Annotated in this window: 53 protein-coding genes and 1 tRNA gene (1 of these 54 running past the window's edge); 31 read left to right on the top strand and 23 right to left on the bottom strand. The window is 59.7% G+C overall.

Going from position 1 to position 57,212, the window contains the following annotated elements; all coding sequences use genetic code 11:
* A protein-coding gene (locus tag BSF40_RS12925; protein ID WP_095965413.1) for a bifunctional diguanylate cyclase/phosphodiesterase crosses the window boundary here: on the top strand, positions 1-2,377 show its 3' portion. The gene continues 134 nt to the left of window position 1, outside the view; only the last 2,377 of its 2,511 coding nucleotides appear in the window; its start codon lies beyond the left edge, outside the window; its stop codon occupies positions 2,375-2,377.
* A gap of 3 nt (positions 2,378-2,380) precedes the next feature.
* Here the strand turns inward: BSF40_RS12925 and BSF40_RS12920 are convergent, their stop codons facing one another.
* The 4 genes from BSF40_RS12920 to BSF40_RS12905 are packed head-to-tail and all read right to left on the bottom strand — an operon-like array spanning position 2,381 to position 6,771.
* The gene (locus tag BSF40_RS12920; protein WP_095965412.1) at positions 2,381-3,544 is read right to left on the bottom strand and encodes a DUF4350 domain-containing protein; all 1,164 of its coding nucleotides are present in this window, start codon (positions 3,542-3,544) and stop codon (positions 2,381-2,383) included.
* Positions 3,541-5,085: a DUF4129 domain-containing protein gene (locus BSF40_RS12915; protein WP_095965411.1), complete on the bottom strand. Its 1,545-nt coding sequence runs from the start codon at positions 5,083-5,085 to the stop codon at positions 3,541-3,543. The genes BSF40_RS12920 and BSF40_RS12915 overlap by 4 nt, the downstream gene beginning before the upstream one ends.
* Positions 5,072-6,049 (bottom strand): stage II sporulation protein M, encoded by a 978-nt coding sequence (locus tag BSF40_RS12910; protein WP_095965603.1) that lies wholly within the window; start codon positions 6,047-6,049, stop codon positions 5,072-5,074. Before BSF40_RS12910 ends, BSF40_RS12915 begins: the two co-directional genes overlap by 14 nt.
* Positions 6,046-6,771: an RDD family protein gene (locus BSF40_RS12905; RefSeq protein WP_095965410.1), complete on the bottom strand. Its 726-nt coding sequence runs from the start codon at positions 6,769-6,771 to the stop codon at positions 6,046-6,048. Before BSF40_RS12905 ends, BSF40_RS12910 begins: the two co-directional genes overlap by 4 nt.
* Before the next feature lie 200 nt (positions 6,772-6,971).
* Between BSF40_RS12905 and sbcB the strand changes: the two genes are divergently transcribed.
* Entirely contained in the window at positions 6,972-8,402 is a 1,431-nt protein-coding gene (gene sbcB, locus BSF40_RS12900; protein WP_095965409.1) for an exodeoxyribonuclease I, read from the top strand.
* 100 nt (positions 8,403-8,502) lie between these two features.
* On the opposite strand, the gene mvaT is transcribed toward sbcB, so the two are convergent.
* Positions 8,503-8,880, bottom strand: a complete 378-nt coding sequence (gene mvaT / locus BSF40_RS12895; protein WP_007933316.1) for a histone-like nucleoid-structuring protein MvaT — start codon at positions 8,878-8,880, stop codon at positions 8,503-8,505.
* Positions 8,881-9,216: 336 nt separating this feature from the next.
* Between mvaT and purU the strand changes: the two genes are divergently transcribed.
* Entirely contained in the window at positions 9,217-10,065 is an 849-nt protein-coding gene (gene purU, locus BSF40_RS12890; RefSeq protein ID WP_007977367.1) for a formyltetrahydrofolate deformylase, read from the top strand.
* Positions 10,066-10,151: 86 nt separating this feature from the next.
* A complete protein-coding gene (locus BSF40_RS32715) occupies positions 10,152-10,328 on the top strand; it encodes a hypothetical protein (RefSeq protein ID WP_172435704.1) in 177 nt (58 codons plus the stop codon).
* A gap of 23 nt (positions 10,329-10,351) precedes the next feature.
* Here the strand turns inward: BSF40_RS32715 and BSF40_RS12885 are convergent, their stop codons facing one another.
* The 4 genes from BSF40_RS12885 to BSF40_RS12870 form a co-directional block, all read right to left on the bottom strand.
* Positions 10,352-11,347, bottom strand: coding sequence for a lysylphosphatidylglycerol synthase transmembrane domain-containing protein (locus BSF40_RS12885; RefSeq protein ID WP_095965408.1), 996 nt, complete (start codon positions 11,345-11,347; stop codon positions 10,352-10,354).
* Positions 11,344-12,120 carry a DUF2334 domain-containing protein gene (locus BSF40_RS12880; protein ID WP_095965407.1) on the bottom strand — a complete coding sequence of 259 codons (777 nt, stop codon included), beginning with the start codon at positions 12,118-12,120 and terminating at the stop codon, positions 11,344-11,346. Before BSF40_RS12880 ends, BSF40_RS12885 begins: the two co-directional genes overlap by 4 nt.
* Positions 12,113-13,225, bottom strand: coding sequence for a glycosyltransferase family 1 protein (locus BSF40_RS12875; protein ID WP_095965406.1), 1,113 nt, complete (start codon positions 13,223-13,225; stop codon positions 12,113-12,115). The genes BSF40_RS12880 and BSF40_RS12875 overlap by 8 nt, the downstream gene beginning before the upstream one ends.
* 198 nt (positions 13,226-13,423) lie before the next feature.
* On the bottom strand, positions 13,424-15,313 hold the full coding sequence (locus BSF40_RS12870; RefSeq protein ID WP_095965405.1) for a methyl-accepting chemotaxis protein: 1,890 nt from the start codon (positions 15,311-15,313) through the stop codon (positions 13,424-13,426).
* Positions 15,314-15,501: 188 nt separating this feature from the next.
* Between BSF40_RS12870 and BSF40_RS12865 the strand changes: the two genes are divergently transcribed.
* Positions 15,502-16,980 carry a helicase HerA-like domain-containing protein gene (locus BSF40_RS12865; RefSeq protein WP_095965602.1) on the top strand — a complete coding sequence of 493 codons (1,479 nt, stop codon included), beginning with the start codon at positions 15,502-15,504 and terminating at the stop codon, positions 16,978-16,980.
* 119 nt (positions 16,981-17,099) lie between these two features.
* On the opposite strand, the gene BSF40_RS12860 is transcribed toward BSF40_RS12865, so the two are convergent.
* Positions 17,100-17,555, bottom strand: coding sequence for a DUF721 domain-containing protein (locus BSF40_RS12860; protein ID WP_095965404.1), 456 nt, complete (start codon positions 17,553-17,555; stop codon positions 17,100-17,102).
* 307 nt (positions 17,556-17,862) lie between these two features.
* On the opposite strand from BSF40_RS12860, the gene secA reads away from it, so the two are divergent.
* The 4 genes from secA (at position 17,863) to BSF40_RS12840 (ending at position 23,648) form a co-directional block, all read left to right on the top strand.
* Complete coding sequence (gene secA, locus BSF40_RS12855) at positions 17,863-20,598, top strand: preprotein translocase subunit SecA (protein WP_095965403.1); 2,736 nt, start codon at positions 17,863-17,865, stop codon at positions 20,596-20,598.
* Positions 20,599-20,718: 120 nt separating this feature from the next.
* Positions 20,719-21,936 carry a bifunctional glutamate N-acetyltransferase/amino-acid acetyltransferase ArgJ gene (gene argJ, locus BSF40_RS12850; protein ID WP_095965402.1) on the top strand — a complete coding sequence of 406 codons (1,218 nt, stop codon included), beginning with the start codon at positions 20,719-20,721 and terminating at the stop codon, positions 21,934-21,936.
* Between the two features lie 138 nt (positions 21,937-22,074).
* A complete protein-coding gene (locus tag BSF40_RS12845; protein WP_015096612.1) occupies positions 22,075-22,707 on the top strand; it encodes a glutathione S-transferase family protein in 633 nt (210 codons plus the stop codon).
* Complete coding sequence (locus BSF40_RS12840) at positions 22,704-23,648, top strand: Nudix family hydrolase (RefSeq protein ID WP_095965401.1); 945 nt, start codon at positions 22,704-22,706, stop codon at positions 23,646-23,648. The genes BSF40_RS12845 and BSF40_RS12840 overlap by 4 nt, the downstream gene beginning before the upstream one ends.
* Before the next feature lie 135 nt (positions 23,649-23,783).
* Here the strand turns inward: BSF40_RS12840 and BSF40_RS12835 are convergent, their stop codons facing one another.
* The 3 genes from BSF40_RS12835 to BSF40_RS12825 are packed head-to-tail and all read right to left on the bottom strand — an operon-like array spanning position 23,784 to position 27,367.
* The gene (locus BSF40_RS12835) at positions 23,784-24,365 is read right to left on the bottom strand and encodes a cob(I)yrinic acid a,c-diamide adenosyltransferase (RefSeq protein ID WP_095965400.1); all 582 of its coding nucleotides are present in this window, start codon (positions 24,363-24,365) and stop codon (positions 23,784-23,786) included.
* Between the two features lie 2 nt (positions 24,366-24,367).
* Positions 24,368-26,404: a HAMP domain-containing sensor histidine kinase gene (locus BSF40_RS12830; protein ID WP_095965399.1), complete on the bottom strand. Its 2,037-nt coding sequence runs from the start codon at positions 26,402-26,404 to the stop codon at positions 24,368-24,370.
* 45 nt (positions 26,405-26,449) lie between these two features.
* Positions 26,450-27,367 carry a putative 2-dehydropantoate 2-reductase gene (locus BSF40_RS12825; protein WP_095965398.1) on the bottom strand — a complete coding sequence of 306 codons (918 nt, stop codon included), beginning with the start codon at positions 27,365-27,367 and terminating at the stop codon, positions 26,450-26,452.
* A 135-nt stretch (positions 27,368-27,502) separates the two neighbouring features.
* Between BSF40_RS12825 and BSF40_RS12820 the strand changes: the two genes are divergently transcribed.
* Positions 27,503-27,988, top strand: a complete 486-nt coding sequence (locus BSF40_RS12820; protein WP_007977344.1) for a YajQ family cyclic di-GMP-binding protein — start codon at positions 27,503-27,505, stop codon at positions 27,986-27,988.
* 135 nt (positions 27,989-28,123) lie between these two features.
* Positions 28,124-28,966, top strand: coding sequence for a mechanosensitive ion channel family protein (locus BSF40_RS12815; RefSeq protein ID WP_095965397.1), 843 nt, complete (start codon positions 28,124-28,126; stop codon positions 28,964-28,966).
* A 141-nt stretch (positions 28,967-29,107) separates the two neighbouring features.
* Here BSF40_RS12815 and BSF40_RS12810 read toward each other — a convergent pair whose 3' ends face one another.
* On the bottom strand, positions 29,108-30,436 hold the full coding sequence (locus BSF40_RS12810) for an OprD family porin (protein ID WP_095965396.1): 1,329 nt from the start codon (positions 30,434-30,436) through the stop codon (positions 29,108-29,110).
* A 909-nt stretch (positions 30,437-31,345) separates the two neighbouring features.
* Here BSF40_RS12810 and BSF40_RS12800 point away from each other — a divergent pair.
* Together BSF40_RS12800 and BSF40_RS12795 are read left to right on the top strand one after the other, a co-directional pair.
* A complete protein-coding gene (locus BSF40_RS12800) occupies positions 31,346-31,771 on the top strand; it encodes an HIT domain-containing protein (protein WP_095965601.1) in 426 nt (141 codons plus the stop codon).
* Positions 31,772-31,774: 3 nt separating this feature from the next.
* A complete protein-coding gene (locus BSF40_RS12795) occupies positions 31,775-31,981 on the top strand; it encodes a SlyX family protein (RefSeq protein ID WP_007977339.1) in 207 nt (68 codons plus the stop codon).
* 77 nt (positions 31,982-32,058) lie between these two features.
* Here BSF40_RS12795 and BSF40_RS33375 read toward each other — a convergent pair whose 3' ends face one another.
* The gene (locus BSF40_RS33375; protein WP_095965394.1) at positions 32,059-32,661 is read right to left on the bottom strand and encodes a cold-shock protein; all 603 of its coding nucleotides are present in this window, start codon (positions 32,659-32,661) and stop codon (positions 32,059-32,061) included.
* 529 nt (positions 32,662-33,190) lie between these two features.
* Between BSF40_RS33375 and BSF40_RS12785 the strand changes: the two genes are divergently transcribed.
* The 18 genes from BSF40_RS12785 to nadA all read left to right on the top strand — a co-directional run bounded on the left by BSF40_RS12785 (position 33,191) and on the right by nadA (position 47,629).
* Positions 33,191-33,526 carry a ribbon-helix-helix domain-containing protein gene (locus BSF40_RS12785; RefSeq protein ID WP_095965393.1) on the top strand — a complete coding sequence of 112 codons (336 nt, stop codon included), beginning with the start codon at positions 33,191-33,193 and terminating at the stop codon, positions 33,524-33,526.
* A 136-nt stretch (positions 33,527-33,662) separates the two neighbouring features.
* Complete coding sequence (locus BSF40_RS12780) at positions 33,663-33,884, top strand: FmdB family zinc ribbon protein (protein WP_007977333.1); 222 nt, start codon at positions 33,663-33,665, stop codon at positions 33,882-33,884.
* A gap of 121 nt (positions 33,885-34,005) precedes the next feature.
* Positions 34,006-35,781 carry an aspartate--tRNA ligase gene (gene aspS / locus BSF40_RS12775; RefSeq protein WP_007977331.1) on the top strand — a complete coding sequence of 592 codons (1,776 nt, stop codon included), beginning with the start codon at positions 34,006-34,008 and terminating at the stop codon, positions 35,779-35,781.
* A gap of 128 nt (positions 35,782-35,909) precedes the next feature.
* Positions 35,910-36,656, top strand: coding sequence for a YebC/PmpR family DNA-binding transcriptional regulator (locus BSF40_RS12770; protein ID WP_007995641.1), 747 nt, complete (start codon positions 35,910-35,912; stop codon positions 36,654-36,656).
* 158 nt (positions 36,657-36,814) lie between these two features.
* The gene (ruvC, locus tag BSF40_RS12765) at positions 36,815-37,339 is read left to right on the top strand and encodes a crossover junction endodeoxyribonuclease RuvC (RefSeq protein ID WP_095965392.1); all 525 of its coding nucleotides are present in this window, start codon (positions 36,815-36,817) and stop codon (positions 37,337-37,339) included.
* A gap of 114 nt (positions 37,340-37,453) precedes the next feature.
* On the top strand, positions 37,454-38,062 hold the full coding sequence (gene ruvA / locus BSF40_RS12760; RefSeq protein WP_007995640.1) for a Holliday junction branch migration protein RuvA: 609 nt from the start codon (positions 37,454-37,456) through the stop codon (positions 38,060-38,062).
* Complete coding sequence (gene ruvB / locus BSF40_RS12755) at positions 38,063-39,124, top strand: Holliday junction branch migration DNA helicase RuvB (RefSeq protein WP_015096600.1); 1,062 nt, start codon at positions 38,063-38,065, stop codon at positions 39,122-39,124.
* 127 nt (positions 39,125-39,251) lie between these two features.
* Positions 39,252-39,719 (top strand): tol-pal system-associated acyl-CoA thioesterase, encoded by a 468-nt coding sequence (gene ybgC, locus BSF40_RS12750; protein ID WP_057713518.1) that lies wholly within the window; start codon positions 39,252-39,254, stop codon positions 39,717-39,719.
* A complete protein-coding gene (tolQ, locus tag BSF40_RS12745) occupies positions 39,709-40,404 on the top strand; it encodes a protein TolQ (RefSeq protein WP_007977321.1) in 696 nt (231 codons plus the stop codon). Before ybgC ends, tolQ begins: the two co-directional genes overlap by 11 nt.
* Positions 40,405-40,427: 23 nt before the next feature.
* Positions 40,428-40,880 (top strand): protein TolR, encoded by a 453-nt coding sequence (gene tolR / locus BSF40_RS12740; RefSeq protein ID WP_172435709.1) that lies wholly within the window; start codon positions 40,428-40,430, stop codon positions 40,878-40,880.
* Positions 40,880-41,959 carry a cell envelope integrity protein TolA gene (tolA, locus tag BSF40_RS12735; protein WP_095965390.1) on the top strand — a complete coding sequence of 360 codons (1,080 nt, stop codon included), beginning with the start codon at positions 40,880-40,882 and terminating at the stop codon, positions 41,957-41,959. Before tolR ends, tolA begins: the two co-directional genes overlap by 1 nt.
* Positions 41,960-41,976: 17 nt before the next feature.
* Positions 41,977-43,257 (top strand): Tol-Pal system beta propeller repeat protein TolB, encoded by a 1,281-nt coding sequence (tolB, locus tag BSF40_RS12730; protein ID WP_172435708.1) that lies wholly within the window; start codon positions 41,977-41,979, stop codon positions 43,255-43,257.
* A 52-nt stretch (positions 43,258-43,309) separates the two neighbouring features.
* Complete coding sequence (gene pal / locus BSF40_RS12725) at positions 43,310-43,807, top strand: peptidoglycan-associated lipoprotein Pal (protein ID WP_003178634.1); 498 nt, start codon at positions 43,310-43,312, stop codon at positions 43,805-43,807.
* Between the two features lie 6 nt (positions 43,808-43,813).
* Positions 43,814-44,653: a tol-pal system protein YbgF gene (ybgF, locus tag BSF40_RS12720; protein WP_095965388.1), complete on the top strand. Its 840-nt coding sequence runs from the start codon at positions 43,814-43,816 to the stop codon at positions 44,651-44,653.
* Positions 44,654-44,819: 166 nt separating this feature from the next.
* Positions 44,820-45,467, top strand: a complete 648-nt coding sequence (queE, locus tag BSF40_RS12715; RefSeq protein ID WP_095965387.1) for a 7-carboxy-7-deazaguanine synthase QueE — start codon at positions 44,820-44,822, stop codon at positions 45,465-45,467.
* A 1-nt stretch (position 45,468) separates the two neighbouring features.
* Positions 45,469-46,161, top strand: coding sequence for a 7-cyano-7-deazaguanine synthase QueC (queC, locus tag BSF40_RS12710; RefSeq protein WP_095965386.1), 693 nt, complete (start codon positions 45,469-45,471; stop codon positions 46,159-46,161).
* A 63-nt stretch (positions 46,162-46,224) separates the two neighbouring features.
* A tRNA-Lys gene (locus BSF40_RS12705) sits at positions 46,225-46,300 on the top strand.
* Positions 46,301-46,570: 270 nt separating this feature from the next.
* Positions 46,571-47,629, top strand: coding sequence for a quinolinate synthase NadA (gene nadA / locus BSF40_RS12700; RefSeq protein ID WP_095965385.1), 1,059 nt, complete (start codon positions 46,571-46,573; stop codon positions 47,627-47,629).
* Between the two features lie 135 nt (positions 47,630-47,764).
* Here the strand turns inward: nadA and BSF40_RS12695 are convergent, their stop codons facing one another.
* The 8 genes from BSF40_RS12695 to BSF40_RS12660 all read right to left on the bottom strand — a co-directional run.
* Entirely contained in the window at positions 47,765-48,253 is a 489-nt protein-coding gene (locus BSF40_RS12695) for an RDD family protein (RefSeq protein WP_095965384.1), read from the bottom strand.
* A gap of 95 nt (positions 48,254-48,348) precedes the next feature.
* Complete coding sequence (locus BSF40_RS12690) at positions 48,349-48,561, bottom strand: cold-shock protein (protein ID WP_007977299.1); 213 nt, start codon at positions 48,559-48,561, stop codon at positions 48,349-48,351.
* Between the two features lie 403 nt (positions 48,562-48,964).
* Positions 48,965-50,089 carry a glycine cleavage system aminomethyltransferase GcvT gene (gene gcvT, locus BSF40_RS12685; RefSeq protein WP_095965383.1) on the bottom strand — a complete coding sequence of 375 codons (1,125 nt, stop codon included), beginning with the start codon at positions 50,087-50,089 and terminating at the stop codon, positions 48,965-48,967.
* Between the two features lie 36 nt (positions 50,090-50,125).
* A complete protein-coding gene (locus tag BSF40_RS12680) occupies positions 50,126-51,502 on the bottom strand; it encodes an L-serine ammonia-lyase (RefSeq protein WP_015096592.1) in 1,377 nt (458 codons plus the stop codon).
* Positions 51,503-51,706: 204 nt separating this feature from the next.
* Complete coding sequence (gene gcvP, locus BSF40_RS12675; protein WP_095965382.1) at positions 51,707-54,559, bottom strand: aminomethyl-transferring glycine dehydrogenase; 2,853 nt, start codon at positions 54,557-54,559, stop codon at positions 51,707-51,709.
* 11 nt (positions 54,560-54,570) lie between these two features.
* Positions 54,571-54,954, bottom strand: a complete 384-nt coding sequence (gene gcvH / locus BSF40_RS12670) for a glycine cleavage system protein GcvH (RefSeq protein ID WP_007977291.1) — start codon at positions 54,952-54,954, stop codon at positions 54,571-54,573.
* Between the two features lie 427 nt (positions 54,955-55,381).
* Positions 55,382-56,890, bottom strand: a complete 1,509-nt coding sequence (locus BSF40_RS12665; protein WP_095965381.1) for a sigma-54-dependent transcriptional regulator — start codon at positions 56,888-56,890, stop codon at positions 55,382-55,384.
* A gap of 203 nt (positions 56,891-57,093) precedes the next feature.
* Positions 57,094-57,212 (bottom strand): DUF5064 family protein (locus BSF40_RS12660; protein ID WP_141249739.1); only part of this gene is annotated, 119 nt, incomplete at its 5' end.

Below are 57,212 nucleotides of genomic sequence, written 5' to 3'. Positions count from 1 at the left end.
GCTATTGAATCACCTGATCGTCGATACCTATCACCGCTCCATCAAGGCAAACCAGTCGTGGGTCCAACAGCTGTCGAGCTATTCAACGCTGGGCAGCCTGGCTTCCACAGTCAATGCGCCGGGCAATAATGTATTCGATACACATAATGTTGAAGCCGAATCGCGGAACATGAATGAAGCCTTGCGCGCCTTCAACCAGCATTTGGCAATGGCTAAAAAACAGTTGGAAGAACGGATCGCTCATGAGGCTGAACACAGTGCAGATATCCAAGCCTTTACCCTTGCATTGAAGGATGAGGTGGGTGCAGTTGATGCCGCGATGGTCGAAATGGTGAACGAGGCCTTGCTGATCTTTTCCTACTTCAGGGAGGGGCAGTCGGATAATGCTGGCAAACGCATGGCAACGATGGACAGGAAGTTTGCCCAGTTGCTCGCCTCACTCAGTACCGTGCGCGATCGCGTTGGCCTGATTCAAAGCAAGCTCCTGGAGGAGGAGCTTGAGTCGGTCGAAGAACTGCGCCGGGTCGAATACGCGATCATGGTGTTCGTGCTGTTGATGGTCAGTGCGGCCATGATCTACGGGGGCAAGATCAGGCGCGAAATGGAGTCGCAAGCAGCTGAAAGGGAAGGTTATCTGGCAGTGCTGCGCGAAAGCGAGAAGCAGGCCCGCCAGCAAGCATCGCTGCTGGACAAGGCCCAGGACGCCATTGTCGTTCACGGGATGGATAACCGCATCCTGTACTGGAACAAAAGTGCCGAGCGTCTCTACGGTCTGTCAAAGGAAGAGGCACTCGGCAAATCGGCACAGGAGCTGATCTACCAGGGTAGCGCCGCATTCAATGCGGCCACTAACAGCCTGATAGAAACGGGTGACTGGGCGGACGAAGTTACACTTAGACGCCGGGATGGCTGCACCATCACGCTCGAAAGTCATCGCACCCTGGTGCGAGACGATGATGGCCAGCCGCAATCCGTTCTGTCGATCAATACAGACATCACCCACCGTAAGACCGCTGAGCAAGAGGTCCAGCGTTTGGCCTTCTACGATCAGTTGACCGGGCTGGCCAACAGGCGGCTCATGTTGGACCGGTTACAGCATCTGCTGGCGGGCAGCTCCCGTAGGCTGCATACGAGCGGGATAATTCTCATTGACCTGGATAACTTCAAGGCACTGAACGACACGCTGGGGCATGACAGAGGCGACATGTTGCTGCAGCAAGTTGCTCTGCGCCTTTGCGGCTGCATACGCGAGAGCGACACCGTGGCTCGCCTGGGCGGAGACGAATTCGTCGTCCTGCTGGATGGCCTTAATGAAAATCCTCCAGAAGCCGCTATCCAGGCCAAGGCTATTGGCGAAAAGATTCTCAACTCTCTGAACATTTCCTACCAGTTGGATGGATATGAGCACCACAGCACCCCCAGCCTCGGCATTGCGCTGTTCCAGGGGCAGCTGAGCACAGCGGACGATATTTTGAAGCGCGCTGACCTGGCGATGTATCGCGCCAAGGCGGCGGGCCGCAACACCATGCGCTTCTTCGATCCGGAAATGCAGGCGGTTGCCACGGCACGCGCCAGACTGGAAGTGGACTTGCGCCAAGGCTTGCAGGACAACGAATTCCTTCTTCATTACCAGCCGCAGGTCAATAGTGAGGGCCGTATCATTGGCGCAGAGGCACTGATGAGATGGCAGAATCCTGAGCGCGGAGTCGTGTTTCCAGGCGAGTTCATTCCATTGGCAGAGGAAACGGGGTTGATTCTGCCGTTAGGCCGTTGGGCGCTGCAGGCAGCCTGCACTCAGCTGGTTGCCTGGGCAAAGCATTCGGAAACCGCCCGGCTGGGTATGGCTGTGAATGTCAGCGCCCGCCAGTTTCACCATCCGGACTTCGTCGAGGAGGTACTGCAAGTACTGAGATACACGGGGGCCGATCCGAAGAAATTGAAACTGGAACTGACCGAGGGCCTGCTGATAGAGGATATGGAAGGTACTGTCGCCAAAATGATCGAGTTGAAAGAGATCGGCATAGGCCTTTCGCTGGATGATTTCGGAACCGGCTACTCGTCACTGTCATACCTCAAGAGCCTTCCGCTGGATCAACTCAAGATCGACCAGTCCTTTATCAGAGATGTGCTGGTTGATTCCAACGACGCCGCCATCGCCTGCGCGATTGTGAGCCTGAGCAAGATATTGGGGCTTTCGGTGATTGCAGAAGGTGTGGAGACAGAAGCTCAGCGCACCTTTCTGGTCAAGCATGGCTGCCAGACCTACCAGGGTTTCCTGTTTTCCCCGCCACTGCCAGCCGAACAATTTGTGGAGTATGTTCGCGAAAGGTTCATGGCGAGCACTGATTTCCCATGGACCAAGACTGAATCGCCATAAAGATCATAAGGCGTTCCTCAGGGATTGCAGGTGGGCGACCTGTCGGCTGAATTCAACGCTGGAAAGCCGTTGATTCGGACGCGGGCTCATGGCCTGGCTGATAGCGCGTGTGGGTTGGCCGCTCAGGCGTGCGAGCACCAACCATTGTTCGGCGACGGCGAGTTGTTCAAAGCCGGGATGGCGACGGCGCACGCGCCGCAGAATGTCCTGCTGCAAGGCTTGCAGCAAGCCGGCTTGACCGTTGCGGCGCAACAGGAAGTCGGCACTGGCGCGCAGGTGCTCCTGCAGTTGCCGGCGTGCTTTCGGTGCCGGTTCCAGCAACGGCCCCTGACGCACGCCAAAGTGCCAGAAACCCAGGCCGATCAAGGCGAACAACGCGACCAGCGCCTGGGGGAAGTAACGCAGCAGCAAGGTCGGCAGGCTGTCGTGATCGGTATTGAAGATCAGCGTCACGCGGGTGTCGGCGGTCAGGTACCAGAGCAGCCAGGCGTTGTCGTATTGCTCGACGGCCGGGGTTTTCCACAGGTCGGCATCGGTGACCACGATGATCGATCCGAGTCCGTAATCGAGTTGCATCATGTGCGTCGCCCTGGCGCTGTTGGCCCAGGCCTGGGCGAGGTTTTTCGGGTCTTCGAGATGGAAGGCGGTATCGAAACCGGCATAGGCCGGGGCGTCTTCGTCTTCCAGATAGAGCTTGGTCAGTTGTGGGTAAGGATCGTCGCCGACATCCGGTGGCGACTCCTTGAGGTCTTTGCTCAAGGACTGGCGCAGTTGTACCCGGTCAAGCAGCAGGTCATTGCTGTGGCCGATTTTTTCATCCCACAACGACTCGGCGACGAACAGCAGCCGGCCGCCGCCCCGGGTCCAGTTCATCACCTGGTCGATCTGCCGTGGCGTCATGTTGTAGCGGTCCCCGAGCAACAACAGGCTGTGTCGATGCGGATTGAGGCTGGGCAGGATGTCCAGGCCGTTGGCGTGATCGACGCTCAGGCCTTGCTGACGCAGGAACAGCTGCGCCGCCAGATAAGGGTTGGCCCTGGCTTCGGGAGAAGGACCGTGGTCGATTTCGACCTGGTAAGGGGTTGCCTTGAGGTACAGATAAACACCCAGTGCAGCCACCAGCACAGCGAGCAGGGCAATGGCGATCGTCCCCCGGCGCCGACTCAACGGAGCGCTTCCGGGTCGAACAACACGCGCCAGCCGTTACACAGTTCCTGTTGCACCTGTGCGGGGGGCAGGCGGTGACCGTAGGCCATGTCTTGCCAGTGCCCGGTCAGGTTTTTGCTGTAGGCCAGCAAGGCTGGTTGCTGTAATTGCTCGATGCGCTGCAGCACCTGCCCTTCAGTGTCGGCGGCCTCGAGCGCGATGTTGAAGTCGTGCGACAGGCGGCTGAGCAGGGCGCGATAGAGCAAGCCAAGGGCTTCGCGCGGATGGCTCTGCCAGAGGCTTTCGGCGCGGGTGGCAATGTCGGCGGGCAGGGACTCGGGCTTGAGGTCCAGTCCAAACGCCTGCTGCGGCAAGGGGTGCACGGCTTTGGCGCCGAGGGTCGGTCGCCGGCTGACGAACGCCTGCACCCAGTCGCGATAGCGCCAGATCAACAGGCCGACAGCACCGATGACGATGGCCCACAGCGCGATTTCAATCAGGTTCGCCAAGGCTCTGAAGTGCTGTCCCTCAAACAGCTTCAACAGGGACTTCAACCATTGCGGTGTCTGCCCGTCGCCGGACGCTTCAGCGTCCGGCGGGGCTTTGCTGAAGCGATAGCGTGTCACCGTTTCCCGGTTCTTGAAGGGCGGCTGTTCGAGGATTGTCTTTATGCTGTCCCTGGCGACCTGGGTGTTCAGGGGTTGGTCCAGCAGGCGTGGGCTGTCGGGTGAAATGGCCGGTTCGGCGGCCCACACGCTGTGTGCAGGTGACATCAGCAACATCACGGCAATCAACAGCACGCTGCTCGCACTGATCAGACGCTGGCGCATCCGGCGGAACACCAGTTCAATATCCCAGGCCTCCAGCACAGTGCGCCGGTTCAAATAAAGGCTGAAACCGCAGGCGACATAGATCGGCTCCCAGACCACCAACACCATTGCATAAAACAGGTTGGTCAGGTGTTCCAGCCAGCGCCAGTCCTGGGTGGCCGCAGAGATCAGCGACTGCCAGCTCCAGTCCAGCGCGACCTGTTGTGGCAACAGCAGATAGAACAACACCATCAAGCCGATCCACAGCGCGCCTTCCAGGTGCGCGCCGATGATCGTCAGCCAGCGTGCGGCGCCGGCGTCCCGCTGCAGCAGCACCGCTAAACGCTGCTGGCGTTGTTGTCCGTCCAGGCCTTCGAGTTGCGCCACCGGCATCACGAAACTGCGCTGCAGACTCAGGCGTCGCCAGCTCAGGCTGGCCAGCAATTGCCCTTTGAGCAACCGCGGCCATTGCCGCAGGGCCTGCTTGACCGTGGGTGTTTCGCCGAACATGGCTTTGGACAGGATGTACAAGGGCAAACGGTCGAATGCCGGTTTCAGCCACCAGAAAATCAACACGGCGAGAGAAGGCGAGTCCCAGAGCCCCCAACTGAGCAACGCGAACACCGGCAACGTGAGCAACGCCCAACTGGTCATCAGCAGGCGTCGGTGGCGCTGGCTCAGGAGCACGCCGAGGTCCATGGCTTCCCAGGTCGAGCGCGGGCGAATGACCACGCTGGCGTCATTCAGGCGCATGGCGGCGACGTCCGGCGAATACGAAATAAACCACCACCAGCAACCAGAGCGCCGCGCCGACCAGGTACTTGGTCTGGTACGAAGGGCGAGTCATCGATGACCAGTAGGCTTCGATAAACGCCGCGATCAACAGGAACAGCATGACCCCGCAGATCAGCAGCACGCTCTCGCGCGCCGCCAATCGCAAGGACTCGGCACGGGGCAGGCGCCCCGGGGCGACCAACGCCCAACCCAGCTTCAGACCGGCGGCGCCTGCCAGGGCGATGGCGCTGAGTTCGAAAGCGCCATGACCGATCACGAATGACCAGAAGGTCTGCCCGTAGCCGACGTAGGTCAGGTGCCCGGCCACGGCACCAATCATCAGACCGTTGTAAATCAGGAAGAACACGCTGCCCAGGCCAAACAGCAAACCGCTGGCGAAGGTCTGAAAGGCAATGCCGATGTTGTGCATGATGTAGTAGCCGAACATCACCCAGTCTTCACTGGCGACCCGTTGCACCGAGCGCCCGAGGTGACCGGCAACGGGGTCGTACATGCTTTGCATTTCGCTGACCTGCTCGGCGGGGATCAGGTTGTAGATCAGGTCCGGGAACAGGTACACCAGCAGCGTGAAACCGGCCAGGCTGACAAAGAACATCAGACTGGCGGCGAGCACGAAACGCCACTGTTCGCGAACCAGGCGCGGGAAATCCGCGAGGATGAAAGCCAGCGCATTGGCCCCCAGGCGGCTGCGGTGACGGTAAAGCTGTTGATGCCCGCGCAGCACCTGTTGCTGCAACGAGTCGATCAGAAAACTGCTGTAGCCACGCTCCCGTGCCAGTGCCAGGTGTTGGCACAGGCGTCGGTAGTCCTTCGGGAAACTGCCGGTGTCGGTGACCTTGCCGTCCCGTTCCAACTGCTCGAGCAGCCCGCAGAAACGGTCCCACTCGGCCTTGTGCCGACGTTCAAAAAGGCTTTGCTTCATGTCGGCCCCAGCAGGCCGCGGGCGATGCCATTGAGCTCGGTCACCGCCTGCGCGGCCGGGACGTGCAACGGTTGGGCGAGGATCGCAGCCAGTTCATCGACCCGCGCCCGGGAGAGTTCGCCCTGGCGCTCGGCAAACCCGAGAATGGCCCGTTGCTCGCTGAGCGTCAGGGCAAATGCCGTGCGGCGGGGCTGGGCTTCGGGGAGTTCGGGGCGGGTGTGCGAGCGTTCGCGGTAGATCACCAGGGTCCCGGCGGCGATATCGCCAAGGCGCTTGAAGTGGGGGTGTTGCAGGCAGCTGATGGCCCCGAGGAAGTAACCGAAGGGCAACAGGTCGACAACGCGCAGCAGGTTGCGCAGCAGCGACGCGGACCAGCCGACCGGGGTGCCATCGTCGTGCACCACCCGCAGTCCCATCCATTGCTTGCCCGGCGAGCGCCCCTGGTTGAGCACCTCGAACAGCACCATGTACCACCAGCTCACCCCGAACAGCAGGATCGACCCCAGCCCGGCGCCCAATTTGCCGAGCATCGCCAGCGCAATGAACAGCACACCAAGGACCAGGCCGCGCAAACCAAGATCGATGGCGAACGCCAGCGCACGAACCATCAACCCGGCCGGACGCAGTGGCAGGTCGACGCCCTCCGGCGTTTCGACCTGGTACCGCGTATCCAGCGGGGGTGACAGCGGCGCATTCCGTGGCTGTGCTGTGGTCTCGAGCATGGGCAACCTGATGATGTGACCTGGGTCGGGATTCTCTGTCTATCCGATGCTAGCAGCCTATTCGAGGGGCGGGGGCGCAGGGAAATGACATAACCATGTATTGCATGGTGAGCCGGGCAAGCTGCTTGAATGACAAGACTACTGGCCGTGGCGGGAGGTGAACGCCTAGACTTTGCCGATCTTCAGTTCAGGAATCGCCCGTGACCTCCATCTTCTGGTACGACTACGAAACCACTGGCATCAATCCCCGTTGCGACCGTCCGTTGCAAATGGCCGGCCTGCGCACCGACTTCGATCTCAATGAAATCGACGAGCCGGTCAATCTGTATTGCCAACCCAGCGACGACATCCTGCCGCACCCGGCCGCTTGTGCGATCACGGGAATCACGCCCGGGCAACTGCAGGCGCAGGGCTTGAGCGAAGCGGATTTCATGACACGGGTGCATGCCCAGCTTGCGGCACCGGGCACCTGTGGCGCGGGGTACAACACGCTGCGTTTCGATGACGAGATGACCCGCTACAGCCTGTACCGAAACTTTTTCGACCCTTATGCGCGGGAATGGCAGGGCGGCAACAGCCGCTGGGACCTGATCGATGTGGTGCGCGCCGCTTATGCCTTGCGCCCCGATGGCCTGCAATGGCCGACGGACGACGAAGGGCGGGTCACCCTCAAGCTTGAACGCCTGACCGCGGCCAACGGCATCGATCATGGCAATGCCCACGAGGCGCTGTCGGATGTTCGCGCGACAATTGCCCTGGCGCGCCTCATTCGGGAAAAACAGCCAAAGCTCTACGCCTGGCTGTTCCAACTGCGCAGCAAGCAAAAAGTCATGGACCAGATACGCCTGCTGCAACCGCTGGTGCATGTTTCCGGACGCTTTTCGGCGGCGCGCAGCTATGTGGGGGTGGTGTTGCCGCTGGCCTGGCACCCACGCAACAAAAACGCCCTGATTGTCTGTGACCTGCACCTCGACCCCCAGGGCCTGCTCGACCTGGATGCCGAAAGTTTGCGTCAGCGCTTGTATACCCGCCACGACGAACTGGCCGAGGGAGAGTTGCCAGTGCCGTTGAAGCTGATTCACATCAACAAGTGCCCGGTGGTGGCCCCGTTGTCGGTACTTCGCCAGGATGATCAGCAGCGCCTGGGTCTGGACATGGCGTTGTATCAGCAGCGAGTGCTGCAGCTAAATGACACGCGGAAAGTTTGGCTGGATAAAGTCCTGGCGATTTATGCCCGCGAAGATTTTTCCCAGAGCCAGGATCCGGAGCAACAGTTATACGATGGATTCATCGGTGATCGGGACCGGCGTTTGTGCGAACAAGTCAGAACCGTTGACCCGATGCAGTTGGCACAAGAGCAGTGGCCTTTCGATGACGAACGCTTGCCTGAATTATTATTTCGATATCGCGCACGCAACTTTCCCGATACGTTGAATGCCGAGGAGCAAGAGCGCTGGCGAATATTCTGTCAGAAGCGTTTGTCAGACCCCGGATGGGGGGCGCCAAATACCCTCGAAAGTTTTGTAGAGGCTGCGGCCCAATTGAGCGTTAGTGCCAGTGCGTTTCAGCAGGGGGTGCTCGGTGAGTGGCAGGATTATGTCCTGGGATTGCGTCAGCGTTTGCATCTTTGAAATCGAACCTGCCGGTGCTTAAATACCGCGCATAAAAAACGCCAGCATTTGCTGGCGTTCCTTTTTTTGTCACGGATCCATCTGCGACAGGCTCTGAGGCTTAGCCCAGCAGGGTAGCCCAGCCTTCTACCACGTCGCCGCCCCACTTGGCTTTCCACTCTTTCAGAGTCTTGTGGTTGCCACCTTTGGTTTCGATGACTTCGCCGTTGTGCGGGTTTTTGTATTGTTTAACTTTGCGAGCACGCTTGGTGCCGGTAGTTTTCACTGCACCGCCGCGTGGTGCCTTGGTTTTCGACTCTGGATCCAGCAGCGCGATGATGTCACGCAGGGACTTGGAGTATTCACCCATCAAGGTGCGCAGTTTGCCTTCGAATTCCAGCTCGGTTTGCAGTTTGTCGTCTTGGGACAGGTTCTTCAAACGGGCTTGCAGCTCTTTGATAGCTTCTTCGGTGGCGCGATATTCGTTGATCAAGGACATGGGAACTACCTTATGTTGTACGCTGGATGGCAGATGACAGTGCGGCAATAATAGTCACGGTGTTTCATCAAGTAAACATTTAAGACAACTTTATTTAATTTAGTTGCTGTGTCTCGGGTGCACATTGGTAATGCCGTTATTAGTGTGATCCCGGTCCGTCAGATATACATAATTTAACAATTGCCCGGCACCGCTAGAGCATCCGGACGAACCGGCACGGGTGTTGTCGCTCCAGCCGCACCGACCTTCCGGCAGGACGAAACGTCAACAATACTGCAGTTTTGCTGCGCAATCGCTAGAATGGCGGCCTTTGCGAAGTTCTGGAGTTTCCCCCTCATGCGCACTTTTCGTCTGGTGATTTCTTGCCCGGACCGTGTTGGCATCGTTGCCAAAGTCAGTAACTTTCTGGCATCACACAACGGTTGGATCACTGAAGCGAGCCATCACTCGGACAATCTCAGTGGCTGGTTCTTCATGCGTCACGAAATCCGTGCCGACTCCCTGCCATTTGGTATCGAAGCGTTGCGCGAAGCCTTTGCCCCGATCGCCGAAGAGTTCTCGATGGACTGGCGTATCACCGATACCGAACAAAAGAAGCGTGTCGTGCTGATGGCCAGCCGCGAGTCGCACTGCCTGGCCGACTTGCTGCATCGCTGGCACAGCGATGAACTGGACTGCGAAATCTCCTGCGTGATTTCCAACCATGATGACTTGCGCAGCATGGTGGAGTGGCACGGCATTCCGTACTACCACGTTCCGGTCAATCCGCAGGACAAGCAGCCGGCTTTCGCCGAGGTATCGCGCCTGGTCAAACAGCACGACGCCGAAGTGGTGGTGCTGGCCCGTTACATGCAAATCCTGCCGCCCGAGTTGTGCAGCGAATATGCGCACAAGGTGATCAACATTCACCACAGCTTCCTGCCGTCGTTCGTCGGTGCCAAGCCGTATCACCAGGCCTCCCTGCGCGGTGTGAAACTGATCGGCGCGACTTGCCACTATGTGACCGAAGAGCTGGATGCCGGCCCGATCATCGAGCAGGACGTGGTGCGTGTCAGCCACAGCGACAGCATCGAAGACATGGTGCGTTTCGGCCGCGATGTCGAGAAGATGGTGCTGGCCCGTGGCCTGCGTTATCACCTGGAAGACCGGGTGCTGGTGCATGGCAACAAAACCGTCGTCTTCTGATAGACCTGCGGGACAGTTGATATTCGAAGGGCCTGGGCGTTCAATCGCTCCAGGCCCTTCGCCGTTTCTGCACCGAGGACATGACCATGGCCGATCCACTGGACAAAGCCACATCCAAGGCTCCCGCCACGCTGGGCGAAGGTTGCCTGAGCCGCTACGACCCGGATGACATGGGACCTGAAGACGGTACAGAGTTTCCGGGGGCAGCCGAGTTGTGGAAGCAACTGCAGCAGGAGTCTGACGATGAAACCGGGAAGGATTAAAAAGATCGCAGGCTGCGATCTTTTCAGGCCTGCCTGATTTTCATCAGTTTCTTCAGCAGCGGCCGCCCCAGCATCAGCAGAAACACTGGCCCACCGACCAGCAAATAGAAGTAATACGTCACCGCCCGCCAGATCAGAATCGCCGCGGCTGCCGTGGATTTCCCGACCATGGGTGCCAAAAGCGCTGCCGACGTCAGTTCCGCCGCCCCGGCTCCGCCCGGCAGTAGGCTGAATTGCCCGGCGCTCAGCGCCAGCATCTGGATCAGAAAACTCCAGGCCCACTGCAAATCCGCGCCGAGCCCGCGTAACGCCAGATAGAGCACGCTGTAGCGCAGGAGCCAATGCACACAGGTCAGGACGAAAACCTTGATCAAGGTCTGCGCGGGCAATTTCAGCGTGTCGGTGAACGCCGCCAGAAACTGCAGGAGCTTGCGTGCCCAGCGCATTCGCGTGGCTGCCTTGACATTGACTCGGGCGAGCCATCGACCGCTCAGGCGAATCAACGAGCGGTGATAGCGGGCGACCATGGCGCAGGTGATCAAGCCGCCGAACAGCGAAACAGCACTGACCATCAGCATCCATTCCATGCGCTGACTGAGGTGCTGGAACAGGGCGTAAACAAGAATCCCGCTCAGGGCGCAGAGGAAAAACAGCAAGTCGCTCAGTTGGTCCATGGCAAACACGGCACTGCCCCTGGCCGGACGCACGCCGTGACGCGCCAGCAACGCCATGATCGTCAGCGGCCCGCCGCTGCCGCCGGGCGTGGCGCAGTAGGCAAATTCGGCGGCCATCACCACGCCAAGGCTCCTGAACCGGCTGACCTTGTGGCGTTGATCCCCCAGCAACAGGCGCAAACGCAGGGTGTTCACCCCCCAGCACAGCAGGATCATGCCGAACATGATCAACAGCCACGGCAGCGGAAAACCGCTCAGCCGGGAACCGATTTCGCTGCCGCCCAACAGTAACGGAATCAGCACTGCCGCGAGCAGGCCGACGAGCAATAGCAGGGCGCGACTCATGCGGCGCAGCCCATCCGGTTGTTTTGCAGCGCCAGCCACTGGGACTTGGTCATCGGAATGCGTCCATTATCGAGCAGGCGTTCAAGGGTTTGCAGCCAGTATCGGTGCGAGAACTCGTGGCGCATGTCCACCGGGTGCAAGCCCAGGCGAATCACCGGGGCGTGCTGCCAGCGTTGTTCACGGTGGTCGCTGACGAGCTTCGATACACCCCGGCGCCAGGCACTGCGCGCACTCCAGACCAGCCCCGGCGCCTCGATCGCGGTGAAATCCGGTAGCCGGTATAAATGCTGCGAGTCGCTGGTGTAACTCAACGGCAGTTGGCGCAATGCCTGGCGAGTGCCCTGGCTCATCAGCCAGGCCGGGGCGACGAACCCTTCCAGCGGCCAGTCATGCCGGTGGAACATCTCGATGCCCGAGCGCAGGCGGGTGAGGGCGGTTTCTTGTGACAAACGATAAAACTCGCCTTCGTGGGTGTAGACCCGACGCATGAACCAGTCGCGGGGATTGAGGGGCATCGGCCCCTCGTCGCTATGGAAATAGCCATGCAGTGCCAGTTCGTCGCCCCGGGCGACCCTGGCACTGAGCTGGCGGCATAACGGCGGATGGGCGTCCAGGTTGTTGTGTTTGTGGTAATCGGGAACCACCAGCCAGGTGATCGGCACGTCCCCCAAGGCGTCGACGGCTTTGACGAACGGTTGGTAATCGGCCCAGGTGGGGGGTGCCACGTCGTGCAGTACCAGCAGTAAAGCGGGCCTGTTCATGGACTCAACCATTGGCTGTCAGCGGCCATTGGCTGCCGAGCACGGCGTGGTAGTGGCACAGCAAACTGGTGACCACCGTGTCCCAGGCGTAATGCCGTTCGGCATGTAACCGCGCTTGGCGGCCCAGGGCTACGCTGCCCGAGCCGAACAGGTCTCGAACAGCGGTGGCCATCGCGGCTGGATCGTTCGGCGCGCAAAGCCGGCCGCAGTCCTCGGTGACGATTTCCTCGAAAGCCCCGGCCGCCACGGCCACTACCGGAATACCGCTGGCCATGGCTTCGAGTATCACCAGACCGAAGGTTTCCTGATCGCCGGCGTGCAGCAAGGCGTCGGCGCTGGCCATCAGGCGGGCCACCTGTGGCGCCGGGCAGAACTGGTCGATCACTGTCACATTGGACGGCACGGCTGTCGGCATCGACGAGCCAACCAGCAGCAGGTGATAGCGGCGGCCCAGGCGTTTCATGCAGTCGAGCAGCACTGGCAGGTTTTTTTCCTTGGAACCGCGCCCGGCGAAGATCAGCAGCCGGGTGTTGTCGTCCAGGCCCAACTCGACCCGCAGCCCGGGGTCTCTGGCAATGGGATTGAAGGTTTGCAGGTCGACGCCCAAGGGTTGCACGAACACATTCCTGACCCCAAGCCCGGTGAGTTTGTCGGCCATGACCCGACTGGGCGCCAGGACCCGGTCGAAGTTGCCGTAGAGCTTGCTGACATAGGCCTCGACGTTATTGGTCACCCAGTTGCCCATGCGGTTGCTGACCAGCAGCGGCAGGTCCGAGTGATAGAAACCTATGACCGGTACATCGAGTTGCCGCCGTGCATCCAGCGCTGCCCATGCGGTGAGGTAGGGGTCGCCGACTTCGATCAGGTCAGGTTGCAAATCCTGCAGGACATTGCGCCAGGGCGCGAGACGCAGCGGGAAGCGATAGCCTTTGCCGAAGGGCAAGGCAGGGGCTGGAACGGTGAAGATGCCATCCTGCTCGCTCAAGGACGATCCGGGGATCAGCAAACTGTGGCGAATGCCCGGCTTGATGCCCAGGCGACGGTGCTTTGCATCCAGATAAGTGCGCACGCCACCGCTGGCAGGGGCGTAGAACATGGTGATGTCAGCGATATGCACGATGAACGATCCTCCGGTTCCAGTATTCCCTTGGTTGACCTTTATGAAGGATAGATGTTCGGTTGGGGTTGTGCGGGTGGGGTGTCAGCGGGTTTTGTAGTGTTTGGCAGGCCGCCTTCGCGAGCAAGCCCGCTCCCACAGGTTCAGTGAAAACTTTGTGGGAGCGGGCTTGTTCGCGAAGGGTCCGGTGAGCGCGCCTCAGATCCTGAAACTACCCACCAACTGCTTCAACCGCGCCGCCTGCTGCTCAAGGTCCGAGCACGCGCGCAAGGTCGATTGCAGGTTTTCCACGCCTTCCTGGTTCAGCGTGTTGATCTCGGTGATGTCGACGTTGATCGACTCCACCACGGCGGTCTGTTCTTCGGTCGCGGTGGCCACCGACTGGTTCATGCCGTCGATTTCCCCGATACGCAAGGTCACGCTGTTCAGGCGTTCGCCCGCGAGGTTGGCGATTTCCACACTGTCCTGGCTGTGGCGCTGACTGTCACTCATGGTGCTCACCGATTCCCGGGCGCCGACTTGCAGTTCCTCGATCATGGTTTGCACCTGTTGCGCCGATTCCTGCGTGCGGTGTGCCAGGTTGCGCACCTCATCCGCCACCACGGCAAAACCTCGACCGGCTTCACCGGCGCGGGCGGCTTCAATCGCGGCATTGAGTGCGAGCAAGTTGGTTTGCTGGGAAATGCTGGTGATCACTTCGAGAATCTGCCCGATGTTCACGGTTTTGCTGTTGAGCGATTCGATATTGGTGCTCGAGGCGCTGAGCATGCTCGACAGTTGATTCATCGCCACGATGCTGCGGTCCACCACTTGCTGGCCGTCTTCGGCCAGGCTGCGGGCATCGCTGGCCTGGCTCGAAGCCTGAGCGGCGTTGCGGGCGATTTCCTGCGCGGCGGCGCCGAGCTGATTAATGGCGGCCGCGACACTGCTGGTGCGCGAGGCTTGCTGGTCGGAGTTGAACATCGACGAGTTGGAGGCCGCGACCACGCGCAACGCCACTTCGTTGACTTGCCCGGTGGCCGAGGACACTTCGCGGATCGAGCCGTGAATGCGCTCGACGAAACGGTTGAACGCAGTGCCGAGGGTGCCGAATTCGTCATTGTTCTGGATGGTCAGGCGTTTGGTCAGGTCACCTTCGCCGTCGGCGATGTCGGCCATGGCGCGGGTCATGACGTGCAACGGCTGGATCAGGATGCGAATCAACATGCCGAGCAGGGCGATGATGATGGCCACGGCAATGATGGTTGCAACCACAGCCGAGGTGCGGAACTCGCTGAGCATCGAGTAGGCTTTTTCCTTGTCGACCGACAGACCGATGTACCAGTTGACCGATGGCAAGCCCTTGATCGGGGTAAAGCTGACAATGCGGGTCTTGCCGTCGACGTCCACTTCGCTGAAGCCGTTGCCGATGCGCGGGGTGTCTTTCGGATACGCCTCGCTCAGGGACTTCATCACCAGCGCTTTGTCCGGGTGAACCAGGATCTTGCCGTCGGCGCTGACCAGAAACGCGTAACCCATGCCATCGAAGTCGCGGGCGCTGAGGGTCGCGATCAGGGTTTGCAGGCTCAGGTCGCCACCCACCACACCAACGCTCTGTCCGGCTTTTTTCGAAGCCGTGGCCATCGAGATGATCAGTTGACCGGTTGCCGCATCGATGTAGGGTTCGGTCAGGGTCGGCGTGCTGCTGTTTTCAGCGCCTTTGTACCAGGGGCGAACACGCGGATCGAAACCGTCAGGCATCTTCGCGTCCGGACGAATGGTGAAGTGTCCGGTGGCATCACCCAGGTAGGACGCCATGAAAGTCGACGTCAGGGTTTTCTGCTCAAGCAGGCTGGCGACATTGGCTTGTTCGGGGTTGATGGCGATGTTTTGCGAGAGGTTCTCGATCAGCAAAATACGCCCGGCCAGCCAGGTCTGGATGTTGTTGGCGGTGACGTCACCCATCTCGTTGAGATAGTTATCGAGGTCTTCGCGGATGGCATTGCGCTGCAAATAGTCGTTGTACAGCGTGAATGAGGCGAAGGCGGCAATAACAATGAGGGCGGCGGCAAGCAGGATTTTATGGCTGAAACGCAGATTTTTGTTCATGGCTTGGGGTTCCGCTAAGGTCTTAATGTCCAGCGCGTGCTTTTATAAAGGGACGCACGACGGGCAAGGTTAAAAGCAATTGAATTTTCCGACTCTCCTTAGGGAAATTTCCTACCAGATCGTGTCTGACTGCTTTGTCGTTATCTCTATCGGCCGTGTAGGACCAAAGATTAATCATGGGTGACCAAATGCCTGACTCACTGCAACTCGTTATCGGCGCCGACCTCAAAGGGCAGCCGATTGCCCAGGCTATGCGCCTGGCCAATCGCCACGGTTTGATCGCGGGCGCGACCGGCACCGGAAAAACCGTGACGTTGCAACGAATGGCCGAAGCTTTCAGCGATGCCGGCGTGGCGGTGTTCGCCGCCGACATCAAGGGTGACCTGTGCGGCCTTGGCGCCGCGGGCAACCCCCAGGGCAAGGTCGCCGAGCGGATTGCCGGGATGCCGTGGCTCAACCACAAGCCTCAGGCTTATCCGGTGACGTTGTGGGACGTACAGGGTCAGTCCGGTCATCCTTTACGCACAACCTTGAGTGAAATGGGGCCGCTGCTGTTGGGCAGCCTGCTGGAACTGACCGACAGTCAGCAGTCGGCGCTGTACGCGGCGTTCAAGGTGGCGGACCGCGAAGGCCTGTTGTTGCTCGATCTCAAGGATCTGAAGGCGTTGCTCAATCACCTGCGGGACAACCCCGAGTTGCTGGGCGACGATGCGGCATTGATGACCACCGGCTCGAGCCAGGCGCTGCTGCGACGTCTGGCGACCCTGGAGCAACAGGGCGCCGATGCCTTGTTTGGCGAGCCGGCGCTGCAACTCGAAGACATCCTCCAACCGACGGCCGATGGCCGCGGGCGCATTCATTTGCTGGATGCCAGCCGTCTGGTGCATGAAGCGCCGAAAGTCTACGCGACGTTCCTGCTGTGGCTGCTGGCCGAGCTGTTCGAGCAACTGCCGGAGCGTGGCGATGCCGACAAACCATTGCTGGCGCTGTTCTTCGACGAGGCCCACTTGTTGTTCAACGGTACGCCCCAGGCATTGCGTGATCGCCTGGAACAAGTCGTGAGGCTGATTCGTTCAAAAGGCGTGGGTGTGTATTTCGTCACCCAGTCGCCGGGTGACCTGCCGGATGATGTGCTGGCTCAGTTGGGTTTGCGCATCCAGCACGGTCTGCGTGCGTTTACCGCCAAGGAGCAAAAGTCCCTGCGCGCAGTGGCCGAAGGTTTCCGGCCGAATCCGGCGTTTGATGCGTTGTCGGTGTTGACCGAACTCGGGATCGGCGAAGCGCTGGTCGGAACGTTGCAGGAGAAAGGCACCCCGGAAATGGTCCAGCGAGTGCTGGTCGCGCCGCCGCAATCGCGGATCGGGCCTTTGACCGGTGCCGAGCGTACGGCGCTGATTGCCGGTTCGCCGTTGCAGGGGCGTTATGACAAGCCGATTGACCGCGAATCGGCCTATGAAGTGCTGATGGGGCGCAAGGGCCTGGCGCCCGAGCCCGAAGCGGAGCAGGGCAAACAGGAACCGAGTTTCACCGAACAGGCGGGTGAGTTCCTCGGTACAGCAGCAGGGAAGGCGCTGAAATCGGCGATGCAACAGGCGGCGAACCAGCTTGGCCGACAGTTGGTGCGCGGCTTGATGGGCTCATTGCTGGGTGGCAGCAAACGCCGCTAGCTTGAGCGAACACAGTCAATGTGGGAGCGGGCTTGCTCGCGAATGCGGTGTGTCATTCAACGAAAATGTCGATTGATAAACCCATTCGCGAGCAAGCCCGCTCCCACAGGGTTTCTGTGTCAGGATTTGGTCTTGGCGTGCGCCGCCAGTCGCTCCAGCGCTGCCCGCAGATTCGGGTCGCTGATCCCGTCGGCCGTGGCCTGTATGGTTGCCGCAGCATCGTCCGACAGATCCATGGTGTGCCCGGCCGCGCCCCGCTGGACGGTAGGTGGCTGCACCTTGAACAGGATTCGCGTCAGGTTGGCAAACTCGTCGAACAGTTGCAGTTGCCGTTGCAGGCGCTTCTGCTGGTAGCGCAGGCGGGTTGCCCAATGACCGTCGGTGACAATCAGCAACAAACTGCCTTCACGCCAGGACGCCACGTGGCAATGCTCGCGAGCGGCGGGTTGCAATTGGCTTTCGAGCAAACGTTGCAAATGACCCAGGCGTTGAGCGTGGCCGAGAATGGCTTTCAGCGGCTTGGCTTCGCGTAGTAGAACGGCGGGTACTTTGGCCGTAAGTGGGCGAAATGCCATGATCAGACACCTGAAGTAACAGAGCCGCCATGGTAGCAGAAAGCACCGGATGCGCCCGCCCATTGCTTTTGTGGGCGCTTTACCCATTAAATCAACAACTAACTTCTGCCTTGAACGGCTTGAAATTGAGCAAAACGCCCCTATTTTAACTGAGCCCCGTCAAAGCGCTGTGCCAGCATCGTGGAATATCGCCACTTTCCTCACCACCGTTTCCGGGTAGAATGCTCGTTCGCATGCGGCCATGAGGGCTGCACGGGCGACTCACGGGGCCGCCCTCCATCCCTTTAGTGTGGAAGATCCTGCCGATATGTTTGCGCCTTTGTTAAAGAAACTTTTTGGAAGCAAGAACGAGCGTGAAGTCAAACGCATGCTCAAGACGGTGCAACTCGTCAATGCCTTCGAAGAGCAAATGGTGGCCCTTTCGGACGATCAATTGCGTGCCAAGACCAGCGAGTTCAAGGCCCGTATCGCCAAAGGGGAGTCCCTCGACAAGCTCCTGCCAGAAGCCTTTGCGGTCGCCCGTGAAGCCGGCAAGCGTGTCATGGGCATGCGCCACTTCGATGTCCAGCTGATCGGCGGCATGACCTTGCATGAAGGCATGATCGCGGAAATGCGTACCGGTGAAGGCAAGACCCTGGTGGCAACACTGGGCGTTTACCTCAACGCGCTGTCCGGCAACGGCGTGCACGTTGTGACGGTGAACGACTACCTGGCCCGCCGTGACGCCAACTGGATGCGCCCGCTGTATGAATTCCTCGGCCTGACGGTCGGCGTTGTCACGCCGTTCCAGCCGCCGGAAGAGAAGCGTGCTGCCTACGCCGCCGACATCACCTACGGCACCAACAACGAATTCGGGTTCGACTACCTGCGCGACAACATGGCGTTCAGCATGGAAGAAAAATTCCAGCGCGAACTCAATTTTGCCGTGATCGACGAAGTCGACTCCATCCTCATCGACGAAGCCCGTACGCCGCTGATCATCTCCGGTCAGGCCGAGGACAGCTCCAAGCTGTACATCGAGGTCAACAAGCTGATCCCGCAGCTCAAGCTGCACGTTGAAGAAGTCGAAGGCGAAGTGACCCAGGCCGGTCACTTCACCGTCGACGAGAAGACCCGTCAGGTCGAACTCAACGAAGCCGGTCACCAGTACGTCGAAGAAACGCTGACCCGCATCGGCCTGCTGGCTGAAGGCGAAAGCCTGTACTCGGCGCACAACCTGAGCCTGCTGACTCACGTCTACGCCGGCCTGCGTGCGCACAAGCTGTTCCATCGCAACGTCGAATACATCGTGCAGGACGGTCAGGTCGTACTGGTCGACGAGCACACCGGCCGTACCATGCCGGGTCGCCGCTTGTCCGAAGGCCTGCACCAGGCCATCGAAGCCAAGGAAAACCTGAACATCCAGGCCGAAAGCCAGACGCTGGCATCGACCACTTTCCAGAACTACTTCCGTCTGTACAACAAACTGTCCGGCATGACCGGTACGGCCGACACCGAAGCGTTCGAGTTCCACCAGATCTATGGCCTGCAGGTCATGGTGATTCCGCCGAACAAGCCGCTGGCGCGTAAAGACTACAACGACCTGGTGTTCCTGACGGCCGACGAGAAATACGCGGCAATCGTGGCCGACATCAAGGAAAGCATGGCCGCAGGTCGTCCGGTGCTGGTGGGTACCGCCACCATCGAAACCTCCGAGCACATGTCCAGCCTGCTCGTGAAGGAAGGCATCGAACACAAGGTTCTGAACGCCAAGTTCCACGAAAAGGAAGCCGAGATCATTGCCCAGGCCGGTCGTCCGGGCGCACTGACCATCGCCACTAACATGGCCGGTCGTGGTACCGACATCCTGTTGGGCGGTAACTGGGAAGTGGAAGTGGCTTCCCTGGAAAACCCGACCCCTGAGCAGATTGCCCAGATCAAGGCCGACTGGCAGAAGCGTCACCAGCAAGTGCTCGAGTCGGGTGGTTTGCAGGTGATTGCATCCGAGCGTCACGAATCGCGCCGTATCGACAACCAGCTGCGTGGTCGTGCCGGTCGTCAGGGCGACGCCGGTTCCAGCCGTTTCTACCTGTCGCTGGAAGACAGCCTGATGCGCATCTTCGCCTCTGACCGGGTGAAGAACTTCATGAAGGCCCTGGGCATGCAGCCTGGCGAGGCGATCGAGCACCGCATGGTGACCAACGCCATTGAAAAGGCCCAGCGCAAGGTCGAAGGCCGCAACTTCGACATCCGCAAGCAACTGCTCGAGTTCGACGACGTCAACAACGAACAGCGTAAAGTGATCTATCACATGCGTAACACGTTGCTGGCCGCCGACAACATCGGCGAGACCATCACTGACTTCCGTCAGGACGTGCTCGACGCGACCGTCAGCGCACACATTCCTCCGCAGTCGCTGCCTGAACAGTGGGACGTGGCCGGTCTGGAAGCTGCGTTGCAGAGCGACTTCGGTGTGACGCTGCCGATCCAGCAATGGCTCGACGAAGACGATCACCTGTACGAAGAAACCCTGCGCGAGAAGCTCATGAACGAGCTCGTCGCGGCGTACAACGAGAAAGAAGACCAGGCGGGCGCCGAAGCGCTGCGCACTTTCGAGAAGCAAATCGTTCTGCGCGTTCTGGACGACCTGTGGAAAGACCACCTGTCGACCATGGATCACCTGCGCCACGGCATCCACTTGCGTGGTTATGCCCAGAAGAACCCGAAGCAGGAGTACAAGCGCGAGTCGTTCACCCTGTTCTCCGAGTTGCTGGATTCGATCAAGCGCGACTCGATCCGTGTGCTGTCCCACGTTCAGGTTCGCCGCGAAGACCCGATCGAAGAAGAGCAGCGCCTGCGTCAGGAAGCCGAGGCATTGGCCGCTCGCATGCAGTTCCTGCATGAAGAAGCTCCAGGCCTGGAGCAACCGGAAGTGCTGGGCGAAGAGGTCGATGTGGCGCTCGCCGCTGCCCCGGTTCGCAGCGAGCATAAGCTGGGTCGCAATGAGCTGTGCTACTGCGGTTCGGGCAAGAAGTTCAAGCATTGCCACGGGCAGATCCAGTAAAACCCGTTTCAATCGCTGAAATACCCGCGCCGCGACCGGCTTCTGCCGTCGCGGCGTTTTACCATTCGAACCACCGTCTTCCTGAAGCGGTGCTGACATCATTTATAAAGGAGCGCATTCATGGCTGTTGGTCTTGGTCCTTTGCCAACGTTGCACCCGGTTGCCGGTTTTGAACTCGGTATCGCCTCGGCTGGCATCAAGCGCCCGGGGCGCAAGGATGTTGTGGTCATGCGCTGTGTTGAAGGCTCCACGGTAGCCGGGGTGTTCACCCTGAACGCCTTTTGCGCCGCCCCGGTGATCCTGGCCAAGCAACGCGTACAAGGCCCTGTGCGTTACCTGCTGACCAACACCGGCAATGCCAACGCCGGTACCGGCGAGCCAGGCCTGGCCGCCGCCGAGCGCACTTGCGCCAAACTGGCCGAACTGACTGGCGTCGATGCCAGCCAGGTGCTGCCGTACTCCACCGGTGTGATCGGCGAACCGTTGCCTGTGGAGAAAATCGAAAGCGCGCTGCAAGCGGCCCTTGACGACCTGTCGATCCACAACTGGGAAGCTGCCGCCACCGGCATCATGACCACCGACACCCTGCCCAAAGGTGCCAGCCGTCAGTTCCAGCACGACGGCGTGACCGTCACCGTGACCGGTATCAGCAAAGGCGCCGGCATGATTCGCCCGAACATGGCGACCATGCTCGGCTACATCGCGACCGACGCCAAAGTCTCCCGCGATGTGTTGCAAAACCTGATGCTCGATGGCGCCAACAAGTCGTTCAACCGCATCACCATCGATGGCGATACGTCGACCAACGACTGCTGCATGCTGATTGCCACAGGGCAGGCTGCGCTGCCGGAAATCACCCGCGCCGAGGGCGAGTTGTTCGCCAAGTTGAAGCAGGCGGTGTTTGAAGTGTGCATGGACGTGGCCCAGGCCATCGTTCGCGACGGCGAAGGCGCGACCAAATTCGTGACCGTTGAAGTCAACGGCGGCGGCAATCACCAGGAATGCCTGGACGTTGGTTACACCGTGGCTCACTCGCCGCTGATCAAGACGGCGTTGTTTGCTTCCGACCCGAACTGGGGCCGTATCCTGGCCGCCGTTGGCCGTGCCGGTGTGCCGAACCTGGACGTCAGCAAGATCGACGTGTTCCTCGGCGACGTGTGCATTGCCAGCCGTGGCGCGCGCGCCGCGACCTACACCGAAGCCCAGGGCGCGGCGGTGATGCAGCAGGAAGAAATCACCATTCGTATCGAACTGGGGCGTGGCGATTGCAGCGAAACCATCTGGACCACCGACCTGTCCCACGAGTACGTGAAGATCAACGCCGAGTACCGTACTTAAGACCGAGTCGCTCCATTCGCGAGCAAGCCCGCTCCCACAGGGTTCAATGGTGACACTGTGGGAGCGGGCTTGCTCGCGAAGGCTGACGACCAGACGCTAGAGATTTTGGCCTGTCCCCCCCATCAAAAGGTCCCGAACATGAGCCTGCACCTGATCATCGGCGACAAACTGCATTCCTCCTGGTCCCTGCGCGGCGCTCTGGCCCTCGATCTGGCTGGCGCCTCCTACACCGAAGAACTGATCAAGCTGAACCAGCCGGACACCCGCGAGCGCCTGCTCAAGCATTCGCCGACCGCCAAGGTCCCGCTGCTGAAGACCGAACACGGCACCATCGCCGACTCCCTGGCGATTGCCGAATACCTGGCAGAACGGTTCCCCGATGCGAACCTGTGGCCCAAAGACACCGCCGCCCGTGCCCAGGCGCGTTCGGCGTGCGCGCAGATGCACAGTGGCTTTTTCGCCATGCGCGGCAACATGCCGTTCGACCTCAGCCATGACGCAGCGCTGTCGCCGGTCCCGGCCGATGTCCAGGCGGACATCGAGCGCATGTCGGCGCTGTGGGCCGAGTGTCGTGCCGCGGCGACCGAGAGCGGTCCGTACCTGTTTGGCCGCATCACGTTGGCCGACGCGTTCTTTGCACCCATCGCCGTGCGTCTGCGCACCTATCGGGTGAAACTGTCCGCGGCTGACGAAGCCTATGTTGAAACCCTCTACCAATGGCCGGCGTTCAAGGCCTGGCAGAAGGCCGGACTGGAGGAGTTGGAAAAGTGAAGCGAGTCCATGTCGCCGCCGCCGTCATCCGCGATGGCAGTGGCCAGATCCTGATCGCCCGCCGTGCCGATTCGCAGCACCAGGGTGGCTTGTGGGAGTTTCCCGGGGGCAAGGTCGAGGCCGACGAGTCGGTCGAAACCGCACTGGCCCGTGAGCTCCATGAAGAGCTGGGCATCGTGGTCGACGCGGCGCGCCCGCTGATCAAGGTCCGGCATGATTATCCGGACAAGCAGGTGTTGCTGGATGTCTGGGAGGTCTCGGCGTTTAGCGGCGAGCCCCACGGCGCCGAAGGCCAACCGCTGGCCTGGGTGTCGCCCCGCGATCTGCCGGGTTACGAGTTCCCGGCGGCCAATCAGCCGATCGTCGCGGCGGCCCGATTGTCATCGCAGTACCTGATTACCCCGGAAGATCTGGAAACCCCGGCGTTGTTGCGTGGTATCCAGAAGGCCATTGCCGGTGGCATCAAGCTGATCCAGTTGCGCGCACCGAACGGTTACGATCCCAAGTATCGCGACCTGGCTGTCGATGCGGTGGGCCTGTGTGCCGGCAAGGCACAATTGATGCTCAAGGGGCCGTTCGAATGGTTGGGCGACTTCCCGTCCGCGGGTTGGCACATCACTTCGGCGCAATTGCGCAAATACGCAGCGGCTGGCCGACCGCTACCGGCATCGCGCTGGCTGGCGGCGTCGTGCCATAACGCTGAAGAGCTGGCGCTGGCCGAACAGATGGGGGTGGATTTCGTGACCCTGTCGCCGGTGCAACCCACCCTGACTCACCCAGGCGCAGAGCCGTTGGGTTGGGAGCAGGCGTCGAGCTTGATCGAGGGCTTCAGCAAGCCGGTGTTCCTGCTGGGTGGCGTTGGCCCGGCCGAGGTCGAGAAAGCCTGGGCGGCCGGCGCGCAGGGTGTGGCGGGGATTCGGGCATTCTGGCCTGAGAGTTAATTCTCTAGCGAGCCTACAGGCCCCTTCGCGGGCAAGCCCGCTCCCACAGTGTTCAAGGTGAAACACAGATTGTGTGAACACCAACAATCCCTGTGGGAGCGGGCTTGCCCGCGAAGGGGCCCTGACAGGCGCTGATTAAGCTTCAGGCTTCGCCGCCGGCTGCCATAGAATCTCGGCCACACCCTGACGCTTGGCAATCAGCCGCGCCACCACAAACAACAAATCCGACAACCGATTGATGTACGCCAGACCAACCCCGGCCAACGGCTCAATCGCATTCAATTGCTGACACCGCCGCTCGGCACTGCGCGCCAGGCTACGGCAGACATGGGCCTGGGCAATCAGCGCCGAACCGCCGGGCAAGATGAAGTTTTCCAGCGGCCCCAATTCTTCATTCCACACATCGATCGCCGCTTCCAGGCGCTCGATTTCCGCCGCATTCAACGCCTGATACACCGGCATTGCCAGCTCGCCTCCCAGATCAAACAATCGATGCTGGCAGGGCGCCAAAACCTCGATCACTTCCTGCAAGCCGGCAAAAGTGTCCGTTTGTGCCGCCAGCCCGGACAGCAACACGCCCACCTGACTGTTGAGCGTATCGACTTCGCCAATGGCCTCGATCCGCGGGTGATCCTTGGGGACGCGACGGCCATCGCCCAGCCCGGTCTCGCCTTTGTCGCCAGTGCGGGTGTAAATCTTCGACAGACGAAAGCCCATGGTTACCTCGATAGCAGATTGAGTTCTTGCGCGACAGGTGGCGTGCTCGCCAGGGGCAGGCGCAAGGTGAAGCAAGTGCCTTGGCCCAGGGTCGATTGCACTTCCATCTGCCCCTTGTGGTTATTGGTGATGATGAAGTACGACACCGACAGCCCAAGTCCGGTGCCCTGACCGATTTCCTTGGTGGTGAAGAAGGGTTCGAAGGTCCGTTTGCGCACGCTTTCACTCATGCCGATGCCGTTGTCCTCGACCTGGATCTCCGCCCATGGCGGGTTCAGCCGGGTGCGCAGAATGATCCGCCCCGGCTCGCTGTCGTCCTCGCGCTGGTGAATGGCTTGCGCAGCGTTTTTCAACAGGTTGAGCAGTACTTGTTCCAGCTCGTTGGCGGTGCCGGGGACCGGGCCCAGCGCCGGGTCGAACTGACGAATGATGGCCTGACCCTTGAAGTCGAAGCCGATCGCCAGGTCGAAATCGTTGCCGGCGATTTCCACCGCCTGATCAATCAGGGCGGGCAGATCGCACGGGGCCATCTGGCGGGTGCTGCGACGGCTGAAACTGAGCATGTGGGTGACGATTTTGGCGGCCCGGGCACCGGCCTGCTGGATACCGTCGAGCAACTGTGGTACTTCGCGGATTTTCAGATACTGATTGACCGTCGCCAGCTCGATGCCGGCCTGTTCGGCCACTTCCAGGTTTTTCGGCAGGTCGGGGGACAGGCGTCGGCGAATGTTTTGCACGTTGTGCAGGATCGCACCCAGCGGATTGTTGATCTCGTGAGCCATGCCGGCGGCAAGACCGCCTACCGACAGCATTTTCTCCGACTGCACCATCATTTCTTCCAGGGACAGGCGCTGGGTGATGTCGTCGATCCGGATCACTACGCCACGCCCGGCACCGCCCATCAGCGGATAGAAAGTCAGGGCGTAGTGGCGGGGCTCGTCGTCCTTGAGCCAGGTGACACGTTCGATTTTGGCCACCGTATGCTGCTCGACCGTTTCCTTGAGTTGCGGCAAGAACGGCTTGAGCGGTTCGAAGGCGAGGAAGATGGGCTGGTTCAGGGCTTCATCGAGGCGTGTGCCGGACAGGGCGCTGGCCTCCTGGTTCCATTGAGTCACGTAGAGCTGTTCGTCGAGGGCGATCAGCGCCGACGGCATGGAGTCGATGATGCTGTTGAGGTAGTTCTGGAAGCCGGTGAGCTTTTTCTCGATCTTGCTGCGCACCTGGACTTCGAGCTCCAGTTTGCGGTTGGTATGACGAGTTTCTTCCGCCAGACCCTGGGCCTGGTCGTAAGCGGCCTGGGAGTCGTCCCGAGCCCGCTTGAGTTGCTGCTCCCTGGCCTCGATCCGCGAGAGCATGGTATTGAACGCCTCGGCGAGGCTGCCGATTTCATCGTGGTTTCCTCGTGAAGCGCGCAATGCGTAGTTTTCTTCACGGGTGACCTGCCGCGACAACTCTTCGAGCTGGTGGATCGGCCGGGTGATCAGGCGCTTGATCTGGCGGGCAATGATCAGCCACAGCAACACGCTGAAGATCAGAATGCCCAGGCTGGCCGTCAGGGTCCCGGTGTAGAACGCCACTGGCAGTTCACTGCTGGCGACCAGCAGCAAATGTCCCGGTGCAGCACCGGGGCGGGAGAGGGGGATGACTTGATTGGTGCGAAACTCGGTGACCTGCCAGTCTTCGATGTGCCGGAAATGTTTGGGCAGCTCCAGATTGTCGCCATGCTGCAATTGCGCCAACCGCTCACCCTTTGCGTCATACAGGGCTGCCGCGCGCAACGGCGAATAGCTGTTGAGTTCATTCAGCAGGCGCTCGGCGCTTTGCGGTGACGCCAGGGCTTCGGAGGCCAGGCTCGGGTTGGATACCAGCCGGCCGATGGTCTGCAGGGCCTGGGGCGCCATGCTTTCCTGGGAGATGTAGTACGCGGCGCTGATAAAGGTCAGGTTGGCAACCAGCAGGACGGTGACCATCAGTACCAGCAGGGCGGCCAGCAGTTTCTGGCCGACGGGCAGGTTTTCAAGGCGCTGGCGCAATGGCATCGGATTCATCGCAGACAAGGAACAAGTGGCCAGCGTAGCCGCTGCTCAGTCGCTGGGCAATCCAAGGCTTTGCAGGCGAGCGATCAACCTTGCCTGAAGTTGATTGAGGTGAGGCAGGTTCAGTTGATGTCGCCCGGCTACTTTGCAGGCGTAGCCCAGCAGGTAGCTGATTTCCGTGCGGCGCTGGCTGGTGACGTCCTGATGCATCGATGAGTAGTTGGCCGCGGTGGCGAGAATCACCCGTTCGACTTCCTGTTGCAGGTTTTCGCCCGCCGCCGGTTGACCGCAACGCTCAAGCAACTCCACCAGTTCACCGCACAGGGTGGCCACTTCGCACTGATGTTGCTGCAAACCGCCATTGCGGCAATCGTGCAGCACCGTCAGCGGGTTGATCGCACAGTTGAGAGCCAGCTTGCGCCACAGCCTGGTCAGAATATCGGTGCTCCACTCGTGAGGGATGCCGGCCCCGCTCAAGTCATCGAGCCAGATCGGTGCGACCGGATGGCTCGCATCTCCCAGCCAGGTAAAGCCATGTCCTGCAAACACCACGCGCCAATCGCCATCGCGGAAGGCGCCTTCGGTGCTCGAGGCATAGATGCAGCGTGCCTGGGGAACCTGTGCGGCCACCGCGTCCTGGCTGCCCAGGCCATTTTGCAGCAGGATCAGTTCGGCGCCGGGGGCCAGGCGTGACGCCAGTCGGGCCACCGCGCTTTCGGTATCGTAGGCTTTGCACGCCACCAGCAGGCGGTTGATCGGCTGGCTGCTGTCCGCTGTTTCGGCGGGCACGGCGTAGTGTTGCGCCTGGCCGTGCTCCACCAGTGTCAATCCGCCTGCAGCCTCATAGGTCTGCAGTCTCGCGGTATCCCGCAGGATCAGCCTGACCGGCACGCCAGCCCGTGCCAGGCGTGTCGCCCATAAAGTGCCGAGGCTGCCGGCGCCGAGTACATGCCAGGTGGTGGACATCAGCTTTTTGCTCTGTTTAAGGCGTGCATCGGCAGCTCACAGTGAATGATGGGAAAGACCCGTTATAATCAGCGCGGATTTTAACCGCAAGCCAGGCGCGCTCCATCGGTGCGCCTTTAAATTTGGAGAGATTACATGCCGTCGTTCGACGTGGTATCCGAACTGGACAAACACGAAGTCACCAACGCGGTCGAGAACGCCGTCAAGGAACTCGATCGTCGTTATGACCTGAAAGGCAAAGGCAGCTTCGAGTTCAAGGAAAAAGACCTGACCGTCAACCTGACCGCAGAAGCGGATTTCCAACTCGAAGCGATGATTGAGATCCTCAAGCTGGCTCTGGTCAAGCGCAAAATCGACGTGCAGTGCCTCGAAGTCAAGGATGCCTTCGCGTCGGGCAAGCTGATGAAGCAGGAAGCCGTCCTCAAGGAAGGCATCGACAAGGAACTGGCGAAGAAAATCGTCGCTCACGTCAAAGATGCCAAGCTCAAGGTCCAGGCGGCCATTCAGGGCGAGCAGGTTCGTATTACCGGCAAGAAGCGTGATGACCTGCAAGAAGCCATTGCTGTGCTGCGGGCCAAGGAGTTCGGTATGCCGCTGCAGTTCAACAACTTCCGCGACTGACCTTGAGCGGGAACCTCTTGGCGTTTGTGACGTCGCAGACCCAAGCAACGGCAGAAACGATTGAGCCCGTCGCGGTTCGATCTTTCTGCCGCTTTTTTTACGCGTGCCGGATAGCCGGAAAAAAGGAGCAAGCAGATGGACTTAAATGCTGAGGTAGACAACCTGGTCAAGGTTTCCCAAACCTGGATCCCGATGATCATGGAATACGGCAGTCGTGTACTGCTGGCGGTCATCACCCTGGCCATCGGCTGGTGGCTGATAAACAAGGTCACGAAAAAGCTCGGCGGCCTGATTGCATTGCGTAACGCCGACCTGGCGCTGCAGGGCTTTATCAGCAGCCTGGCGAACATCATCCTCAAGATCCTGCTGATCGTCAGCGTGGCCTCGATGATCGGTGTGGAAACCACTTCGTTCGTGGCGGCGATTGGTGCGGCGGGTCTGGCCATTGGTCTGGCCTTGCAGGGCAGCCTGGCGAACTTCGCCGGCGGTGTGCTGATTTTGCTGTTCCGTCCATTTCGTATCGGCGACTGGATCGAGGCTCAGGGTGTCGCCGGCACCGTCGACAGCATCCAGATTTTCCATACCGTACTGCGTACCGGTGACAACAAGACCATCATCTTGCCGAACGGCAATCTGTCGAACGGCATCATCACCAACACCAATCGTCAGCCGACCCGCAAGGTCGTGTTTGATGTAGGCGTTGATTACGAAGCGGACTTGCAGAAAGCCCGTGAAGTGTTGCTGGAACTGGCCAAGGATCCGCGTGTATTGACTGACCCGGCACCTCAGGCAGTCATTTCGACATTGGGTGACAGTTCTATCACTGTTTCCCTGCGTGTCTGGGTGAATACTGCGGATTATTGGGATGTGATGTTCATGTTCAACGAACTGTCCCGTGATCGTCTGAGAGAGGCGGGCATCGATATTCCATTTCCACAGCGGGTTATTCGCGTGGTTCAGGAGTCCGCAGTGCAGTGATTGACCTTGTCATATATGTCTGATTTTTCGGTCAGGCATGTAGGGCGATTGTTCAATAATTGAACAATTTGCACAGGCAACAAAAAAGGCCCATCCGAAGATGGGCCTTTTATTTTGTTACCGCAAACTAACTGGATGCGATTACAAAACCGACAGCGGGTAGTCGACGATGAAACGGAACTCTTTCACGTCGCCTTCACCTTCGTCAGCGTTAGCGAAGTGCCATGCTTGACGAATACGGAAGGACAGGTCTTTTGCCGGGCCAGTCTGAACAACGTACTTGGCTTCGAAGTTGGTTTCGTTGTGCTTGCCGTCTGCACCGTAGATGCCTTCGTAAGCGCCGCCAACTGGAGCTTTGGTGCCGTCGATGTCCCAACCTTTCACGTAACGGGTCATGAAGCTCAGACCTGGAACGCCGTACTCAGCCATTTTCAGGTCGTAACGAACCTGGGCAGACTTCTCGTTAGGGGCGTTGAAGTCAGAGTACTGGATGGAGTTGGCGAGGAAGATCGAGTCGCCGCCGCGGTTGTTTTTGCCCACACCGATGTAGTCGAACGGAGTGTCACCGTTGATCTTCTGGAAGGCGAGGGTGATGGTGTGCGCTTTCATGAACGAGAAAGCGGCAGCCAGGGAGTAAGCAGTGTTGCTGATCTCGCCTGCTTTGGCATCACCAGTGTCTTTGGTGTTGTAGATGTTACCGTCCAGGTTCAGCGACTCGTCGCCGCCCAGCGGGATTGTGTAGTTCAGGTTGGCGTAGTACTGGTTCCAGATGTCTTCCAGCTTGGCGCCGTACAGCGATGCCGACAGGTTGTCGGTGATGCCGTATTTGCCACCGAAGTAGTCGATGGAGTTGGCTTCTACGCCAGCGTAGGTTGCAAACAGGCCGCCGTCACGAGCGTTACGGTCCTGGCTGGTCGCCGAGTAGAAGTGACCGGCTTCGAGGTCAAGGTCTTTGACTTCGCTGCTTTGCAGTTGGATACCGCTGGCAGTTTGAGGAAGGATGCGGGAACCGCCAACAGCGAACACTGGAGCAGTGCTTGGCTGCATGTCGCCGACTTTCAGCTCGGTTTTCGATACGCGGAATTTAACGGCGCCGCCGGCTTTGCCCTGGCTGTCGTTAACTTCGCCATCGGCGTCGCGGCTCATGTTGCCGGTGCCGCCGGTGCCATCACCGCCGTCCAGTTTGATTGCCAGATAACCGAAAGCGTCAACGCCAACACCGATCAGGCCCTGGGTGTAACCGGAGCTGAAATTGCCCCAGATGCCTTGGGTCCAGTCTTTCTGGTCGTTGGCACCATCTTTGTTATCACGGTTGAAGTAGTAGTTGCGAACCAGCAAGTTCAGCGTGCTGTCTTCAACAATACCTTTGGCTTCAGCCTGGTCACTTACGAAAGGGGCGGCCGTAGCCAATTGGGTACTGGCTGCTGCTGCAACTGCCAGTGCGATCATGCTCCACTTCATCACGCGCATCGTGATTTGCTCCTTTGGTTTTAGAAGAGTACTGCCGTCCCACCTGTTTTATTATCTGGGCGGCTCTTTCTTTTTGTGTCGGCGCAAACTTATATCACGCCGACAATGTTGGCGATACTTGCGTATCTAACCTTTCGCCTTCTTTACGACCATGTCGCAAACAGCGAGGTAGATGTCGCAAATTTCGAGCTCCGACGCAACCGGGCTGACAACTTTAATGCTGTTTTCTGAGCCTGGGTGTCGGTAAAAAGAGTCCTGGTGAAACGTTTGAATCTCCATCGGGCTACCTTGCCACTGTCTTTTTTGCCTGAATGCCCCCCACTTCCCGCGGGTGTCACTCAGGTGATGTTGGGTATGTATGCAACAAGCGTGCACAAAATCAAGTTTTTGCTGCGGTTTTTTCAAATTGTCGCTCTGGCGCTGTAAAAACCTCATAAAACCGGGGGGTTCAAGCGCTCTGGTTTGGGCTTGACGCTTTGCCTCGCATCATGTTGCACCCTTCTGGTCGACTGCCTGACAAGCAAAAATGTTACCGGTTCACCCCGCCAGTGAGTAAAAGGCGGATGTCGAAGCATTCAGCGTAGACCCACTGTGCGTTTTTGGTGCAAAAATTTTTAACCTTGTGCGGAATTCATTCCTGTTGATCGAGTGTCTGGCGCGAACTCTTCGTTGTTTATCAGTCATTTCGGCATTTTTTTTGGCTGACCGGTTCTGTGGTGGTGCGCGACGTCGAAAAGTGTCTCATTCGGGGGCGGGCTGTCAGCTTTTCGCTGGTGCTCGTGGCGTCTGGGCAAGGTTCGCCGTGAAGCGTGCGCCGTTCACAGGTATGCTGCCGTCCGGTCGCTTGGTGCGCCGCTCCTCTGGATGGGCGCTAAGCTGAAAAATGATGACCCGGCGGGAGTACACGCAGTGTTCGCTTTAGATCCACGACTTCAACAAGACACGTTACCGATCGGGGACTTTCCGCTCTGCCGGTTGCTGTTGTCCAACGACTCGAACTACCCCTGGTTCATCCTGGTACCTCGTCGTGAGGCTATCAGCGAGATATTTCAATTGGATGTCGCAGACCAGCTGCAGCTTTGGCAGGAGACGACGGCGCTTTCGCAAGTGCTCAAGGACTCGTTCGATGCGGACAAATTGAATGTTGCGGCGCTGGGCAATGTCGTCAGCCAGTTGCACATGCACGTGATTGTGCGCAGGCACGAAGATGCCGCCTGGCCAGCGCCAGTTTGGGGCAGGCATCCGGCAAAACCCTACAGTTCGGAGCAAATTGCCGCCATTCGCGAGCGTTTGCGCCTGATATTGACCGATGACTTTACGTTTCTGGAGGGCTGAACCATGAGCCTGGAAGAACGCGTTACCGACCTTGAAAGCCGCCTGGCCTTTCAGGATGACACCATCCAGGCATTGAATGATGTGCTGGTCGCGCAGCAGCGGGTGGTCGAGCGTCTTCAACTGCAAATGGCTGCGTTGCTCAAGCGGCAGGAGGAAATGGTCGGCCAGTTCGAATCGTTCGAAGAGGAAGCGCCACCGCCGCACTACTAAGCAACTGCAGTAAGCAACATGCAGGCATTAAAAAACCGCGTACAGCCAGGCTGTGCGCGGTTTTTTTCAGCCTTGAATCAGCGGCGCGGCAGTGCGGCGATCACATCTTCGGCTTGCAGGCCCTTGTCACGATTCATGACAGAGAACTCCACGCGCTGGCCTTCTACCAGGACGCGGTGGCCTTCACCGCGAATGGCCCGGAAGTGGACGAAGATATCGTCGCCGGAGTCGCGGGAAATGAAGCCGAAGCCTTTGGACGTATTGAACCACTTGACGGTGCCGGTATCGCGGTTGCTCATGTCGTAGCTTGGCGAGGCAGCGACCGGTGACGATTTGTAGAAGCTGATGCCCAGGTGCAGGGCAACAGCGATCAGGGCTGCGACCAGGCTGAACAGAACGGCAGGTTGACCGGCGATGACAGGCATCGGCGCGATCAGCGTCAGGGTCTGCAGGACTACCGCCAGAGCCAGCAGGACACTGACCAGGTTTTGCAGTTGGTGGCGCGGACCTTTGTTCCAGTAAGGGATGACAGGTGCAAGCGTGAGATTGAGCAGGCCGAAAAAGGCCAGGTACAGCGCATCAGGTTGTTGCAGGTAAGGCAAGGCTTCAGGGTGCAGGCTAGGGATGAAGGACAGCAGCAAGGCTGCTGCGCCTATCAACAGATGGACGATTTTCAACATTTTGATTAACTCACGTTAAGACAGCTCACAAGGAAGAGCTGATGGCGCACGGTTCGCTTCAAGACAATAAGGAGGCGTTGGACACGTGCCCGGTATCAGCCTATGCGCCATGCCCGGAAAAATAGGCACTGGCGACACGTCGTCTATTTAACAGCAAAGCCGCAGGCTACTCAAATCAGGGCGTCCGGCGGCTCTTTGGCGGTGATTTGTCGCAGGTTGTCCGAAGTTTCGCGGCTGCGGTAAGGCGGGTGACTTGCTGATCCGCGTATGCAGGTGCATGAAAAGTGGCGTGGATGCTTGGCGCTCTTCTTTCCTACGCCATTGCGTAGGTGCTTCTGAAGGAGGCATCGCTTCGCTGCGTGGGAAAACGTCCGGAGTAGGATGAGCTCCAAGGTCTGCCATAAGTTGTTGGCTTATCCTACGTCGAGGGTCATAAAGTCGGCTGGAAAATACCTTTGCACCTGCGTTTTTATAAGTCGACAGGCAGTTGCGCTTTAAGAAACCAGGATGGCAAAGGAGTGTCAGCGTTATGGTTTATCAAAGGCAAGAAGACGGGCGATACGGGTCGCACAAGGATGTAAGGGTTGATCCGTTTGTTCGTGAATTCGATATGGGATTGGCCCAGCCCTTGTCCCGCTCCGTACGATTGAATGGCTTCGCTACCTGTTTGCGGCTTGAGCAGGTTTATTGGGATATTTTGGGAGGGATGGCCCGGGCCAACGGTTGTTCGGTCAGTAGCCTGTTATCCCATGTGGATCGCGAAGTTCACTTGCGTCATGGCGGTGTCAGGAATTTCAGTGGATTGGTGCGGGTTGTCTGTGTCGTACACAGCCTCAAGGAAGGGGGATGCATCGTCACCGCCTAGTCAGGGCGGTGAAAACGGCAGAGTGTCGGTCTGTGCAGTCTTACGGCTGCACAGGCCGCATTTAATGGATATAATCCCGCTCTTTGCCGCGAAACCCAGCGTGTGCGGTAGCAATCTGATCGCCGAGACAACCTCCATGCCGATGTACGATTATCAATGTGCTTCCTGTGGTCATCAGTTGGAAGCCATTCAAAAGATCAGCGATGCACCGCTGGTCGACTGCCCTGCCTGTCAGGCGCCAGAGCTTAAGAAAATGCTGTCCATGCCGGGCTTTCGCCTCAGCGGCACGGGTTGGTACGAAACCGATTTCAAGACCGGTTCCAAGAAGAACCTGGCCGGCGGCGACAAAGCTGACTAAGGTCCTGAGCCTGAATTGAACGACACACGCGAGCTTTTGCATCACCCGGCGCCTTTTTAAAGGCGGGGCTGCTGTAGGATCTCCAACCGAATTTCGAATTACGAGAAGTGAAACCACGACCATGATGCGCAGCCATTATTGCGGCCAACTGAACGAAAGCCTGGACGGCCAGGAAATTACCCTTTGCGGATGGGTTCACCGTCGCCGTGACCACGGTGGGGTGATTTTCCTCGATATCCGTGATCGTGATGGTCTGGCCCAGGTCGTGTTCGATCCGGACCGCGCTGAAACCTTCGCCGCAGCCGATCGCGTGCGCAGCGAGTACGTCGTGAAGATCACCGGCAAGGTTCGCCTGCGTCCGGCCGGTGCGACCAACGCCAACATGGCGTCGGGCATGATCGAAGTCCTCGGCTACGAGCTGGAAGTGCTGAACGAATCGGAAACCCCGCCGTTCCCGCTGAACGAATTCTCCGACGTCGGTGAAGAAACCCGCCTGCGCTATCGCTTCCTCGACCTGCGTCGCCCGGAAATGGCCGAGAAGCTGCGTCTGCGCTCGCGCATGACCACCAGCATCCGTCGCTTCCTGGACGAGAACGGCTTCCTCGACGTCGAGACGCCGATCCTGACCCGTGCTACCCCGGAAGGCGCGCGCGACTACCTGGTGCCGAGCCGTACTCATGCCGGTTCGTTCTTCGCCTTGCCGCAATCGCCGCAGCTGTTCAAGCAACTGTTGATGGTGGCCGGCTTCGACCGTTACTACCAGATCGCCAAGTGTTTCCGCGACGAAGACCTGCGCGCCGACCGCCAGCCGGAATTCACCCAGATCGACATCGAGACCAGCTTCCTCGATGAAAAAGAGATCATGGGCCTGACCGAGCAAATGATCCGCAACCTGTTCAAGGAAGTGCTGGGCCTGGAATTCGGCGAGTTCCCGCACATGACCTTCGAAGAAGCCATGCGCCGCTACGGTTCCGACAAGCCAGACCTGCGTAACCCGCTGGAACTGGTGGACGTGGCCGACCAGCTCAAGGAAGTCGACTTCAAGGTGTTCAGCGGCCCGGCCAACGACCCGAAATGCCGCATCGCCGCCCTGCGCGTGCCTGGCGGCGCGAGCATGCCGCGCAAGCAGATCGACGACTACACCAAGTTTGTCGGCATCTACGGTGCCAAGGGCCTGGCGTACATCAAGGTCAACGAGCGTGCGAATGGCGTTGACGGTCTGCAATCGCCGATCGTGAAGAACATCCCAGAAGCCAACCTCAACGTGATCCTGGATCGTGTTGGTGCAGTTGACGGCGACATCGTGTTCTTCGGTGCCGACAAGGCCAAGATCGTCAGCGAAGCGTTGGGCGCATTGCGCATCAAGCTCGGTCACGACCTGAGCCTGCTGACCTGTGAATGGGCTCCGATGTGGGTCGTTGACTTCCCGATGTTCGAAGAGAACGACGACGGCAGCTTCAGCGCCTTGCACCACCCGTTCACCGCGCCGAAGTGCTCCCCGGCGGAGTTGGAAGCCAACCCGGCGGGCGCTCTGTCCCGTGCCTACGACATGGTGTTGAACGGCACCGAGCTGGGTGGCGGTTCGATTCGTATCCACCGCAAAGAGATGCAACAAGCGGTCTTCCGTCTGCTGGGCATCAACGAAGTGGAACAGGAAGAGAAATTCGGCTTCCTGCTCGACGCCCTGAAATACGGCGCACCGCCGCACGGTGGCCTGGCCTTTGGCCTGGACCGTCTGGTGATGCTGATGACCGGCGCCCAGTCGATCCGTGAAGTGATCGCCTTCCCGAAAACCCAGAGCGCGGCCGATGTCATGACCCAGGCGCCGGGCCAGGTGGATGCCAAGGCATTGCGCGAGTTGCACATTCGTCTGCGTGAAACGCCTAAGGCCGAGTAAGGCTGACCCGAAGGGCGCATCTGCGGATGCGCCCTTTCTTTATAGGCAGAGTTGTTCAAGATTTTTGTTTGCCGGCCGGCGCAATACAGCGCGGCGGGCAATGTTTCAAAGAGAATTCGGAGCGAGTTATGGCAGGTCATTCCAAGTGGGCGAACATCAAGCACCGCAAAGAACGTCAGGATGCCAAGAGGGGCAAAATCTTCACCAAGTGGATTCGTGAGCTGACCGTCGCTGCCCGTCAGGGTGGTGGTGATCCAGGCTCCAATCCGCGTCTGCGCCTGGCCCTGGACAAGGCTCTGGGTGCCAACATGAGCCGTGACATCATCGATCGTGCTGTCGCCCGCGGTACCGGCGCTGCCGATACCGACGACGTGGTCGAGCTGACCTACGAAGGTTACGGTCCAGGCGGCGTGGCGGTGATGGTTGAATGCATGACCGACAACCGTAACCGTACCGCGGCCGCGGTTCGCCATGCGTTCAGCAAGTGCGGCGGCAACCTCGGGACTGACGGTTCGGTGGCCTATCTGTTCGAGCGCAAGGGGCAGATCTCTTTCGCCGCCGGCGTTGACGAAGACGCGCTGATGGAAGCGGCCATGGAAGCCGACGCCGATGACGTGGTGACCAACGAAGACGGTTCGATCGACGTTTTCACCTCGTTTGCCGGATTCTATTCCGTGCGTAACGCACTGGAAGCGGCGGGCTTCAAGGGTGACGACGCGGAAATTGTCATGCTGCCGACCACCAGCGCCGAGCTCGATCTGGAAGGCGCCGAGAAAGTCCTCAAGCTGATCGACATGCTCGAAGACCTGGATGACGTGCAAAACGTCTACTCCAACGCGGAGATTCCGGAGTCGGTGGCCGCACAGCTCGGTTAAAGGGTGGCCACGATCCATGTGGGAGCGGGCTTGCTCGCGAAAGCGGTTTAATATTCAGCAACGATGTTGTCTGATAGTCCGCATTCGCGAGCAAGCCCGCTCCCACATTTATTATTCACTGAGCTGAAGATCGTGTTCTTTCTTATCCCGCAGGCGTTATGACTTTAATTCTTGGTATCGACCCTGGTTCGCGCATCACCGGTTACGGTGTGGTGCGTGATACCGGCCGTGGCTGCGAGTACGTCGCCTCCGGTTGTATCCGCACCGGTGCCGGCGAGCTGGCTGAGCGACTGCAGATTGTCTATCGCGGGGTGCGGGAGATCATTCAGACCTACCATCCGGTGACCATGGGGATCGAAAAGGTGTTCATGGCCCGTAACGCTGATTCCGCCCTGAAACTGGGGCAGGCCCGTGGCGCAGCGATCGTGGCGGGTGCCGAGGAAAGCCTGGAAATTGCCGAATACAGCGCAACCCAGGTCAAGCAGGCAGTGGTCGGTACCGGCTCGGCCAACAAGGAGCAGGTGCAGATGATGGTCATGCACATGCTCAAGCTGACCAGCAAGCCGCAGATCGATGCTTCGGACGCCCTGGCCATTGCCATCTGTCATGCTCATACCCGCTCCAGTCTGCTGCCCCATGGTCTCGGGGCGGCACGCAGTCGTGGCGGGCGCCTGCGTCTCTGATAGCATCAGCAATCATTTTCATGGGGTGAGGGCGTTTCGCCTGGGTTGTCGGCGCCACTCCCTTGCTCCATCAGTCGCTGGCCCAGAGCTGGCCAACGCTCAAGGATTTGTAACGTGATTGGACGTTTGCGCGGCACCCTGGCTGAGAAGCAGCCTCCACACCTGATTCTGGATGTAAACGGTCTGGGTTATGAACTCGAAGTGCCCATGACGACCCTCTATCGCTTGCCGTCGGTCGGTGAGCCGCTGACGTTGCACACTCATCTGGTCGTGCGTGAAGACGCACAGTTACTCTATGGTTTCGTCGGCAAGCGTGAGCGCGATTTTTTCCGCGAGTTGATCCGCCTCAATGGTGTCGGGCCGAAACTGGCGCTGGCCTTGATGTCGAGTCTGGAAGTCGACGAACTGGTTCGTTGCGTACAGTCCCAGGACACTTCGGCGCTGACCAAGGTGCCAGGTGTGGGCAAGAAAACCGCCGAGCGTTTGCTGGTGGAGCTCAAGGATCGCTTCAAGGCCTGGGAAACCGTGCCGGCCATGTTTGCCCTGGTGCCGAACCAGCCGGATGGACCGGCTCCGGTGAACACTGCTGAAAATGACGCCGTCAGCGCCCTGATCTCCCTGGGCTACAAGCCGCAGGAAGCGAGCAAGGCGGTGTCTGCGATCAAGGAGAAAGGTTTGAGCAGTGAAGACATGATCCGTCGCGCCTTGAAGGGAATGATCTAAGTGATTGAAGCTGATCGTCTGATCGCCGCCACGCACAGTCCGCGTGAGCGCGAAGAAGTCCAGGACCGGGCGATCCGCCCGGTCAGCCTGGCGGAATACATTGGCCAGCCGACCGTTCGCGAGCAGATGGAGTTGTTCATTCAGGCGGCTCGCGGTCGTAACGAGTCCCTGGATCACACGCTGATCTTCGGGCCGCCGGGCCTGGGCAAGACCACCCTCGCCAACATCATCGCCCAGGAAATGGGGGTGTCAATCAAGAGCACTTCGGGGCCGGTGCTGGAGCGTCCGGGTGATCTCGCCGCACTGTTGACCAACCTTGAGCCTCACGATGTGCTGTTCATCGACGAAATCCATCGCCTGTCGCCCATCGTTGAAGAAGTGCTGTACCCGGCCATGGAAGATTTCCAGCTCGACATCATGATTGGCGAAGGCCCGGCTGCGCGTTCGATCAAGCTCGATCTGCCACCGTTCACCCTGGTTGGCGCAACGACCCGGGCAGGCATGCTGACCAACCCGTTGCGCGACCGTTTCGGCATCGTTCAGCGTCTTGAGTTCTACAATAACGCCGACCTGTCGACGATCGTCAGTCGTTCGGCGAGCATCCTGGGTTTGCCGCTGGACCCGGAAGGCGCCTTCGAAATCGCCCGCCGTGCCCGTGGCACGCCCCGGATTGCCAACCGACTGTTGCGCCGGGTGCGTGATTTCGCCGAAGTTCGCGCCAAGGGGCATATCACCAAGCCGATTGCCGACCTGGCGCTGAACCTGCTGGACGTCGATGAACGTGGCTTCGATCACCAGGACCGGCGTCTGTTGCTGACCATGATCGAGAAGTTCGATGGCGGGCCGGTCGGGGTCGACAGCCTGGCGGCCGCCATCAGCGAAGAGCGTCACACCATTGAAGACGTGCTGGAGCCCTATCTGATCCAGCAGGGTTACATCATGCGCACGCCAAGGGGGCGAGTGGTGACGCGGCATGCCTATCTGCATTTCGGTTTAAACATTCCGTCACGATTGGGCGAAATGCCCGTGGCAGACGAGTTCCTCGGTGCCAGTGACGATTAATTAACATTGCGTGCTGATTTTTTCGGGCAATGTAGGGTCCCAGCACCGTACTTTCGCAAGAAAGCCGCAGATCAATGAAAAACAGTTGCCTGGCCGGATTGGCAACCTGAGGAGTAAGCACTAGAGTATGCGCGCGCAAAACGGGCTTGAGCCATTCGCACATCGTTGTCGCGTTTATTACGAGGACACCGATGCGGGCGGCATCGTGTATTACGTCAATTACCTCAAGTTTATGGAACGGGCTCGAACCGAGCGGCTGCGAGATCTGGGCTTTGCCCAATCACAGCTGGCAGGGGAGGACCTGTTGTTCGTCGTGCATTCCAGCGAAGCGCGCTATCACGCGCCGGCGCGACTGGACGACGAACTGCTGGTAAGCGCTGAAGTAATCGAATTGAACCGTGCCAGCCTGCGCTTCAAGCAGCAGGTCAGGCGGGCAACGGATAATGCACTGCTCTGCGAAGGGCAGTTTCTGGTGGCCTGTGTGCGCACTGAAAGTTTGAAACCCCGGGCCATTCCCGAAGCTCTACGAGCGGCCTTTGCCGACGTGAGCGGCGCGGGTACACACTCAAAGCAGGAGATAAAGCGTGGAAGCTAACGTCGTCGACCATTCCTCCATGTGGAGCCTGGTCAGCAATGCCAGTATCGTGGTGCAACTGGTAATGCTGACCCTGGTAGCCGCATCGGTGACCTCGTGGATCATGATCTTTCAGCGCAGCAACTTGCTGCGCGCCGGTCGACGTGCCCTGGAGAGCTTTGAAGAGCGCTTCTGGTCGGGTATCGACTTGTCCAAGCTGTACCGCCAGGCCGGCAGCAACCCGGACCCCGATTCGGGTGTCGAGCAAATCTTCCGTGCCGGTTTCAAGGAATTCTCCCGCCTGCGCCAGCAGTCAGGCGTTGATCCGGAAGCGGTCATGGAAGGCGTGGCCCGTGCCATGCGCGTTGCGATTTCCCGCGAGGAAGAAAAGCTCGAACAGAGCCTGCCCTTTCTCGCCACTGTCGGTTCCGTCAGCCCCTACATCGGTCTGTTCGGTACCGTCTGGGGGATCATGAACTCCTTCCGTGGCCTGGCCACCGCCCAACAAGCGACCCTGGCCACTGTGGCCCCGGGTATCGCCGAAGCACTGATCGCCACGGCCATCGGTCTGTTCGCGGCCATTCCAGCCGTTATCGCTTACAACCGTTTTGCTGCTCGCAGCGAAACCCTGCTGGGCCGCTACTACACCTTCGCCGACGAGTTCCAGGCGATCCTGCACCGCAAAGTGCACACCAGCGAAGAATAAGCAGGTAATTTCCAATGGCTTTAATCGCTCGAGCTCGCAAAAAGCGCAAGCCGGTCGCCGAGATGAACGTGGTGCCCTACATCGACGTGATGTTGGTGCTGCTGGTCATCTTCATGGTGACCGCGCCGATGCTCAATCAGGGCGTGAAAGTTGATCTGCCCAAGGTTTCCAGCGAAGCCTTGCCGCAGGACAACAACACCCAGGTCCTGACCATTTCCATCAAATCCGACAAGACCTACTACTGGAACCTTGGCAGCGAAGTCGACACGGACAAGCAGCAGGACCGGGCCATGACGTTGCCGCAAATGACTGACGCGGTGACCAAGATCATTCGCGTCGGCAACGAAGGCGGCAAGCACACCCAGGTCTTCATTCGCGGCGACAAATCCGTCGATTACGGTTCCGTCATGGGGGCCATGGGCGGGTTGCAGAAAGCCGGGGTCGGTAATGTTGGCTTGATTACCGAGGCGCCCTGATGCAGCAACAGCGAGAGCCGTCCGCCTCGGAAAGCTACTTCTGGCCTAGTGTCTGGGCGATTGGCTTGCACGTGCTGGTGTTCGGCATGTTGTTCGTCAGTTTTGCCTTTACCCCGGAGCTGCCGCCGGCCAAGCCGATTGTCCAGGCGACCTTGTACCAGCTGAAATCGAAAAGTCGGGCGACCACCCAGACCAATCAGAAGATTGCCGGAGAGGCGCAGAAATCTGCTGCGCGTCAGACCGAAGTCGAGCAGATGGAGCAGAAAAAGGTCGAGCAGGAAGCGGTGAAGGCTGCGGAACAAAAGAAAGAAGAGGCGGCTCAAAAGGCCGAGGAAGCCAAGAAGGCCGACGAGGCGAAGAAAGCGGACGAGGCGCAAAAGGCTGATGAAGCCAAGAAAGCCGACGACGCGAAGAAAGCCGCGCAAGCCAAGAAGGCAGAAGAGAAACAATTGGCTGATATAGCCAAGAAGAAAGCTGAAGAAGAAGCCAAGAAAGCTGCTGAAGAAGAGGCCAAGAAAGCGGCCGCTGAAGAAGCCAAGAAAAAGATCGTCGAAGACGCGAAGAAGAAAGCCGCGGAAGACGCCAAGAAGAAAGCCGAGGCTGAAGAGGCGAAGAAGAAAGTCGCCGAGGAAGCGAAGAAGAAAGCTGCTGCCGATGCTGCGAAGAAGAAATCGCAGGACGCGGCGCGTAAATCCGCCGAAGACAAAAAGGCCCAGGCCCTGGCAGATTTGCTTTCCGATACGCCGCAGCGTCAGCAGGCCTTGGCCGATGAGCAGGGTGACGAAGTCGCCGGCAGTTTCGATGACCTGATTCGTGCGCGTGCAGCGGAAGGCTGGGCTCGTCCACCTTCGGCACGCAAAGGCATGACGGTCGTATTGCAAATCGGCATGTTGCCGGACGGTACGGTGACTTCGGTCAGCGTGTCCAGGTCCAGTGGCGACGGTCCGTTTGACGCATCGGCTGTTGCAGCAGTGAAGAATATTGGACGTTTGACAGAAATGCAGGGAATGAAGCCGAGTGATTTCGCTCCGTATCGTTCATTCAAGATGACATTCACACCTGAGGATCTAGCCTTGTGAGAAACCTTCTTCGAGGAATGCTGGTCGTTATCTGCTGCATGGCAGGGATGGCGATGGCAGATGAGAAAAACATTCTGGTTACCAGCGGCAGCGATCGGGCGACCCCGATCGCCGTTGTTCCGTTCGGCTTCCAGGGCGGTAGCGTGCTGCCGGACGACATGGCGGAAATCATTGGTAACGACCTGCGCAACTCGGGTTACTACTCGCCGATTCCAAAGCAGAACATGATCAGCCAGCCGAGCCAGGCCGGCGAAATCATCTTCCGTGACTTCAAGGCACTGGGTGCCCAGTACGTCATGGTCGGCAGCATTGTTCCGGCGGGCGGTCGCCTGCAGGTGCAATATGCACTGTTCAACGTAGCCACCGAGCAGCAAGTGCTGACCGGCAGCGTGTCGGGCGGTGTCGATCAGTTGCGCGACATGGCGCACTACATCTCCGACCAGTCGTTCGAAAAACTCACGGGTATCAAGGGTGCCTTCTCGACTCGCCTGCTGTACGTAACGGCCGAGCGTTTCTCCGAGAACAACACTCGCTACACCCTGCAGCGTTCGGACTACGACGGTGCCCGCGCCGTGACCCTGCTGCAATCGCGTGAGCCGATCCTGTCGCCGCGTTTCGCACCGGATGGCAAGCGCATCGCTTATGTCTCCTTCGAGCAGAAGCGTCCGCGTATCTTCATGCAGAACATCGACACCGGTCGCCGTGAGCAGATCACCAACTTCGAAGGCCTGAACGGTGCGCCTGCCTGGTCGCCGGATGGCAATCGTCTGGCGTTCGTGCTGTCCAAGGACGGCAACCCGGACATCTATGTGATGAACCTGGGCTCGCGTCAGATCAGCCGTGTCACCAACGGTCCTGGCATCAACACCGAACCGTTCTGGGGCAAGGATGGCTCGACCATCTACTTCACTTCCGACCGTGGCGGCAAACCGCAGATCTACAAGACCAGCGCCGGTGGCGGCGGTGCCGAACGCGTGACTTTCGTCGGCAACTACAACGCCAACCCTAAATTGTCGGCTGATGAAAAGACGCTTGTCATGATTCACCGTCAGGATGGCTTCACCAATTTCAAGGTGGCGTCCCAGGATTTGCAACGCGGTAGTGTAAAAATCCTCACTGATAGCACTCTGGACGAGTCGCCTACTGTCGCGCCCAACGGCACCATGGTAATCTACGCCACCCGCCAGCAGGGCCGGGGAGTCTTGATGCTCGTGTCCATCAATGGACGCGTAAGGCTCCCGCTTCCTACCGCACAAGGCGAAGTCAGAGAACCTTCCTGGTCCCCTTACCTGAACTGACGCGGCGCTATACGTTGTACTTAACACACTGGGGTTCATTAGGAGTTTCACGATGGAAATGCTGAAGTTTGGTAAATTTGCTGCGCTGGCACTGGCCATGGCTGTAGCTGTAGGTTGCTCGTCCAAAGGCGGCGACAATGCCGGTGAAGGCGCGGTAGATCCAAACGCTGGTTACGGCGCAAACACTGGTGCAGTTGACGGCTCCCTGAGCGAAGAAGCTGCACTGCGCGCTATCACCACTTTCTACTTCGAATACGACAGCTCGGACCTGAAGCCAGAAGCCATGCGCGCTCTGGACGTTCACGCCAAAGACCTGAAAGCAAACGGCGCTCGCGTTGTTCTGGAAGGCAACACCGACGAACGTGGTACTCGTGAGTACAACATGGCACTGGGCGAGCGTCGTGCGAAAGCCGTTCAGCGTTACCTGGTACTGCAAGGTGTTTCCCCAGCTCAGCTGGAACTGGTTTCCTACGGCGAAGAGCGTCCAGTTGCTACCGGCAACGACGAGCAGTCCTGGGCTCAAAACCGTCGCGTCGAACTGCGTAAGTAATTCGTCATGCGAACGTGCCGTCGTGCTGTAACTGTTCTGGCTCTCAGCCTCGCGCCGCTTGCGGCCTGGGCTGCGGTTCCTGTGGTCGATAATGACTCCGGCTATAACAATAGCGGGAGCAGTTATCCGCCTGCAGGTTACGGTACGAACGGCGCCTATGCCGGGGGAGGGGTTTCGACCCCTGTCTCGGCACAGGGCCAGCTGTTCAACCAACTGCAACAAATGCAGGAACAGATCTCGCGCCAACAGGGTGTGATCGAAGAACTGCAAAATGATGTAGCGCGCATGAAGCAGGAAAGCCTGGAGCGATACCAGGATCTTGATCGGCGCATAGGAACCGGCGTTGCACCAGCCGCGACTCCTGAAAATTCTTCCACCGGTGGTGAATCGAACGCCCCCGGTGCAGCCGCAGGTGCAGCAGCTGGCGCAGCCGCCGCTCAGGCACCTGCCGCGGGTAGCGAACCGGCAGATCCGGCGAAGGAAAAGCTCTATTACGATGCTGCCTTCGACCTGATCAAGGCCAAGGATTTCGACAAGGCCAGCCAGGCTTTCGCCGCATTCCTGCGCAAATACCCGAACAGTCAGTACGCGGGCAATGCCCAGTACTGGCTGGGCGAAGTGAACCTGGCCAAAGGCGATCTGCAAGGTGCAGGTCAGGCATTTGCCAAGGTTTCGCAGCTGTATCCCAAGCACGCCAAGGTGCCTGATTCGCTGTACAAGCTCGCTGATGTAGAGCGCCGTCTCGGTCATACCGACCGGGTCAAAGGCATTCTGCAGCAGGTCGTGTCCCAGTATCCGGGCACTTCCGCTGCTCAGCTGGCGCAGCGTGACCTGCAGAAAATGTAAGGCGGCTTGAGCCGTTTCAAAGAAACCCGCGCTTGTCGCGGGTTTTTTCGTTAGAATTCACCCCCTTTTTCTGAAACACGCTTTTTGGGATCTGCGCATTGCCGGGGTTCCTTGAAGTGCCTGACGGAGGCGGACAGCCTGTTTAGCTGTTACGCCCGTGGCGACTATGCAAGACACATTGAGAATCACCGAAGTTTTCTACTCGTTGCAGGGTGAAACTCGGACTGCCGGCCTGCCCACGGTTTTTGTGCGCCTGACCGGTTGCCCGTTGCGTTGCCAATACTGCGACAGCGCCTACGCGTTCACCGGCGGAACCATTCGCACCCTCGACGACATCCTCGAGCAGGTCGCCGGTTTCCGCCCGCGTTATGTCTGTGTCACGGGCGGCGAGCCCCTGGCGCAACCCAACGCCATTCCCTTGCTCAAGCGCTTGTGCGACGCCGGTTACGAAGTGTCACTGGAAACCAGTGGCTCTATCGATATCTCGTCAGTAGATTCCCGGGTCAGTCGCGTTGTCGACCTGAAAACCCCGGGTTCGAAGGAAGCGCACCGCAATCGCTACGAAAACATCGAGCTGCTCACGCCCAACGATCAGGTGAAGTTTGTCATCTGTTCGCGGGAGGACTATGACTGGTCCGTTTCCAAACTGATCCAGTACGGTCTGGACCGGCGCGCCGGCGAAGTCCTGTTTTCGCCAAGCCACCATGATCTCAATGCCCGGGACCTGGCGGACTGGGTGGTGGCGGACAACCTGCCAGTGCGTTTGCAATTGCAGCTGCATAAATATCTATGGAATGACGAGCCGGGGCGCTGAAATGACTGAACAACTCAACACTGCTGAAAAACGTGCGGTCATCCTGCTGTCCGGTGGCCTGGACTCGGCGACCGTGGTAGCCATGGCACGCGCCGAAGGCTACAGCTGCTACACCATGAGCTTCGACTACGGTCAGCGCTCTCACGCCGAACTGTACGCCGCCGAGCGCGTGGCGCGGGATCTGGGTGTGGTCGAGCACAAGGTGATCGGCCTGAACCTGAACGGCATGGGTGGCTCGGCGCTGACCGACCGCAGCATCGATATACCGGAAGAGCTGGGTGAGGGCATTCCTGTCACTTACGTGCCTGCGCGTAACACGGTGTTCCTGTCCCTGGCCCTGGGTTGGGCTGAAGTGCTCGGTGCGCGGGACATCTTCATCGGCGTCAATGCGGTGGATTACTCCGGTTACCCGGACTGCCGCCCCGAGTTCATCGAATCGTTCGAGCGCATGGCCAACCTGGCAACCAAAGCCGGCGTGGAGGGCAATGGCTTCCGCATTCAGGCGCCGCTGCAAAACCTCAGCAAGGCGCAGATCGTCCAGGCGGGCGTGAAGCTTGGCGTGAACTACGGGCTGACCGTTTCCTGCTATCAGGCCGACGATGATGGCCGTGCGTGCGGCAAATGCGACAGCTGCCGACTGCGCGCGGAAGGCTTTGCAGCGGCCGGAATCAGCGATCCAACACCTTATTTTTGATTATTTTCAAAATAGGTGTTGAATAGTCCTTAAAAATCAGTATTATACGCGCCATCACACAGCGGGTCGTTAGCTCAGTTGGTAGAGCAGTTGGCTTTTAACCAATTGGTCGTAGGTTCGAATCCCACACGACCCACCATTTTTGGCGGTTTAGAAAATCCGGAAGGCCCACGAAAGTGAGGATTTCCGGGTTTTTTTTTGCCCGCGATTAAAGTCCGCCTCGCTCCGGGCTGCTGCGCAAGGCACAGGTCAGAATCATCTTTTGCATCTGTCGGATATTCTGTAGCCTTGCGCAGCTTCAACGCTGTCCGTGCCTGATGAATACCCACTTTCCCGGCGGTACCCTGAAGGGTCCGGAGCCGGGTGTATACTCGACTTTCGCGCGAATGCGCTTGCAGGTCTTGCGAACATGACGCAAATATCCGAACGCCTTCTGGTTCAAGCCCACCTCGACGCCAAACAGCCCAAACCGCTGACCGCCGATGAAGAGGCTTACTACCGTGCCGCCATCGCTGCCGAGCTCAAGGCTCAGGACGCGGTGCTGGTGGCCCACTTCTATTGTGACCCTGTCATTCAGGCGCTGGCCGAAGAGACGGGGGGTTGTGTCTCCGACTCGCTGGAGATGGCCCGCTTCGGCAATGCCCATCCGGCCAACACCGTGGTCGTCGCCGGCGTGAAGTTCATGGGGGAGACTGCCAAGATCCTCAATCCGGAAAAGCGCGTGCTGATGCCGACCCTCGAAGCGACCTGTTCGCTCGACCTGGGGTGCCCGGTGGACGAGTTTTCCGCGTTCTGCGATCAACACCCGGAGCGCACGGTCGTGGTGTACGCCAACACTTCCGCTGCGGTAAAAGCCCGCGCGGATTGGGTGGTGACTTCAAGCTGTGCGCTGGAAATCGTCGAAAGCCTGATGGACAACGGCGAGACCATCATCTGGGGCCCGGACAAGCATCTGGGTACCTACATCCAGCGTCAGACCGGTGCCGACATGCTGCTGTGGGACGGTGCCTGCATCGTTCACGAAGAGTTCAAGTCCAAGCAGCTTGAAGACATGAAGGCGCTGTACCCGGATGCGGCGATCCTGGTGCACCCGGAGTCGCCGACTTCGGTGATTGAACTGGCTGACGCCGTGGGCTCCACCAGCCAGTTGATCGCGGCGGCACAGAGCCTGCCCAACAAGACGCTGATCGTTGCCACCGACCGCGGCATCTTCTACAAGATGCAGCAGCTGTGCCCGGACAAGGTCTTTATCGAAGCCCCGACGGCGGGTAACGGCGCGGCGTGCCGCAGTTGTGCACATTGCCCGTGGATGGCCATGAACACCCTTGAGCGCACGCTCAAGGCGTTGAAAGAAGGCGCGAACGAGATCTTTGTCGATCCGGCGCTGATCCCGCAGGCGATTCGACCGCTCAAGCGGATGCTGGACTTCACCCAGGCGGCGCGGATGAAACTGGCCGGTAACGCCTGAGGTTTATCAGGCAGGTCGCAAAAATTGTGGGAGCGGGCTTGCTCGCGAAGGCGGAGTGTCAGGCAACATTGATATCGGCTGACACGCCGCCTTCGCGAGCAAGCCCGCTCCCACAGTGATTTTTGTACGACTGAATTACTTGGTCTTCTTCGGAATCCGCACCAGTTGCGTGTTGGAATACATGTCGTGCCAACTGCGTTTTTGCTTGTCGAACAGCGACCAGAAGAATCCCATGCCAACGCAAAGCAGCGAGGCAATCGACACCACAAAGCGCAACAGCGCCTGCCACAGGCTGATGGACGAGCCATCGGCATTCTGCACGCGAATGCACCAGACCTGCATGCCCAGGGTCTGACCCGACCAGGTCCAGAATTTGGCGAAGAAGCCGAACAGTACGAACAGCAGGACTGTGGAGAGCAGGGGGTCGCCGTCCAGCGCGCCGGCTTCGGTCAGGGTGCGCATCCTTTCTTCGCCGATGATCGCCATCTGGATCATCTTGTAGAGGCCGCTGGTGACGATCAGCAGGGCGGTGCACAGCAGGAAATCATAGAACATGGCTGCCAGACGACGACCCAGACCAGCGGCAGGAAAGTCGCCCTGGGGAGTAAGCAGGTGTTTCGACATGGCAGGATCTCGGCGGAAAAAGAAGCCATTTTACGGATTTGCGCGCACAAAAAAGCCCCTGATGTCAGCATCAGGGGCTTTTTCGTTACAGAAGATTAGGCTTCTGCTTGTACTTCGTCAGCCTGCATGCCTTTCTGGCCCTGCACGGCGATGAAAGTCACTTTCTGGCCTTCTTTCAGGCTCTTGAAGCCGTTGCCCTGGATGGCGCGGAAATGCACGAACAGATCCGGACCGCTTTCAGGAGTGATAAAACCAAAACCTTTCTCGTCGTTAAACCACTTGACGGTACCGCTCTGACGTTGGGACATTTCTTATTTCCTTTGACGCAAAAAATTAATGACAGTCTCCTTCTCATGAAAGAGTACTGGGGCTGGTTGCAGGAGAGTAAGAAGACGTCGAACGGGATGTAGCTAACTTGTAGGCTACTGCCCAGGTCACGATTCCAAGCGACCCATGCAAACACAGTGAACAAACTCTACGCCAACTACGGGAGAAAAAACAAGCCCTGTGAAGGCCCCGTATTTCCTCAGGTTGATGGCAAAGTCAGTCCACTAGTGGGGCCTTATACGCTGGCGCTGTTCAAATGTTTTCGATCGTTATAAGCAAAGTTCATAATCGAAGCTTAGAGCCAAACAATGCACTATTTTATGGCGGTTGCGTTACACATTAGTGCACAGTTAACGCAACCGCGTTACTTATAGGAACATTCAATCAGCCGCGATAGTAGCGTTGTGGAACAAATGGCATTTTGCTTACAAGCAAAGGTACCTTTTTCCCACGCACAATCGCCCAGACGGGTGTGTCCAGTGCGATATAGGCGCTGTCGACATAACCCATGGCCAGCGGCCCGCCCAGGGTCGGCCCGAAACCGCCGCTGCAGACGCTACCGATGATGTCGCCGGCTTCGTTGACGATCTCGGCACCCTCGCGCACCGGCGTGCGTTCCTGCGGTAACAGACCGACGCGTTTGCGGCTGACACCTGCCTGTTGCTGGGCGAACACGGTTTCGGCGCCAGGGAAGCCGCCGGCCCGTGCGCCATCGGCGCGACGCGGCTTGGAGATCGCCCACAGCAGGCTCGCTTCGATCGGGCTGGTCTCGGTGTTCATGTCATGCCCGTACAGGCACAAGCCTGCCTCAAGGCGCAGGGAGTCGCGGGCGCCGAGGCCGATGGCGGCCACTTCCGGCTCGGCCAGCAGGGCGCGAGCCAGGGCTTCGGCGTTGGCGGCAGGTACGGAAATTTCGAAACCATCTTCACCGGTATAACCCGAGCGGCTGACAAAACAGTCCACGCCCAGCAGCTTCACGCGAGCGAACTGCATGAAGGTCATCTTCGCCACTTCCGGGGCCAGGCGTGCCAGCACGGTCACTGCAGCCGGGCCTTGCAGGGCGAGCAGCGCACGTTCTTCGAAAAGTGGCTCGATCGTGCACTGCTCACCGATGTGCTTGCGCAGGTGTGCCAGGTCCTGATCCTTGCAAGCGGCGTTGACCACCAGGAACAGTTCGTCGTTGCCCAGGTTGGCAACCATCAGGTCATCGAGGATGCCGCCCGTCGCATTGGTGAACATCGCGTAACGCTGCATGCCCACCGGCAGGTCGATGATGTCCACCGGCACCAGGGTTTCCAGGGCCTTGGCGGCATCGGCGCCGGTCAGGCGGATCTGGCCCATGTGCGAGACATCGAACAGCCCGGCCTGGTCGCGGGTGTGCTGGTGTTCTTTCATCACGCCCAGCGGGTATTGCACCGGCATGTCATAGCCGGCGAACGGCACCATGCGCGCGCCGAGTTCGATATGCAGTGCGTGCAACGGGGTTTTCAACAGTTGTTCGGTGGACATATTCAGCTCCTGAAGAAGGGTGCAGATGAGCGCACATCAGCACTCGATAATGTTGACCGCCAAACCGCCACGGGCGGTTTCCTTGTATTTGCTTTTCATGTCGGCGCCGGTCTGGCGCATGGTGCGGATGACCTTGTCGAGGGAGACGAAGTGTTGCCCGTCGCCGCGCATGGCCATGCGCACGGCATTGATGGCCTTCACCGAACCCATGGCGTTGCGCTCGATGCAGGGCACCTGCACCAGCCCGCCAATCGGGTCGCAGGTCAGTCCGAGGTTGTGTTCCATGCCGATTTCCGCGGCGTTCTCCACTTGTTGCACGCTGCCACCGAGCACTTCGCACAAGGCTCCGGCGGCCATCGAACAGGCGACGCCGACTTCACCCTGGCAGCCGACTTCAGCGCCGGAAATCGAGGCGTTTTCCTTGTACAGAATGCCGATGGCGGCGGCAGTGAGCAGAAAACGCACCACCCCGTCGTCATTCGCGCCGGGGATAAAGCGCATGTAGTAATGCAGCACCGCTGGAATGATCCCGGCCGCACCGTTGGTGGGGGCCGTGACCACGCGGCCGCCGTTGGCGTTTTCTTCGTTGACGGCCAGGGCGTACAGGTTGACCCAGTCCAGCACTGACAGCGGATCGCGCAAGGACGATTCAGGGTTGCTGCACAATTGCCGATGCAGCGCAGCCGCCCGGCGCTTGACCTTCAAGCCACCGGGCAGGATGCCTTCGTTACGACAACCGGCGGCGACGCAGTCCTGCATGACCTGCCAGATCTTCAGCAAGCCGGCGCGGGTTTCCGCTTCCGGGCGCCAGGCGCTTTCGTTGGTCAGCATTACCTGGCTGATCGACAGGCCGTATTTGGCGCAATGAGCGAGCAGGTCCTTGGCGCTTTTGAAGGGGAAGGTCAGGGGCGTGGCGTCTTCGACGATGCGGTCGGCGCCAGCGGCGTCCTCATCAACGACAAACCCGCCACCCACCGAGTAGTACTCGCGGCTGCGGATCTGCAAACCCGCCGCGTCGAAGGCGCGAAAAATCATGCCGTTGGGGTGATAGGGCAAGGGTTTGCGAATCATCGCCAGGTGTTCTTTCTCGTTGAACGCAATGCTGTGTTCGCCGAGCAGGTTCAAGCGTGCGTTGCTGCGGATTTCTTGCAGGCGCGCAGCGACGGTTTCGGTATCCACGGTGTCCGGGTGTTCGCCTTCCAGGCCCAGCAGCACAGCCTTGTCACTGCCGTGGCCTTTGCCGGTGGCGCCGAGCGAGCCGTACAGCTCGACCTTGACGCAGGTGGTGGCCGTCAGCAGCCCTTCACGGCGCAGGCCTTCGACGAAGCGTACAGCGGCGCGCATGGGACCGACGGTGTGGGAGCTGGAGGGGCCGATGCCAATCTTGAACAGGTCGAACACGCTTAACGACATGGTGGTTCTCCGGTTTCTTGTTATTAGATATCGACGCAAATCTTGTGGGGAGACTGGACCCTGTGGGAGCGGGCTTGCTCGCGAAGGCGGCGTAACAGGCAGCACATCTGGTGCCTGACACACCGCCTTCGCGAGCAAGCCCGCTCCCACAAGGGGATATGCGGTGTTCTTGAGAGGGGCGAGCAACCCCGCCCCCTCATTGCTTTAAGCGTAGCTTTCGATCGACGGGCAGGCGCAGACCAGGTTGCGGTCGCCAAACACGTTGTCGACGCGACCGACCGGCGGCCAGTACTTGCCTTCGATCAGCGACGCAACCGGGTAAACCGCTTGTTCGCGGCTGTACGGGTGCGACCACTCGCCCACCAGTTCCTTGGCAGTGTGCGGAGCGTTTTTCAGCGGGTTGTCGTCCTTGTCCAGGGTGCCGTTTTCCACTGCGCGGATTTCTTCGCGGATGCGGATCATGGCGTCGCAGAAGCGGTCCAGTTCTTCCCTGGATTCGCTTTCGGTCGGCTCGATCATCAGCGTGCCGGCTACCGGGAACGACATGGTCGGCGCGTGGAAACCGAAGTCGATCAGGCGCTTGGCCACGTCATCGACGCTGATGCCGCTGCTGTCTTTCAATGGACGCAGGTCGAGGATGCACTCATGCGCCACCAGGCCGTTGCTGCCGGTGTACAGCACGGGATAGTGCTCTTCGAGGCGACGGGAGATGTAGTTGGCATTGAGGATCGCCAGCTGCGAAGCACGCTTGAGGCCCGCGCCACCCATCATGCGAATGTACATCCAGGTGATCGGCAGGATGCTCGCGCTGCCGAACGGTGCCGCGCAAACGGCGCCTTCCTTGCGCTCCATCTGTGCGTGGCCCGGCAGGAACGGCGCCAGGTGCGATTTCACACCGATCGGGCCGACGCCCGGGCCGCCACCACCGTGGGGGATGCAGAAGGTCTTGTGCAGGTTCAGGTGCGACACGTCGCCGCCGAACTTGCCCGGCGCGCAGAGGCCGACCATGGCGTTCATGTTGGCGCCGTCGATGTACACCTGGCCGCCGTTGTCGTGAACGATGCCGCAGATTTCGCGGATGCCTTCTTCGAACACGCCGTGGGTCGACGGGTAGGTGATCATCAGCGCGGCGAGGTGTTCGCGGTGCTCGATGGCCTTGGCGCGCAGGTCTTCGATGTCGACGTTGCCGCGGGCATCGCACGCGGTCACGACCACGCGCATACCGGCCATTTGTGCGGTGGCCGGGTTGGTACCGTGGGCCGACGACGGGATCAGGCAGATGTCGCGACGGTCTTCACCACGGCTCTGGTGGTAGGCACGGATCGCCAAGAGACCTGCGTATTCACCCTGGGAACCGGCGTTCGGTTGCAAGGATACCGAGTCGTAGCCGGTCGCAGCGCACAGCATGGCTTCCAGTTCGTCGGTCAATTGCTGATAGCCGGCGCTTTGCTCGGCCGGGGCGAACGGGTGCAGGGCACCGAACTCGGCCCAGGTCACCGGGATCATTTCGCTGGCGGCGTTGAGTTTCATGGTGCACGAACCCAGCGGGATCATGGTGCGGTCCAGCGCCAGGTCCTTGTCCGCCAGTTTGCGCAGGTAGCGCATCAGCTCGGTTTCCGAGTGATAGCGGTTGAACACCGGGTGGCTGAGGATCGGTGACTGACGTACCAGCGCGGCCGGGATGGCGCTCTGCACCGAGGCGGCGAGGGCGGCGAAGTCCGGCAGGGCCTTGCCGTCGGACAGCAGGCTCCACAGGGTTTCAACGTCGGCCTGAGTGGTGGTTTCGTCCAGGGACAGGCCCAGGCGTTCGCCATCGACCACGCGCAGGTTGATGCGCTGGGCGTGCGCCTTGTCGTGCAGGGCGGCGGTTTGAGCGCCGGTCTTCACGGTCAGGGTGTCGAAGAAGTTCGCTTGCTCGACGTTCAGACCCAATGCGCTCAAGCCTTTGGCCAGGATCGCAGTCAGGTGATGCACGCGATTGGCGATCTGCGTCAGGCCTTTCGGACCGTGGTACACGGCGTACATGCTGGCGATGTTGGCCAGCAGCACTTGCGCGGTGCAGATGTTCGATGTGGCTTTCTCGCGACGGATATGTTGCTCGCGGGTCTGCATGGCCAGGCGCAGGGCCGGGTTGCCGAAACGGTCTACGGAAACACCGACCAGGCGGCCCGGCATGTCACGCTTGAATGCATCCTTGGTGGAGAAGTACGCCGCGTGCGGGCCACCGAAGCCCAGCGGCACGCCGAAGCGCTGTGCGCTGCCGATGGCCACGTCGGCACCGAACTCGCCCGGTGCGGTCAGCACGGTCAGGGCCAGCAGGTCGGCCGCCACGGCGACCAGGGCGTTGGCGGCGTGGAAACGTTCGGTCAGCTCGCGGTAATCGAACACGTCACCGTTGCTTGCCGGGTATTGCAGCAGGGCGCCGAAGAACGGCGTCACGTCGGTCAGTTCACGCTCGTCGCCAACCACCACGTCGATGCCCAGAGGCTCGGCACGGGTGCGCAGTACGTCGAGGGTCTGCGGGTGGCAATGCACGGAGGCGAAGAACTGATGGCTGCCTTTGTTCTTGCTCAGGCGTTTGCAGAAGGTCATGGCTTCGGCAGCGGCGGTGGCTTCGTCGAGCAGCGAGGCGTTGGCGATCGGCAGGCCGGTGAGGTCGCTGATCAGGGTCTGGAAGTTCAGCAGCGCTTCGAGACGGCCCTGGGAGATTTCTGGCTGGTACGGGGTGTAGGCGGTATACCAGGCCGGGTTTTCCAGCAGGTTGCGCAGGATCGGCGACGGCGTGTGGGTGCCGTAGTAACCCTGGCCGATGAAGGTCTTGAACAGCTGGTTTTTGCTCGCGATGGACTTGATCAGGGCCAGGGCATCGGCTTCGCTCAAGCCGTCTTCCAGGCCGAGGACGCTGGTGCCCTTGATGCTGTCGGGAATCACGCTGGCGCTCAGGGCTTCCAGGGAGTCGAAGCCGAGGCTGTTGAGCATGGCTTGCTCGTCACCGGCGCGCGGGCCGATGTGACGGGCGATGAATTCATTGGCGGTGGTCAGATTGATCTGGGTCATGTCAGTGCTCCTCAGGCTTCGGCTTGGGCTTTGATCAGGCGGTCGTAGGCGTCCTGATCCAGCAGTTGGCCGACAGCGGAGGCATCGGCAGGTTTGAAACGGAAGAACCAGCCTTCGCCCAGCGGATCTTCGTTGACCAGTTCAGGGCTGCTGTCCAGCGCCGGGTTCACTTCCAGCACTTCGCCGTCCAGCGGCATGTACACGCCGCTGGCAGCCTTTACCGATTCCACGGTGGCGGCTTCGGCGCCTTTGTCGTAGGACTGCAGCTCAGGCAGTTGAACGAAAACCACGTCGCCCAAGGCGTTCTGTGCGAAAGCGGTGATGCCGACCGTGACGCTGCCGTCAGCTTCGGTGCGCAGCCATTCGTGATCTTCAGTAAAACGCAACTCGCTCATGGAAACTCCTAAGGGGCCAGACTCGTCTGGTGGACGCGATTGAATGCTTGGGCGATGCCCAGGTGATGGAGAACTACATAGCAAGAACGCGGCCAATGTTGTTTTTATTGTTATTGATCAATGATTTAGGTGGTTTCGATAAAGCTTGAAATTCATTCGCTGTAGCGAAATCGATACGGCGTATGTCAATGATAAAAGCCGAGGTGGATCAAAGCCTTGCACAGCCGTGATCGGAGAGGTGTGTAGCGATATCGTTCCGCTGTAGCGCTTTCAGTACAGATGGAGGTCGTTTTTGAACCCGGTATTGAATTTGACGCAGCACATGTGGGAGCGGGCTTGCTCGCGAAAGCGTAGTGTCAGGCGACGATGTATTGACTGATGTACCGTCTTCGCGAGCAAGCCCGCTCCCACATTGACCGAGGGAGGTTCAGGCCTTGCCTGGAATGCCGTACTTGCGCAGCCGATGGGCAATCGCGGTGTGGGAGGTTTGCAGACGGGTCGCCAGTTGCCGGGTCGAGGGATAGCTGACGTAGAGTTTTTCCAGCAGGGTCTTCTCGAATTCGTCCATGGCCTGTTCCAGGCTGTCGACGTCATGGTCGCCCTGGCGGGCTACCGAGGTGCCGGCGATGTCGAGGTCGCCAATGTCCACCAGGCTGCTTTCGCAAATCGCCGCGGCGCGGAAGATCACGTTCTGCAATTGCCGCACGTTGCCCGGCCAGCGGTTGCCCAGCAGCGCCGGGTAAGTGCCTGGCGCCAGGCGACAGATCGGGCGCTGGATCTGCGCACAGGCCTGCTGCATGAAGTAGCGGGCCAGCAGCAGAATGTCCTGGCCGCGCTCGCGTAGCGGCGGCACTTCAACGTTGAGGACGTTGAGGCGATAGAACAGGTCTTCGCGGAACAGGCCTTCGCTGACCATTTTTTCCAGGTCGCGGTGGGTCGCGCTGAGGATCCGCACGTTGACCTTGACCTCACGGTCACCGCCGACCCGGCGAAAACTGCCGTCGTTGAGGAAACGCAGCAATTTGGCCTGCAAATACGGCGACATCTCGCCGATTTCATCGAGAAACACCGTGCCCTGGTTGGCCAGCTCCATCAGCCCTGGCTTGCCGCCGCGTTGCGCGCCGGTGAAAGCGCCGGGGGCGTAGCCGAACAGTTCACTTTCGGCGAGGTTCTCCGGTAATGCCGCGCAGTTCAACGCCAGAAAGGGTGAACTGTGCCGGGCGCTGATGGCGTGACAGGCACGGGCCACCAGTTCCTTGCCGGTGCCGGTTTCGCCCTGGATCAGCAGCGGTGCATCGAGGGCCGCCACCCGCTGGGCGCGCGCCTTGAGGGTGCGGATCACCGGGGACTCGCCGAGCAGTGCATCGAAACCTTCGGCGTGGTCATGGTGCAGTGCAGACAGGCGTTCGCCGATGCGGTTCGGCTGGTACAGGGTCAGCAGGGCGCCGGCGTCGGTGATCGGTGTGGCGTCGAGCAGGAAGGTCTGGCCATTGACGATGATTTCCCGCAGCGGCAGGCGAAAGCCGTGTTCGAGCAGGGCGTCGAGCAAGGCCGGGTCGGCAAACAGGTCGGCCACACTTTCACCACTCGGTTCGCGGCCGTACAGGGCGATCAACGCCGGGTTGGCCAGCAGCACCTTGCCGTCGCTGTCCAGTGCCAGCACCGGGTCGGTCATGGCGGCCAGCAATGCGTCGAGCTGCAAGTGCCGACGCTGGCCGGGCAGGATGTCGACCACCGTCACCGCTTGCACGCCACGCACGCTGAACAGGGCATCGCGCAGTTCTTCTAGGACCTGCGGGCTCAGGGTCGGGGCGTCGATGTAAACATTGGGCGGGACCATTTCCACCGCATCCAGGTTCAGATTGCGCCCGCCAAGCAGGGCCAGGACTTCCTGGGTGATACCGACGCGGTCGATGAAGCTGACGTGGATACGCATGGGGCGGTTTCGGGTTCTGCAGTGCGGAGGGTGGCAAGTATGCCTTGGGGCGGGCTAATGGTGAAATTTTGAAACGGATTTGCAAGTGCCCACCGAACCAATGTGGGAGCGGGCTTGCTCGCGAAAGCGTCGTGTCAGGCACCATTCTTGGCGACTGATACACCGCCTTCGCGAGCAAGCCCGCTCCCACAGGGAAATGTGGGCTACTCGAAGCTCTCGAGATCTATCGGGTCGCCGGATTTCATATTCAGTTGCTTGCGGATGTCTTCGAACATCAAGTCGTAATGCTTGTGCACCGAGCCGATCTGGCTATGTGTCTTTG

The sequence above is a fragment of the Pseudomonas sp. ACN5 genome (assembly GCF_002303975.1).
GTDB classification, from domain to species: domain Bacteria; phylum Pseudomonadota; class Gammaproteobacteria; order Pseudomonadales; family Pseudomonadaceae; genus Aquipseudomonas; species Aquipseudomonas laurylsulfatiphila.
Note: the sequence above shows the minus strand (reverse complement) of the source record. Positions and strands in the feature narration are given on the sequence as shown.

Coding starts and splice junctions, on each gene's coding strand:
- BSF40_RS12915 (WP_095965411.1), bottom strand. CDS start 5,085: ATGCGCCTGAATGACGCCAGCGTGGTCATTCGCCCGCGCTCGACCTGG.
- BSF40_RS12910 (WP_095965603.1), bottom strand. CDS start 6,049: ATGAAGCAAAGCCTTTTTGAACGTCGGCACAAGGCCGAGTGGGACCGT.
- BSF40_RS12905 (WP_095965410.1), bottom strand. CDS start 6,771: ATGCTCGAGACCACAGCACAGCCACGGAATGCGCCGCTGTCACCCCCG.
- mvaT (WP_007933316.1), bottom strand. CDS start 8,880: ATGTCCTTGATCAACGAATATCGCGCCACCGAAGAAGCTATCAAAGAG.
- purU (WP_007977367.1), top strand. CDS start 9,217: ATGCGCACTTTTCGTCTGGTGATTTCTTGCCCGGACCGTGTTGGCATC.
- BSF40_RS32715 (WP_172435704.1), top strand. CDS start 10,152: ATGGCCGATCCACTGGACAAAGCCACATCCAAGGCTCCCGCCACGCTG.
- BSF40_RS12885 (WP_095965408.1), bottom strand. CDS start 11,347: ATGAGTCGCGCCCTGCTATTGCTCGTCGGCCTGCTCGCGGCAGTGCTG.
- BSF40_RS12880 (WP_095965407.1), bottom strand. CDS start 12,120: ATGGTTGAGTCCATGAACAGGCCCGCTTTACTGCTGGTACTGCACGAC.
- BSF40_RS12870 (WP_095965405.1), bottom strand. CDS start 15,313: ATGAACAAAAATCTGCGTTTCAGCCATAAAATCCTGCTTGCCGCCGCC.
- BSF40_RS12865 (WP_095965602.1), top strand. CDS start 15,502: ATGCCTGACTCACTGCAACTCGTTATCGGCGCCGACCTCAAAGGGCAG.
- BSF40_RS12860 (WP_095965404.1), bottom strand. CDS start 17,555: ATGGCATTTCGCCCACTTACGGCCAAAGTACCCGCCGTTCTACTACGC.
- secA (WP_095965403.1), top strand. CDS start 17,863: ATGTTTGCGCCTTTGTTAAAGAAACTTTTTGGAAGCAAGAACGAGCGT.
- argJ (WP_095965402.1), top strand. CDS start 20,719: ATGGCTGTTGGTCTTGGTCCTTTGCCAACGTTGCACCCGGTTGCCGGT.
- BSF40_RS12845 (WP_015096612.1), top strand. CDS start 22,075: ATGAGCCTGCACCTGATCATCGGCGACAAACTGCATTCCTCCTGGTCC.
- BSF40_RS12835 (WP_095965400.1), bottom strand. CDS start 24,365: ATGGGCTTTCGTCTGTCGAAGATTTACACCCGCACTGGCGACAAAGGC.
- BSF40_RS12830 (WP_095965399.1), bottom strand. CDS start 26,404: ATGCCATTGCGCCAGCGCCTTGAAAACCTGCCCGTCGGCCAGAAACTG.
- BSF40_RS12825 (WP_095965398.1), bottom strand. CDS start 27,367: ATGTCCACCACCTGGCATGTACTCGGCGCCGGCAGCCTCGGCACTTTA.
- BSF40_RS12820 (WP_007977344.1), top strand. CDS start 27,503: ATGCCGTCGTTCGACGTGGTATCCGAACTGGACAAACACGAAGTCACC.
- BSF40_RS12815 (WP_095965397.1), top strand. CDS start 28,124: ATGGACTTAAATGCTGAGGTAGACAACCTGGTCAAGGTTTCCCAAACC.
- BSF40_RS12810 (WP_095965396.1), bottom strand. CDS start 30,436: ATGCGCGTGATGAAGTGGAGCATGATCGCACTGGCAGTTGCAGCAGCA.
- BSF40_RS12795 (WP_007977339.1), top strand. CDS start 31,775: ATGAGCCTGGAAGAACGCGTTACCGACCTTGAAAGCCGCCTGGCCTTT.
- BSF40_RS33375 (WP_095965394.1), bottom strand. CDS start 32,661: ATGTTGAAAATCGTCCATCTGTTGATAGGCGCAGCAGCCTTGCTGCTG.
- BSF40_RS12785 (WP_095965393.1), top strand. CDS start 33,191: ATGGTTTATCAAAGGCAAGAAGACGGGCGATACGGGTCGCACAAGGAT.
- BSF40_RS12780 (WP_007977333.1), top strand. CDS start 33,663: ATGCCGATGTACGATTATCAATGTGCTTCCTGTGGTCATCAGTTGGAA.
- aspS (WP_007977331.1), top strand. CDS start 34,006: ATGATGCGCAGCCATTATTGCGGCCAACTGAACGAAAGCCTGGACGGC.
- BSF40_RS12770 (WP_007995641.1), top strand. CDS start 35,910: ATGGCAGGTCATTCCAAGTGGGCGAACATCAAGCACCGCAAAGAACGT.
- ruvC (WP_095965392.1), top strand. CDS start 36,815: ATGACTTTAATTCTTGGTATCGACCCTGGTTCGCGCATCACCGGTTAC.
- ybgC (WP_057713518.1), top strand. CDS start 39,252: ATGCGCGCGCAAAACGGGCTTGAGCCATTCGCACATCGTTGTCGCGTT.
- tolA (WP_095965390.1), top strand. CDS start 40,880: ATGCAGCAACAGCGAGAGCCGTCCGCCTCGGAAAGCTACTTCTGGCCT.
- tolB (WP_172435708.1), top strand. CDS start 41,977: ATGCTGGTCGTTATCTGCTGCATGGCAGGGATGGCGATGGCAGATGAG.
- pal (WP_003178634.1), top strand. CDS start 43,310: ATGGAAATGCTGAAGTTTGGTAAATTTGCTGCGCTGGCACTGGCCATG.
- ybgF (WP_095965388.1), top strand. CDS start 43,814: ATGCGAACGTGCCGTCGTGCTGTAACTGTTCTGGCTCTCAGCCTCGCG.
- queE (WP_095965387.1), top strand. CDS start 44,820: ATGCAAGACACATTGAGAATCACCGAAGTTTTCTACTCGTTGCAGGGT.
- queC (WP_095965386.1), top strand. CDS start 45,469: ATGACTGAACAACTCAACACTGCTGAAAAACGTGCGGTCATCCTGCTG.
- nadA (WP_095965385.1), top strand. CDS start 46,571: ATGACGCAAATATCCGAACGCCTTCTGGTTCAAGCCCACCTCGACGCC.
- BSF40_RS12695 (WP_095965384.1), bottom strand. CDS start 48,253: ATGTCGAAACACCTGCTTACTCCCCAGGGCGACTTTCCTGCCGCTGGT.
- BSF40_RS12690 (WP_007977299.1), bottom strand. CDS start 48,561: ATGTCCCAACGTCAGAGCGGTACCGTCAAGTGGTTTAACGACGAGAAA.
- gcvT (WP_095965383.1), bottom strand. CDS start 50,089: ATGTCCACCGAACAACTGTTGAAAACCCCGTTGCACGCACTGCATATC.
- BSF40_RS12680 (WP_015096592.1), bottom strand. CDS start 51,502: ATGTCGTTAAGCGTGTTCGACCTGTTCAAGATTGGCATCGGCCCCTCC.
- gcvP (WP_095965382.1), bottom strand. CDS start 54,559: ATGACCCAGATCAATCTGACCACCGCCAATGAATTCATCGCCCGTCAC.
- gcvH (WP_007977291.1), bottom strand. CDS start 54,954: ATGAGCGAGTTGCGTTTTACTGAAGATCACGAATGGCTGCGCACCGAA.
- BSF40_RS12665 (WP_095965381.1), bottom strand. CDS start 56,890: ATGCGTATCCACGTCAGCTTCATCGACCGCGTCGGTATCACCCAGGAA.